This is a genomic window from Dorea longicatena (genome assembly GCF_025150085.1).
GTDB classification, from domain to species: domain Bacteria; phylum Bacillota; class Clostridia; order Lachnospirales; family Lachnospiraceae; genus Dorea_A; species Dorea_A longicatena.
Map to the genome: position 1 here is coordinate 1,065,001 of NZ_CP102280.1, position 57,671 is coordinate 1,122,671.

Annotated in this window: 51 protein-coding genes, 2 tRNA genes, 1 rRNA gene and 1 other annotated feature (2 of these 55 only partly in view); of the genes, 47 read left to right on the forward strand and 7 right to left on the reverse strand. The window is 42.0% G+C overall.

All coding sequences use genetic code 11. The features are described from left to right. Positions 1-1,005, forward strand: a 23S ribosomal RNA gene (locus tag NQ508_RS05015); it begins 1,888 nt to the left of the window's first position. A 262-nt stretch (positions 1,006-1,267) separates the two neighbouring features. On the opposite strand, the gene NQ508_RS05020 is transcribed toward NQ508_RS05015, so the two are convergent. The 3 genes from NQ508_RS05020 to NQ508_RS14120 are packed head-to-tail and all read right to left on the reverse strand — an operon-like array spanning position 1,268 to position 2,439. Beyond that, positions 1,268-1,879 (reverse strand): manganese catalase family protein, encoded by a 612-nt coding sequence (locus tag NQ508_RS05020; RefSeq protein ID WP_006427114.1) that lies wholly within the window; start codon positions 1,877-1,879, stop codon positions 1,268-1,270. A gap of 3 nt (positions 1,880-1,882) precedes the next feature. Then, positions 1,883-2,152 carry a spore coat protein CotJB gene (locus NQ508_RS05025; protein WP_022414988.1) on the reverse strand — a complete coding sequence of 90 codons (270 nt, stop codon included), beginning with the start codon at positions 2,150-2,152 and terminating at the stop codon, positions 1,883-1,885. Beyond that, a complete protein-coding gene (locus NQ508_RS14120; RefSeq protein WP_022414989.1) occupies positions 2,149-2,439 on the reverse strand; it encodes a spore coat associated protein CotJA in 291 nt (96 codons plus the stop codon). The genes NQ508_RS05025 and NQ508_RS14120 overlap by 4 nt, the downstream gene beginning before the upstream one ends. 124 nt (positions 2,440-2,563) lie before the next feature. Between NQ508_RS14120 and NQ508_RS05035 the strand changes: the two genes are divergently transcribed. The 19 genes from NQ508_RS05035 (at position 2,564) to NQ508_RS05125 (ending at position 22,071) form a co-directional block, all read left to right on the forward strand. Further along, positions 2,564-3,748 (forward strand): FtsW/RodA/SpoVE family cell cycle protein, encoded by a 1,185-nt coding sequence (locus NQ508_RS05035; RefSeq protein ID WP_006427112.1) that lies wholly within the window; start codon positions 2,564-2,566, stop codon positions 3,746-3,748. 142 nt (positions 3,749-3,890) lie between these two features. Then, positions 3,891-4,730 carry a DegV family protein gene (locus NQ508_RS05040; RefSeq protein WP_006427111.1) on the forward strand — a complete coding sequence of 280 codons (840 nt, stop codon included), beginning with the start codon at positions 3,891-3,893 and terminating at the stop codon, positions 4,728-4,730. Between the two features lie 53 nt (positions 4,731-4,783). Then, positions 4,784-5,041, forward strand: coding sequence for a hypothetical protein (locus NQ508_RS05045; protein ID WP_006427110.1), 258 nt, complete (start codon positions 4,784-4,786; stop codon positions 5,039-5,041). A gap of 250 nt (positions 5,042-5,291) precedes the next feature. Next, entirely contained in the window at positions 5,292-5,732 is a 441-nt protein-coding gene (gene mraZ, locus NQ508_RS05050; protein ID WP_006427108.1) for a division/cell wall cluster transcriptional repressor MraZ, read from the forward strand. 11 nt (positions 5,733-5,743) lie between these two features. Further along, a complete protein-coding gene (gene rsmH, locus NQ508_RS05055; protein ID WP_006427107.1) occupies positions 5,744-6,679 on the forward strand; it encodes a 16S rRNA (cytosine(1402)-N(4))-methyltransferase RsmH in 936 nt (311 codons plus the stop codon). Between the two features lie 43 nt (positions 6,680-6,722). Continuing rightward, positions 6,723-7,274, forward strand: coding sequence for a hypothetical protein (locus NQ508_RS05060; protein ID WP_006427106.1), 552 nt, complete (start codon positions 6,723-6,725; stop codon positions 7,272-7,274). A gap of 8 nt (positions 7,275-7,282) precedes the next feature. Beyond that, positions 7,283-9,163 carry a peptidoglycan D,D-transpeptidase FtsI family protein gene (locus tag NQ508_RS05065; protein ID WP_006427105.1) on the forward strand — a complete coding sequence of 627 codons (1,881 nt, stop codon included), beginning with the start codon at positions 7,283-7,285 and terminating at the stop codon, positions 9,161-9,163. Positions 9,164-9,231: 68 nt separating this feature from the next. After that, positions 9,232-10,956, forward strand: a complete 1,725-nt coding sequence (locus NQ508_RS05070) for a peptidoglycan D,D-transpeptidase FtsI family protein (RefSeq protein WP_044919803.1) — start codon at positions 9,232-9,234, stop codon at positions 10,954-10,956. Positions 10,957-11,021: 65 nt separating this feature from the next. Further along, positions 11,022-11,978 carry a phospho-N-acetylmuramoyl-pentapeptide-transferase gene (mraY, locus tag NQ508_RS05075; protein WP_006427103.1) on the forward strand — a complete coding sequence of 319 codons (957 nt, stop codon included), beginning with the start codon at positions 11,022-11,024 and terminating at the stop codon, positions 11,976-11,978. A gap of 9 nt (positions 11,979-11,987) precedes the next feature. Then, positions 11,988-13,343, forward strand: a complete 1,356-nt coding sequence (gene murD / locus NQ508_RS05080) for a UDP-N-acetylmuramoyl-L-alanine--D-glutamate ligase (RefSeq protein WP_006427102.1) — start codon at positions 11,988-11,990, stop codon at positions 13,341-13,343. A gap of 12 nt (positions 13,344-13,355) precedes the next feature. Continuing rightward, the gene (locus NQ508_RS05085) at positions 13,356-14,438 is read left to right on the forward strand and encodes an FtsW/RodA/SpoVE family cell cycle protein (RefSeq protein ID WP_022414996.1); all 1,083 of its coding nucleotides are present in this window, start codon (positions 13,356-13,358) and stop codon (positions 14,436-14,438) included. 47 nt (positions 14,439-14,485) lie between these two features. Beyond that, entirely contained in the window at positions 14,486-15,262 is a 777-nt protein-coding gene (locus tag NQ508_RS05090) for a cell division protein FtsQ/DivIB (protein WP_259829025.1), read from the forward strand. 137 nt (positions 15,263-15,399) lie between these two features. After that, positions 15,400-16,683 carry a cell division protein FtsZ gene (gene ftsZ, locus NQ508_RS05095; protein ID WP_044919801.1) on the forward strand — a complete coding sequence of 428 codons (1,284 nt, stop codon included), beginning with the start codon at positions 15,400-15,402 and terminating at the stop codon, positions 16,681-16,683. 249 nt (positions 16,684-16,932) lie between these two features. Next, entirely contained in the window at positions 16,933-17,763 is an 831-nt protein-coding gene (locus NQ508_RS05100; RefSeq protein ID WP_044919799.1) for a sigma-E processing peptidase SpoIIGA, read from the forward strand. Next, a complete protein-coding gene (gene sigE / locus NQ508_RS05105) occupies positions 17,729-18,469 on the forward strand; it encodes an RNA polymerase sporulation sigma factor SigE (RefSeq protein ID WP_006427096.1) in 741 nt (246 codons plus the stop codon). The genes NQ508_RS05100 and sigE overlap by 35 nt, the downstream gene beginning before the upstream one ends. A gap of 38 nt (positions 18,470-18,507) precedes the next feature. Continuing rightward, the gene (locus NQ508_RS05110; protein WP_006427095.1) at positions 18,508-20,115 is read left to right on the forward strand and encodes an MBL fold metallo-hydrolase RNA specificity domain-containing protein; all 1,608 of its coding nucleotides are present in this window, start codon (positions 18,508-18,510) and stop codon (positions 20,113-20,115) included. Positions 20,116-20,242: 127 nt separating this feature from the next. Further along, positions 20,243-21,019, forward strand: coding sequence for an RNA polymerase sporulation sigma factor SigG (gene sigG, locus NQ508_RS05115; RefSeq protein WP_006427094.1), 777 nt, complete (start codon positions 20,243-20,245; stop codon positions 21,017-21,019). Positions 21,020-21,133: 114 nt separating this feature from the next. Next, a complete protein-coding gene (locus NQ508_RS05120) occupies positions 21,134-21,781 on the forward strand; it encodes an HAD family hydrolase (RefSeq protein ID WP_155115962.1) in 648 nt (215 codons plus the stop codon). 26 nt (positions 21,782-21,807) lie between these two features. Next, positions 21,808-22,071, forward strand: a complete 264-nt coding sequence (locus NQ508_RS05125) for a hypothetical protein (protein WP_006427092.1) — start codon at positions 21,808-21,810, stop codon at positions 22,069-22,071. A gap of 42 nt (positions 22,072-22,113) precedes the next feature. Here the strand turns inward: NQ508_RS05125 and NQ508_RS05130 are convergent, their stop codons facing one another. After that, positions 22,114-22,548, reverse strand: coding sequence for an FMN-binding protein (locus tag NQ508_RS05130; RefSeq protein ID WP_006427091.1), 435 nt, complete (start codon positions 22,546-22,548; stop codon positions 22,114-22,116). Between the two features lie 145 nt (positions 22,549-22,693). Here NQ508_RS05130 and pth point away from each other — a divergent pair, with 145 nt between their 5' ends. Genes pth through NQ508_RS05145 form a run of 3 tightly spaced genes read left to right on the forward strand, consistent with a single transcriptional unit; the run spans position 22,694 to position 27,722 of the window. After that, the gene (gene pth, locus NQ508_RS05135) at positions 22,694-23,278 is read left to right on the forward strand and encodes an aminoacyl-tRNA hydrolase (RefSeq protein WP_006427089.1); all 585 of its coding nucleotides are present in this window, start codon (positions 22,694-22,696) and stop codon (positions 23,276-23,278) included. Positions 23,279-23,281: 3 nt separating this feature from the next. Further along, entirely contained in the window at positions 23,282-26,662 is a 3,381-nt protein-coding gene (gene mfd, locus NQ508_RS05140; RefSeq protein WP_006427088.1) for a transcription-repair coupling factor, read from the forward strand. A gap of 16 nt (positions 26,663-26,678) precedes the next feature. Then, entirely contained in the window at positions 26,679-27,722 is a 1,044-nt protein-coding gene (locus NQ508_RS05145; RefSeq protein ID WP_006427087.1) for a peptidylprolyl isomerase, read from the forward strand. 141 nt (positions 27,723-27,863) lie between these two features. Here NQ508_RS05145 and NQ508_RS05150 read toward each other — a convergent pair whose 3' ends face one another. Then, entirely contained in the window at positions 27,864-28,310 is a 447-nt protein-coding gene (locus NQ508_RS05150; protein ID WP_006427086.1) for a GatB/YqeY domain-containing protein, read from the reverse strand. A gap of 160 nt (positions 28,311-28,470) precedes the next feature. Between NQ508_RS05150 and NQ508_RS05155 the strand changes: the two genes are divergently transcribed. From NQ508_RS05155 to NQ508_RS05250, 20 genes are all read left to right on the forward strand, one after another. Then, entirely contained in the window at positions 28,471-29,016 is a 546-nt protein-coding gene (locus NQ508_RS05155) for a stage V sporulation T C-terminal domain-containing protein (RefSeq protein WP_006427085.1), read from the forward strand. Between the two features lie 74 nt (positions 29,017-29,090). Beyond that, positions 29,091-29,465 carry a TIGR04086 family membrane protein gene (locus NQ508_RS05160; protein ID WP_044919797.1) on the forward strand — a complete coding sequence of 125 codons (375 nt, stop codon included), beginning with the start codon at positions 29,091-29,093 and terminating at the stop codon, positions 29,463-29,465. Positions 29,466-29,538: 73 nt separating this feature from the next. Further along, a complete protein-coding gene (gene scfA / locus NQ508_RS05165; RefSeq protein ID WP_022415003.1) occupies positions 29,539-29,679 on the forward strand; it encodes a six-cysteine ranthipeptide SCIFF in 141 nt (46 codons plus the stop codon). 212 nt (positions 29,680-29,891) lie between these two features. Then, on the forward strand, positions 29,892-31,289 hold the full coding sequence (scfB, locus tag NQ508_RS05170; RefSeq protein WP_006427083.1) for a thioether cross-link-forming SCIFF peptide maturase: 1,398 nt from the start codon (positions 29,892-29,894) through the stop codon (positions 31,287-31,289). 27 nt (positions 31,290-31,316) lie between these two features. After that, positions 31,317-33,482, forward strand: a complete 2,166-nt coding sequence (locus NQ508_RS05175) for a protein translocase subunit SecDF (protein WP_006427082.1) — start codon at positions 31,317-31,319, stop codon at positions 33,480-33,482. Positions 33,483-33,591: 109 nt separating this feature from the next. Then, a complete protein-coding gene (gene recJ / locus NQ508_RS05180; RefSeq protein WP_006427081.1) occupies positions 33,592-35,352 on the forward strand; it encodes a single-stranded-DNA-specific exonuclease RecJ in 1,761 nt (586 codons plus the stop codon). 100 nt (positions 35,353-35,452) lie between these two features. After that, positions 35,453-35,977: an adenine phosphoribosyltransferase gene (locus NQ508_RS05185; protein WP_006427080.1), complete on the forward strand. Its 525-nt coding sequence runs from the start codon at positions 35,453-35,455 to the stop codon at positions 35,975-35,977. Positions 35,978-36,009: 32 nt separating this feature from the next. Continuing rightward, a complete protein-coding gene (locus NQ508_RS05190; RefSeq protein ID WP_006427079.1) occupies positions 36,010-38,355 on the forward strand; it encodes a RelA/SpoT family protein in 2,346 nt (781 codons plus the stop codon). A 4-nt stretch (positions 38,356-38,359) separates the two neighbouring features. Then, entirely contained in the window at positions 38,360-38,983 is a 624-nt protein-coding gene (locus NQ508_RS05195) for an MBL fold metallo-hydrolase (protein ID WP_006427078.1), read from the forward strand. Between the two features lie 47 nt (positions 38,984-39,030). Beyond that, positions 39,031-40,536, forward strand: coding sequence for a coproporphyrinogen dehydrogenase HemZ (gene hemZ / locus NQ508_RS05200; protein ID WP_006427077.1), 1,506 nt, complete (start codon positions 39,031-39,033; stop codon positions 40,534-40,536). Further along, positions 40,521-41,792 carry a histidine--tRNA ligase gene (gene hisS / locus NQ508_RS05205; RefSeq protein WP_006427076.1) on the forward strand — a complete coding sequence of 424 codons (1,272 nt, stop codon included), beginning with the start codon at positions 40,521-40,523 and terminating at the stop codon, positions 41,790-41,792. The genes hemZ and hisS overlap by 16 nt, the downstream gene beginning before the upstream one ends. Before the next feature lie 58 nt (positions 41,793-41,850). Continuing rightward, entirely contained in the window at positions 41,851-43,662 is a 1,812-nt protein-coding gene (gene aspS / locus NQ508_RS05210; RefSeq protein ID WP_006427075.1) for an aspartate--tRNA ligase, read from the forward strand. A gap of 242 nt (positions 43,663-43,904) precedes the next feature. Beyond that, a tRNA-Gly gene (locus NQ508_RS05215) sits at positions 43,905-43,977 on the forward strand. A gap of 28 nt (positions 43,978-44,005) precedes the next feature. Then, positions 44,006-44,078, forward strand: a tRNA-Gly gene (locus NQ508_RS05220). 238 nt (positions 44,079-44,316) lie between these two features. Continuing rightward, positions 44,317-45,603, forward strand: coding sequence for a homoserine dehydrogenase (locus NQ508_RS05225; RefSeq protein WP_006427073.1), 1,287 nt, complete (start codon positions 44,317-44,319; stop codon positions 45,601-45,603). Positions 45,604-45,731: 128 nt separating this feature from the next. Then, entirely contained in the window at positions 45,732-47,099 is a 1,368-nt protein-coding gene (locus NQ508_RS05230) for an MATE family efflux transporter (RefSeq protein ID WP_044919794.1), read from the forward strand. A 96-nt stretch (positions 47,100-47,195) separates the two neighbouring features. Beyond that, positions 47,196-47,627 carry a MarR family winged helix-turn-helix transcriptional regulator gene (locus NQ508_RS05235; RefSeq protein WP_022415014.1) on the forward strand — a complete coding sequence of 144 codons (432 nt, stop codon included), beginning with the start codon at positions 47,196-47,198 and terminating at the stop codon, positions 47,625-47,627. 31 nt (positions 47,628-47,658) lie between these two features. Continuing rightward, a complete protein-coding gene (gene thyA / locus NQ508_RS05240; RefSeq protein ID WP_006427069.1) occupies positions 47,659-48,507 on the forward strand; it encodes a thymidylate synthase in 849 nt (282 codons plus the stop codon). Positions 48,508-48,575: 68 nt separating this feature from the next. After that, positions 48,576-49,064 carry a dihydrofolate reductase gene (locus NQ508_RS05245; protein ID WP_006427068.1) on the forward strand — a complete coding sequence of 163 codons (489 nt, stop codon included), beginning with the start codon at positions 48,576-48,578 and terminating at the stop codon, positions 49,062-49,064. Positions 49,065-49,074: 10 nt separating this feature from the next. Then, positions 49,075-50,265 (forward strand): glycosyltransferase family 4 protein, encoded by a 1,191-nt coding sequence (locus tag NQ508_RS05250; RefSeq protein ID WP_006427067.1) that lies wholly within the window; start codon positions 49,075-49,077, stop codon positions 50,263-50,265. Positions 50,266-50,370: 105 nt separating this feature from the next. Here the strand turns inward: NQ508_RS05250 and glgD are convergent, their stop codons facing one another. Together glgD and NQ508_RS05260 are read right to left on the reverse strand one after the other, a co-directional pair. Continuing rightward, positions 50,371-51,486 carry a glucose-1-phosphate adenylyltransferase subunit GlgD gene (gene glgD / locus NQ508_RS05255; RefSeq protein WP_006427066.1) on the reverse strand — a complete coding sequence of 372 codons (1,116 nt, stop codon included), beginning with the start codon at positions 51,484-51,486 and terminating at the stop codon, positions 50,371-50,373. Position 51,487: 1 nt separating this feature from the next. Then, positions 51,488-52,627, reverse strand: coding sequence for a glucose-1-phosphate adenylyltransferase (locus tag NQ508_RS05260; protein ID WP_006427065.1), 1,140 nt, complete (start codon positions 52,625-52,627; stop codon positions 51,488-51,490). Positions 52,628-52,862: 235 nt separating this feature from the next. Beyond that, positions 52,863-53,150: a binding site (T-box leader), on the forward strand. Positions 53,151-53,216: 66 nt separating this feature from the next. Here NQ508_RS05260 and ilvB point away from each other — a divergent pair. The 4 genes from ilvB to NQ508_RS05280 all read left to right on the forward strand — a co-directional run. Further along, on the forward strand, positions 53,217-54,938 hold the full coding sequence (gene ilvB, locus NQ508_RS05265; protein ID WP_006427064.1) for a biosynthetic-type acetolactate synthase large subunit: 1,722 nt from the start codon (positions 53,217-53,219) through the stop codon (positions 54,936-54,938). A gap of 27 nt (positions 54,939-54,965) precedes the next feature. Then, complete coding sequence (gene ilvN, locus NQ508_RS05270) at positions 54,966-55,478, forward strand: acetolactate synthase small subunit (protein ID WP_006427063.1); 513 nt, start codon at positions 54,966-54,968, stop codon at positions 55,476-55,478. Between the two features lie 138 nt (positions 55,479-55,616). Next, complete coding sequence (locus tag NQ508_RS05275) at positions 55,617-56,642, forward strand: branched-chain amino acid aminotransferase (protein WP_006427062.1); 1,026 nt, start codon at positions 55,617-55,619, stop codon at positions 56,640-56,642. Between the two features lie 164 nt (positions 56,643-56,806). After that, on the forward strand, positions 56,807-57,671 hold the start of the coding sequence (locus tag NQ508_RS05280) for a SulP family inorganic anion transporter (protein ID WP_006427061.1). It continues 1,343 nt past the right edge of the window; only the first 865 of its 2,208 coding nucleotides appear in the window; it begins with the start codon at positions 56,807-56,809; the stop codon falls past the right edge of the window.

The following is a 57,671-nucleotide window of genomic DNA, read 5'->3' on the forward strand; positions in this document are numbered from 1 at the left end:
GCCCCAGTAAACGGCGGCCGTAACTATAACGGTCCTAAGGTAGCGAAATTCCTTGTCGGGTAAGTTCCGACCCGCACGAAAGGCGTAATGATTTGGGCACTGTCTCAACAATGCACCCGGTGAAATTGAAATACCAGTGAAGATGCTGGTTACCTGCGCCAGGACGGAAAGACCCCATGGAGCTTTACTCCAGCTTGATACTGGGATTCGGTATTGCATGTACAGGATAGGTGGGAGGCTAGGAAGTGATAACGCCAGTTGTCACGGAGCCGCTGTTGGGATACCACCCTTGCAGTATTGGATTTCTAACCAGCGACCATGAACTGGTCGGGGGACAATGTCAGGTGGGGAGTTTGACTGGGGCGGTCGCCTCCGAAAGGGTATCGGAGGCGCTCAAAGGTTCCCTCAGAATGGACGGAAACCATTCGAAGAGTGCAAAGGCAGAAGGGAGCTTGACTGCGACACCGACGGGTGGAGCAGGTACGAAAGTAGGACTTAGTGATCCGGTGGTATAAAGTGGGATTGCCATCGCTCAACGGATAAAAGCTACCCTGGGGATAACAGGCTTATCACTCCCAAGAGTTCACATCGACGGAGTGGTTTGGCACCTCGATGTCGGCTCATCGCATCCTGGGGCTGAAGTAGGTCCCAAGGGTTGGGCTGTTCGCCCATTAAAGCGGTACGCGAGCTGGGTTCAGAACGTCGTGAGACAGTTCGGTCCCTATCCGGCGTGGGCGTAGGATATTTGAGAGGAGCTGTCCTTAGTACGAGAGGACCGGGATGGACTGGCCGCTGGTGTATCTGTTGCATACCAAATGCATGGCAGAGTAGCCAAGCCGGGACGGGATAAACGCTGAAGGCATCTAAGCGTGAAGCCCCCCTCAAGATGAGATATCCCTACGTAAGTAGTAAGACCCCTTGAAGACGACGAGGTAGATAGGTCAGAGGTGGAAGTGTGGTAACACATGGAGCTGACTGATACTAATCGGTCGAGGGCATGACCAAGCAAGGTGATAGGTAGGATGAAAGAAATATTTCTTGTATGTAGTTTTGAAAGTATATGAAAGATAAGAAACAATCAACGATATGTTGGTTGTTTTTTGTTATATAAATATAATTTATGAATTAAAATAATATTAAGATTTATAATTTTCTTTTTTTAGTCAAGTAGTAAGAAGCAATCAACAATAGCCACATGTTGATTGCTTCTTTAGATACCAAAGTATACAAGAAAAGTTGCCGATGGCAAGTTTTGGATATAGCAGACTTAGTTACAGCAAGGCTTACGATCGAATTCAGGATTGAATGCGTAGAAGTTCTTACTGTCAAGTTTATCTTGAACAATTCTCAGACTTTCACCGAAACGCTGATAATGAACAATTTCACGTTCACGGAGGAAGCGGATTGGATCGCAGACTTCAGGATCTTTTACCAGACGCAGAATATTATCATACGTAGTGCGGGCTTTTTGTTCTGCAGCCATATCTTCATGCAGATCTGTAATCGGATCACCTTTGGACTGGAATGTTGTAGCACTCCAAGGAGTTCCGCTGGCAGCCTGAGGCCAGAGTGCGAGTGTGTGGTCTACATAATATTTGTCGAAGCCGGATTTTTCAATTTGTTCTGGTGTAAGATTACGGGTAAGCTGATGCACAATGGCACAGATGATTTCAAGGTGAGCCAGTTCTTCGGTGCCTATATCCGTAAGAATTCCGGTAACTTCCTTATAAGGCATAGTATATCTCTGGGCCAGATATCTCATAGATGCAGCGAGTTCTCCATCTGGTCCACCGAATTGAGTAAGGATAATCTGGGCAATTTTCGGGTTAGTCTGAGTAATCTTAACAGGATATTGTAATCGTTTCTCATAATTCCACATAAATTAGCATCCCCCTTCCTGCCATGGCCATGGATCATTAATCCATTTCCAATAATCCATCTGTGTAGTTGCCGTATCAAGCGTGAGAGGACCGTAATATTTGGCATATTCTTTTAAGGCCTGCACGCGTTGCTTTTTAAATTCATCAAAAAATTCCAGTGCTTCGGTACAATTTGGGTGAGTGTCGAGAAATAATTTTACATCGTCTACAGCAAAACTGACAATATTTATCCATTCCAGGAGCTCTTTTTTACAAGGTCGGTTTTCGTTCATCTGGCCGCACCACCTTTCCAACAGAATGGGAGATTTAATTCCGCAAAAATAGTTCCACATCGGAATCCTTTTTCGACTTCATAAAGAGAACGCCATTCCTGCCACGGAACATAGGCCATAGCAATTGGGAGCCCGCTTAATTTGTCGTGTTCATGAATATTGCAGCACGATCTGGAAGGAGTGGATGGCGATACAGAAGCCGGCATTGTTCGGCTCCCGCCTACATGACATCCGTTAGAATTGTTCTGGCGCATATAATCAGGTGTATTATAACGATAATTTGGCATTTAAAATACTCCTTTCGTTAATGTTATGCAATAATATTGTATGAAAATTAATGAAAGTTGTGAATCAGACAGTTGTTTTTAAGAACGTATCTGAGTATAATAGATACGATTGGAGAGTAGAAATATGGTAAAAGAAGTTAATAAAGAGCACAAAAATGTGAAAATGACAAGGAAAAAGAAAAGGAGTGGAATTGTTTACTTTGATTATAGTCTGCTGGCAATACTGATTTGTCTTGTATGTTTTGGATTGGTTATGCTATATAGTACAAGTTCTTATAGCGCAATGATGAAACAGAATGGGGACAGTCTGTTTTATTTTAAAAGACAATTATTATTTTGCATTGTTGGTTTTATAGGAATGTGGCTGGTAAGTAAGATTGACTACCATTGGTACATAAATAAATCGAAGTTATTTTATTTCTTTTCTATTTTTATGATGTTTTTAGTAAAGACACCACTGGGAAAGGAAGTAAATGGCGCAAAAAGGTGGATCAAACTTCCATTTGGACAGCAGCTTCAACCTGCAGAAATAGCCAAAATTGCTGTTATATTATTTATTCCGGCACTGATCTGTACGATGGGTAAGGAGATTAAACCCTGGAGGGGAGTAATAAGAGTACTGGCATGGGGAGGATTTTCGGCGGCAGTTGTTTATCTGATCACAGACAATTTGAGTACAGCGATTATCGTGATGGGAATAACCTGTATCACGATATTTGTAGTACATCCGAAGACGAAGATATTTGTCGGCATAGCAGGTGTGGGAATTGTTCTTGCGATTGCCGGTGCAAGAATTCTGGGAACAATGATGGAAACGAGCGGAAGCTTCCGTCTGCGCCGTATTCTTGTATGGCTGAATCCGGAAAAATATGCGTCGGAAGGTGGATATCAGATCATGCAGGCATTGTATGCGATAGGATCTGGTGGCTTTTTTGGTAAAGGTCTAGGAAACAGTGCACAGAAAATGATCATTCCGGAAGTACAGAATGATATGATCCTTTCTATTATATGTGAGGAACTTGGAGTGTTTGGTGCAATTATGGTTCTGATATTGTTCGGTATGTTATTGTACAGACTTTTGTTTATTGCACAGAATGCGCCGGATCTTTACGGATCATTGATCGTAACCGGAATATTTGCACATATTGCATTGCAGGTAATATTAAATGTAATGGTAGTAATTAACTGTATCCCGACAACGGGAATTACACTTCCGTTTATCAGTTACGGAGGAACTTCGGTGTTGTTTTTGATGGCTGAGATGGGACTGGCACTGGGGGTTTCAGCAAGGATAAAAATTGCGGAATAAAAGACTTTCTTTTCTTGTGTAAATATGCTATGATGAATAATGTAGTATTTAAAACTACTTCTAATAGAAATAAGCGACCGAAAAAGAGTTTTTGTATCAATTATATAAAACACTCATGTAAGGTCACATTAGGAGGAAGAACATGAGTTACAAAGTTATCATAGATAGTTGTGGAGAATTAACAGAAGAAATGAAGAAGTCGGGCCATTTTGAGACGGCGTCTCTGCAGATCGATGTAGATGGACATCATATTGTTGATGATGAGAGTTTTGACCAGGCGGACTTTTTAAGAAGAGTAAAAGCATCGGGTGAATGTCCGAAATCATCATGTCCGTCACCGGAAAGATATATGGAAGAATATCATTGTGATGCGGAACATGTATATGCAGTGACATTGTCGGCAGAACTTAGTGGATCATATAATAGTGCTGTTTTAGGAAAGAATCTGTATGAAGAAGAGTATGGAGAGAAAGACATTTACGTGTTTAATTCAAGATCGGCATCCGTAGGTGAGACATTGATCGGTCTGAAGATAGCAGAATGTGAAGAAAAGGGCATGAGTTTTCAGGAAGTGATCGAAACAGTTGAATCTTATATTGAAGAGCAACACACATATTTTGTACTGGAAACACTTGATACGCTTAAGAAAAATGGAAGATTGAAAGGACTAAAGGCTGTTGTCGCAACGGCACTTAATATTAAACCGGTTATGGGTTCAACTCCGGAAGGCAGTATACAGCAGCTTTCGCAGGCAAGAGGAATAAAAAAGGGACTGGCTAAGATGGTGGATGAAGTAGCAGCCAATATGAAGAATACACAGGAAAAGATTTTAGCAATTTCACATTGCAATTGTGAGGAAAGAGCAAAGGCTGTAAGAGATATGCTTCTTGAACGTGCATCGTTTAAAGATGTTATTATTCTGGATACGGCAGGAATCAGTAGTATGTATGCGGCTGATGGCGGAGTGATTGTAGTTGTATAATTTTATCAGATATGATAGAATGAATACATTGATTGGAAAAGGAGCAAAAAACTATGAGCCAGGCTAAAGTAGACAGATATAAAGATGAAAAGAAAAACCGTAAAAAGAACATGAAGAAAGAAAAGGTTCAGAACATTATCAGAAGATGTGCAGTATGTGTAATAGCAGTTGCTTTGATCGGATGTGCAGGCTATTCTGTACATAATATATATGAGTCGAAAAAGCCGACGGAAAAGGTAACGGTTGATTATTCGGCAATGACAACTTTGAGCCAGTCATTAGCTGGAAATAGTGACACAACAGCTGAATAGTATAAAATAAATCTAGAAAGAATAAGTGAACAGAAGCATTTTCTGTTCACTATTTTTTTGCCTTAAAATTATCTTAATTTCTTAAAAAGGGTTGAAAACAGCAAAAAAGTAGTTTACAATGGGTTCAAGTGGTAGAAAGTGGTGAAAAGTGGAACAAAGTGGTAGAAAAGTGGATGCTGCAGGATGAAAGCTAAAAACGTAGCTCTGAAAGCAAAGTCCGGTGTTATACCATTGGAAAAAGGAGAGTCCTATGTTGAAAGGAGAGTACAGTCATAATATTGATGCCAAAGGGCGTCTGATCATTCCGGCTAAGTTTCGTGACGATTTAGGGGAGCATTTCGTCATTACGAAGGGAATGGAGAATTGTCTGTATGTATACCCGGAAGCAGAATGGACCGCTTTTGAAGAAAAACTTAACGCATTACCAACCACCACTGATAAAAAAGCACGTGCGTTTGCGTATTTCTTTCAGGGAAGCGCAGCGGACGGTGACCTTGATAAGCAAGGCAGAACTCTAATCCCTTCTGTACTTCGTACATTTGCACATCTGGATAAGGAAGTTGTATTCATAGGCATGGGGAAGCGTGCTGAGATCTGGGATAAGGCAAGATGGGATGAAAAGAATGCTGAAGTGGAACTTAACATTGAAGATATTGCATCTGATATGGAAGAAAGCGGATTCAGTATCTAGAGGGAGAAGATATGGGATTCGAACACAAATCAGTATTACTGAATGAGACAATTGAAGGATTAAACATCAAGCCGGATGGCATCTATGTAGATGGAACGCTTGGTGGAGGCGGACATGCATATGAAGTATGCAGACGCCTTGGTGAAAAAGGGAGTATTATAGGAATAGACCAGGATGAGGCGGCAATAGAAGCTGCCAGTGTCCGATTAAAAGACTTCGGGGAGAAAGTCACAATAATCCGAAGCAATTATTGTGATATGAAGTCAAAGCTTCATGAACTGGGAATTGACAAGGTCGATGGAATTGTTCTTGATCTGGGCGTATCATCTTATCAGTTAGATACGGCAGAACGAGGATTTTCTTATCGTGAAGATGCACCTCTGGATATGAGAATGGACAGACGTCAGAAGATGACAGCCAGAGACATCGTCAATGACTACTCTGAGATGGATTTATACCGTGTGATCAGGGACTACGGGGAGGATAAGTTTGCAAAGAACATTGCCAAACATATCGTAGCAGCACGTGGTACAAATCCTATCGAGACTACGGGGCAGTTGACAGAGATTATCAGAGCCTCGATACCAATGAAATATCAGAAAAAGTCTGGGCATCCTGCAAAAAGGACGTTCCAGGCTATTCGAATTGAATTAAACAGGGAATTGGACGTATTAAAAAATTCTCTGGATGACATGATTGAAATATTGAACCCTGGTGGAAGGTTGTGTATTATCACATTCCATTCGCTGGAAGACCGGATTGTAAAGAGTGCATTTAAGAAAAATGAAAATCCATGTACGTGCCCTCCGGATTTTCCTGTGTGCGTATGTGGAAAAGTTTCCAAAGGGTGTGTTGTTACCAGAAAGCCGATTCTTCCAAGTGAGGAAGAATTAGAATATAACAGCCGTTCTAAAAGTGCAAAGCTCAGAATATTTGAGCGCCGTTAGAGATAGGACAGGATATATGAACAATTAGAAAGGAGTGGCGTAAATGGCAGCAAGAGAAAGTTATGCAAGCGATAGACGCCAGTCCGGCGGATATAGTTCTGCGCGTTCGAAAGCGGGACAGGCTTATATGTATGGCAATGTAGTTGCAAAACCGGAATATGAACCAAAAAAGAACCGATCATCCGTAAAAAGAAGAAAAAAAGTAAGCAGACAGGTACAGAAAAATAGAAATCGTGCACTTCATATGAATGCAGCGTACGTAGTGTTCCTTACAATTGCAGCAACAATTGTGTTGCTATTGTGCGTTAATTATGTACGATTACAGTCTGAATTAACAAAGCATTCAAAGAATGTAACTGCATTGCAGGAAGAGCTTGCAGATCTGAAAGAGGAGAATACGACAAAGTATAATGCGGTCGTAGATTCCGTAAATCTGGATGAGATCCGAGAAAAAGCAATTAATCAGTTGGGAATGACATATGCCACACCAGATCAGATCGTGGAATATGATAATCCGGCGTCTGATTATGTGAAACAGTATGAGAATATCCCGGAAAATGGTGTGCTTGCTCAGTCAGACAAGAATAAGAAATAGGTGGGATTATGGCAAGAAAGAAGACAAATTTCTTTAAGAAAAAAATTTCAGGCCTTATGCAGAAAAAGCTAGTAATGCTCTTTGGAGCGATTATACTAGCTTTTGTTTTCTTGATAGGGTGGATTACGTATATTAATGCTTCGAAGGGCGAAAAATATACGAAGGTTGTATTAGATCAGCAGCAGTATAATAATCGTACGATTCCATTTAAGCGTGGAGATATCGTAGACAGAAATGGCACAAAACTTGCAACGAGCGAAAGAGTATATAATGTAGTAGTAGATGCCAAGACAATTACCAGTAATAAAAAGTATATCAATCCGACGATAAAAGCCTTATCAAAATGTTTTGATTTAAAGAAAAAAGATGTAAGAAAGCAGATCAAAAAGAATCCGAACAGCAGATATCTTGTACTGAAAAAGGGAGTAAATTACGAAGCATATCAGAAGTTTGAGAAGATTACATCTGACACTGATAAAAATCCTAACGTACAGGGAGTCTGGATGGAAGAAGATTATACGAGAAAATATCCATATAAGACACTGGCAAGTGACGTGATCGGATTTACAACAAATGGAAATGTAGGAAGCAACGGAATAGAGGCTTCTTATAATTCGATTTTAAATGGTACGGATGGAAGAGAGTATGGATATCTGGATGAAGATTCGGGATATGAAAGAACGGTAAAAGAACCAGATAATGGAAGTACGGTTGTCTCAACGATCGACCTTCAGCTTCAGAGTATTGTAGAACAACATATACTTGAATTTAATGAAGAGCATAAAAATGAAGCAACACAGGGTGAAGGAAGTAAGAATACCGGTGTGATCGTTATGAATCCCCAGAATGGTGAGATACTGGCGGAAGCATCATATCCGAATTACGATCTGAACAATCCGAGAGATCTGACAAAATATTATACAGAAGAACAGCTGAAGAAAATGACGGATCAGGAAAAACTGGATACACTGAATGATCTCTGGAATAACTATTGTGTCAGCAATACGTATGAGCCGGGTTCGACATTCAAACCATTTACAATTTCCGCGGGACTTGAGACGGGGGTTCTTACAGGAAATGAAAATTATGTCTGTGGCGGTGTCATGCACGTCGGAGATCATGATATTCATTGCAGCAACCGTTCCGGACATGGACCGGAGACTTTGAAGCAGGCTCTGGAAAATTCATGTAATGTGGCGTTAATGCAGATTGGTGCAAGTATAGGAACCGAGGAATTCTGCAGATATCAGAGGCTGTTCGGATTTGGCGAATATACAGGAATCGATCTGCCAGGAGAAGGAGAAACCAGCGGGCTGTTATATACACCGGCGACGATGGATCCGGCCAGTCTTGCGACGAACGCATTTGGTCAGAACTTTAATGTCACGATGACTCAGATGGCGGCGTCATTCTCTTCTCTGATCAATGGTGGTAACTATTATGAACCACATGTAGTAAAACAGATTCAGGATGATAATGGAAACGTTACAGAAAATAAGGATCCAGTACTGGTAAAGAAGACGATTTCAAAAGAAACAAGTGATATTATCAAAGATTATATGCTGGGTGTAGTAGAAGAAGGAACCGGAGCAAGTGCCGCAGTAGAAGGATATGCAGTTGGCGGTAAGACCGGTACGGCCGAAAAACTTCCTCGTGGTAATGGAAAATACCTGGTTTCATTTATCGGATATGCACCACAGGAGAATCCGCAGGTTATGGTGTATGTAGTTATTGACGAGCCGAATTCGGCTGTTCAGGCTAACAGTGGGTATGCAACACAGCTTGCGTCACAGATCATGACTGATATTTTCCCGTATCTTGGTATAGAGAAGAAAACGGATAGTGCTTCCAATACAGATACACAGACGACTCAGACAGCACAACAGTAAGTTATATGTTCATAACCCCATAAAAGTTTTCATATATTATTATGAAAATTTTTATGGGGATTTTTGTTATGAAAAATAAAACGTTTCATAAAAAGAAAATTCTGGTTGTTTTTCTGGCGGCGTTTATCCTGATTCTGTATCTGATCGGAAGACTGGTATATCTGATGGTATTTGATGCAGAGTACTATCAGCAGAAAGCAGAAGATCTGCATGAAAGGGAACGGGATATTAAGGCAGCAAGAGGTGAGATCATTGACAGAAATGGAACCGTACTTGCAACCAATCGGACGGTATGTACGATTTCTGTGATCCACAGCCAGATTGAAAATCCTGAAAAAGTAATCGAAAAATTGTCAGAGTTTCTGGAAATGGATGCAGACCAGGTTAGAAAAAAAGTAGAAAAGATTTCATCGATAGAAAGGATCCGGTCCAATGTAGATAAAAGAACAGGAGACAAAATCAGAAATCTTGGCCTGGCCGGTGTGAAGGTAGACGAGGACTTTAAACGTTATTATCCGTATAATGAGCTGGCATCTAAGGTGCTGGGATTTACAGGAGGGGATAATCAGGGAATTGTAGGACTGGAAGTAAAATATGAAAAGTACCTGAAGGGGATAAACGGAAAGATTCTGACAACAACGGATGCCAGGGGGATTGAACTGGATGGTGTGGCAGAGGACAGACTGGAACCGGAAGCAGGAAATACGTTGAGGATCAGCCTGGATTATACGATGCAGAAGTATGCACTACAGATGGCTGAAAAAGTGAGAACGGAGAAGCAGGCTGACAAAGTGGGAATTATACTTATGAATCCACAGAACGGAGAAATCTATGCAATGGTGAACGTTCCGGAATTTGATCTGAATCAGCCGTTTATGCTGAATAATGAAGAGACAGGTGAAAACCTGACGGATGAACAGAGACAGGATGCATTAAATCAGATGTGGAGAAATGGCTGTATTAATGATACCTATGAACCGGGAAGTACATTTAAAATTATTACGGCATCGGCAGGACTGGAAGAAGGAGCAGTGCATCTTACAGATCAGTTTAGCTGTCCGGGGTATAAAGTTGTGGAAGACAGGCGGATCCGCTGCCATAAAGTTGGGGGACATGGGGCGGAAAATTTTGTACAGGGGATACAAAATTCATGTAATCCGGTATTTATTGAAGTAGGATTAAAGATAGGAGTGGATCGTTTTTTTGATTATTTCAGACAGTTTGGGCTGATGGATCTGACCGGGGTAGATATACCTGGAGAAGCAGGAACGATTATGCATAAAAAAGAAAATGTAGGGCAGGTTGAACTTGCGACGATCAGTTTCGGACAGTCATTTCAGATTACACCGATCCAGCTTGCAACGACGGTGAGTGCACTGGTTAATGGAGGAAGAAGGGTGACTCCGCATTTTGGAATGGAAGTATTGAGTGCGGAAGGAAAAAAAGTGAAAACATTTCGATATAATGCAAAAAAGCATATTGTGTCTGAAAAAACATCACAGACAATGCGGGAACTTCTGGAGAGTGTAGTGGCAGAAGGGTCCGGAAAGAATGCATATGTAGAAGGATACAGGATCGGGGGAAAGACGGCAACTTCCCAGACACTTCCGAGAAGTGCCAACAAATATATATCATCTTTTGTAGGATTTGCACCGGCAGATGATCCGCAGATCCTTGGAATGTGTGTAATATATAATCCACAGGGAGTCTATTACGGAGGAACCATTGCGGCACCGGTGATCGGAAAAATTTTTGAAAATATATTGCCGTATCTTGGCATTGAAAAACAGTAGGAAATGCAGTATACTAGGTAAAGTTAGAGATTAACTGAATAACAAAAGAATTAAAGAGGTGGATTATGGATTATAAAGTGTTTATTCCAGTATTGATTTCATTTGTATTAAGTGTGATTCTTGGTCCTCTTGTAATACCAGTACTTAGAAGACTGAAGATGGACCAGACGGAGAGAGAGGACGGTGTACAGTCTCATCTTAAGAAGACGGGAACTCCGACAATGGGAGGAGTAATGATCCTGCTGGCTGTTGTGATTACTTCAGTTATTTATATTGGTCGTTATCCAAAGATTATTCCGATTCTGTTTCTGACACTTGGTTTTGGACTGATCGGATTCCTGGATGATTATCTGAAAGTTGTGATGAAACGTTCTGACGGCTTATATCCAAAGCAGAAGATGGCTCTTCAAATCGTAGTGACTGCGATCTTTGCATTTTATATGGTTAAATTTGCAGGAGTTTCGCTTACGATGCTGATTCCATTTACAGGTGGAAAATATCTGGATATCGGATGGGTTGCGATTCCATTGATGTTCTTTGTTGTAATTGGAACTGTTAACGGTGTAAACTTTACAGATGGTCTGGATGGTCTGGCATCAAGTGTTACCGTACTTGTAGCAACATTTTTCACGGTGGTTGCGATCGGTACCAAAAGTGGAATTGAGCCAATTACCTGTGCGGTTGTAGGAGCACTTCTTGGGTTCCTGCTGTTTAATGTATATCCGGCCAGTGTATTTATGGGAGATACAGGTTCGCTGGCACTTGGAGGATTTGTTGCTTCAGCGGCATACATGCTTCAGATGCCAATCTTTATTATCATTGTTGGATTTATCTATCTGATAGAAGTATTATCGGTTATGATCCAGGTAACATATTTTAAAAAGACCGGCGGTAAGAGAATATTCAAAATGGCGCCGATACATCATCATTTTGAGCTGTGCGGATGGTCAGAGACGAGAGTTGTTGCAGTATTTTCTATTATTACAGCAATCTTATGTCTGATCGCTCTGATGGCTATGTAGGAGGATATCATGGAAGTAAAAGGTAAGAAAGTACTTGTGTTTGGTCTTGGAATCAGTGGAATCGGAGCAGGACAGATTCTTGAAAGACATGGTGCAGAAGTAATAATGTACGATGGAAACCAGAAACTGACAGAGGAAAAGATAAAAAAACAACTTGGAGAAGACAGCAGTGCCAAGATCGTGATCGGAGATTTCCCGGAAGAAGTTCTGGAAAATCTTGATATGACAGTATTAAGTCCGGGTGTGCCGACGGATCTTCCTGTGATTGAAAAAATGCGTGAGCAGGGAATTACGGTAATTGGAGAAGTCGAGCTTGCATATCAGTTCGGTAAAGGTGATGTCCTTGCAATTACCGGTACAAATGGTAAAACAACCACAACGACACTTCTGGGAGAGATTATGAAGAACTATCAGGAAGATGTCTTTGTTGTGGGAAATATTGGAACACCATATACAACAGCAGTTGAGAAGATGACAGACAATACAATCACAGTTGCCGAGATGAGCAGTTTCCAGCTGGAGAGCATTGTGGATTTCAGACCGAGAGTAAGTGCAATCCTGAATTTCACACCGGATCATCTGAATCGCCATCATACGATGGAAGCATATGTCAATGCAAAGAAAAATATTGCAAAGAATCAGACAGAAGATGATTATTGCATTTTAAATTATGAGGACAGGCTTACAAGAGAATTTGGAGAAGAAATCAAAGCAAATGTTCTATATTTCAGCAGTCAGCGTAAACTAGAAGAGGGAATCTATCTCGAGGAAGGCAATATTATTTACAATTATGGCGGAGTAAAAGAAACAATCTGTCATGTGGATGAATTGCAGATCCTGGGAACGCATAATCATGAGAATGTTATGGCAGCATGTGCAATGGCAGCAGTTTATGGAGTGCCGGTAGATGTGATACGTGAAAGCGTCAAGGCATTTAAAGGAGTAGAGCATCGTATTGAATATGTAACAGAGAAAAAAGGTGTTACATATTACAATGATTCAAAGGGAACAAATCCGGATGCGGCGATCAAGGGAATTCAGGCAATGAAGCGCCCGACAGTATTGATCGGTGGAGGATATGATAAAGGATCTGAGTATACAGAATGGATTAACAGTTTTGACGGTAAAGTAAAAAAACTGATCCTTCTTGGGGATACAAAAGAGAAGATAGCAGCAGATGCAGAAAAATGTGGATTTAAAGACTATATGTTTGTAGATTCATTTGAGGAAGCAGTTCTTACTGCAGCAAAAATTGCAGAGTCAGGAGAGGCAGTTCTGCTTTCACCTGCATGTGCAAGCTGGGATATGTTCCCGAGTTATGAAGTACGTGGAGAGAAGTTCAAAGAAATTGTAAATTCCTTATAAGGAGTGGATGGCTTGGAACGATCGAAACAAAGAGCGTATGATTATGCTCTGGTCATCGTACTGGGGATTATTATTGTAACAGGGCTTGTGATTCTTTACAGCACAAGTGCATATAATGGGAAACTCAAATTTCAGGATTCGTTTTACTATCTGAAAAAACAGATATTTGCAACGCTTCTTGGAATAGCAGGTATGTGGATCATCGCCAGAGTGGATTATCATGTCTGGAAAAAATGGTCAGTACCGGGGTATCTGGTATCTGTTCTGCTGGGTATTGCGGTTCTTCTGATTGGTGATGAATATAACGGATCCAAAAGATGGTTATCTTTGGGTCCGTTTTCTTTTCAACCGTCGGAATTTGCAAAAGTTGCGGTTATATTGTTTTTGACGTACGTGATTATGCGAAATGTAAAAAGCATGGGGAAATTTACAACGGTCTGTAAAATAGTTGTAAGTGTTCTGCCGGTTGTAGGACTGGTAGGGGCAAGTAATCTAAGTACAGCAATCATTATTCTTGGAATAGCCGTAGTATTGGTATTTGTTGCAAGCCCAAAATATGGTCAGTTTGCATGGATGATATTTCTTGGCTGTGCATTTATGGGAATATTTCTTGCAATGGAAAGTTATCGTCTGGAACGTCTGCAGATATGGCGGCATCCGGAAAATTATGAAAAGGGTTATCAGACATTGCAAGGTCTGTATGCAATTGGTTCGGGAGGATTGTTTGGAAAAGGATTTGGAAGCAGTATTCAGAAATTGGGATTTGTGCCGGAAGCCCAGAATGATATGATTTTTTCTATCATATGTGAGGAATTAGGTCTGGTAGGTGCATCTTTTGTATTATTATTATTTTTAATCTTAATCTGGCGTTTTTTTGTGATAGCTTCACATGCACCGGATCTGGAGGGTGCATTGATTGCATCCGGGGCAATGGCACATATGATGATACAGGTAATCCTGAACATTGCGGTGGTGACGAATACGATCCCGAATACAGGAATAACACTTCCGTTTATCAGTTATGGAGGAACTTCGGTTATGTTCCTGCTTTTTGAAATGGGGCTTGTGCTGAATGTGTCATCTTTGGTAAAATAATATACATGTGGATGAGACACAAGAATGAAAGGAAGTATGAATGATATATGGGAAACCAGAATCAGAAAAGAGAAGGTACAAAAAAGAAAAGAAAAGATAAAAAGAAAAAACATCATGCATATGCCTTGATTGTTTTGATATTGGCGGCTGCCATTATAATCCTTGGAACTGTTTTGCTATTCTATATTCAGGAAGTGGAAGTAAGCGGTAATGAATACTGTGACAGTCAGGAAATAGTTGAATGTGTACAGAATGATAAACTGTCGAAGAATTCCCTGTATGTACTGGCAAAGTATTCGTTGGGCCAAGGAAAGAAGCCGGAGTGCCTGGATACATTGAAAGTCAGTATGAAAAATCCATGGACACTAAAAATTACCGTAAAAGAAAAGACAAGGGTAGGCTGTGTGAAATCGGGAAAAAAATACAGTTATTTTGATCAAACTGAGCTTGTAGTAAATGAAACTGAAGTGAAAGACAGAAAGATACCGGTTGTCAGTGGATTAAAAATAAAGAAAAATAAACTGTACAGCCAGATTAAAACGACAAATCAGACGAAATTTTCCGAAATAGTAGAAGCATGTGGGGAAAGCCAGAGGTATGGAATATACCCGGAAAAGATATATGTAAAGGATCAGCAGATCTATATGGATTTTGGAAACGTAAGAGCATGCCTTGGAAATCAAGTATCCGCAGAACAGATCGCTCAGATCAGACCAATCTTAAAAAAGCTGGGAGATAAAACGGGAATTTTGCATTTGGAGTCGTATTCTGAGAATAACACTACGATTACATTTGAAATGGAAGATATTTCACAAGAAAATTAAGAAAATTAGAGAAATTCTATTGATATTTTATACGAAAGTCTATATTATATACTATATATAGCAAACTGAGTTCATCTCACTTGCTCTATCAATGGGATGTATAATATATAATAAGGATAACAAAGGAGGAGAAACCCTTGCTAGAAATTAAAACAAACGAATCAGAAGCAGCGGCAAAGATTATTGTTGTTGGAGTAGGTGGAGGCGGTAATAACGCGGTAAACCGAATGATTGATGAGCAGATTGCCGGTGTTGAATTTATAGCGGTCAATACAGATAAACAGGCACTTCAGCTGTGTAAAGCTCCGACACTGATGCAGATCGGTGATAAGATTACCAAAGGTCTGGGAGCCGGTGCAAGACCGGAGATCGGTGAGAAAGCAGCAGAAGAAAGTGCAGAAGAAATATCAGCAGCACTGAAAGGTGCCGACATGGTATTCGTAACATGCGGTATGGGCGGTGGTACCGGAACAGGTGCTACACCAGTGATTGCACGTATTGCAAAAGAACAGGGAGCATTAACCGTAGGTGTTGTAACAAAACCGTTCCGTTTTGAGTCTAAGACACGTATGAACAATGCCCTTGCGGGAATTGAAAAATTAAAAGAAAGTGTGGATACACTGATCGTAATTCCAAATGATAAACTGCTGGAGATTGTTGACAGACGCACAACAATGCCGGAAGCTTTAAAGAAAGCTGACGAAGTATTACAGCAGGGTATTCAGGGAATCACAGACCTGATTAATGTACCTTCACTGATCAACCTTGACTTCGCAGATGTACAGACTGTTATGACAGATAAAGGTATTGCCCATATCGGTATCGGTCAGGGACGCGGTGATGATAAGGCTCTGGAGGCTGTGAAACAGGCGGTTGCCAGTCCTCTTCTGGAGACAACGATTGCAGGAGCCTCACATGTTATCATCAATGTATCCGGAGATATCACACTTATGGATGCAGCTGATGCGGCAGAATATGTACAGGAACTTGCAGGAGAAGATGCAAATATCATCTTTGGTGCTATGTACGATGATTCCAGAGCAGATGAAGCAACAATCACTGTAATTGCTACAGGACTTCACAATGTTGGAGGAAGTGCTTCAAAGTTAAAATCAAGACTGGAGAATCAGGGCAGATCTTCGGCTATGCCACATGGTCAGCAGGGACATGCATCCGCATATGAAAGACCGACACGTCAGAATAATACGATGTATACGCAGCAGCAGACTGTACGTACACAGCAGGCTGAACGTCCGGTTTCACCAAGACTTGATTTTGGAACAACAACACAGAGAGAAAATGCTGGAACAACTGCAAGAAGACCGATTGGTGGAACAACTCCTACATTGGATACACCAAGAACACCGGCAAGTAAAGTGAAAGAGCAGTCAATCAAAATTCCAGATTTCTTTAAAAAATAACAATCACATAAAGAGTTATATTACTTAAAAAAGACAGAAGAACTGATGCACATGAATTTGAAGTGTGCACAGTTCTTTCTTTTTTTCTTCTTTTCTTTCTTAAATGTTCTTTTGTTTACGAAAGCAGTCGAACGAAAACCGGCATATCATACATCATATGACAAAATCCTTTCTATAAAATCTATATAATGATACTTGTTTGAAACAACAAATCTATTTCTGTGCACGGAAAGAGAAAGAAGGCCTGATGTGTACTATGAATTATATGTAGATGTGTTCTTTTTGATGAACTTTACGATGGATACAATTCTTTTGGCTTTACTAAAGAAGGCATTGGCACGTCCGGTGAGATATGGCCGCATAATAGCGGGAGGCGTACTGGGAGCAGTATTGACCTGTGTTGTTGTGATATGGCCGTGTAAGACAACTTGGGCGAAATTTATAGTATTTCATGGCGTCATTAATGTATTGATGCTAAGAACCGGTCTGGGATTAAAATGGGGCCGGGAATTGTTCAGAGGATGGGTAATTTTATATATAGAGTCTTTTCTTTTAGGGGGAGTATTACAGTTTGCGGGACAGTATCTGCGGCAGGGAAGTGTATTCTTTGCATTGGCAGTCATCAGTTATTATGTGGTGTTGGGAATCTGGAAGATCATTTTATTGTTTTCGGAGAAAGGAAATCGTTACTGTGAAGTGGTGGTGTTTTTCGGAGAACGAAATTGCAGACTGAGAGCCCTTATAGATACAGGAAATACATTGAAGGATACAGTGAGTAAAGATCCGGTCAGTGTTATGGATCAGGCATCTGTAAAGAGATTGACAGAAGGAAAGCAACCGGAACGATTCAGATATATTCCATATCATTCCATCGGGAAAAAAGAGGGAGTTATGCCTGCATTTCGCATGGATAAGATACAGATCATACGGGATGGATACAGGATAAATGTAGAACATCCATTAGTGGCGGTATGTGAAGAAGAATTAGGGTCAGAAAATTATCAGATGATCATAAATCCAGATATATTGGCAGGAGGAAAGAAAAATGGTGATAAAAGTAGCAGTTCCACATCAGTTTAAATTGAAAGTAATTCCGGATTTGAAGACACTCTTTTTTGTGGACAGAAAAGACATTCATTACATAGGCGGATCGGATATTCTGCCTGCACCTTTAGAGGCGGCGGCAGAAAAGAAAGCAATCAAAGACCTTGGGACAGAAAAAGATGAAAATGCAAGGAAAATACTGATTGAACATAATTTGCGCCTGGTGGTATATATAGCAAAGAAATTTGACAATACAGGAGTGGGGGTAGAGGATCTGATATCCATAGGAACGATTGGTCTTATAAAAGCAATTAATACATTTAATCCTGATAAAAATATCAAACTTGCAACCTATGCATCCAGATGTATTGAAAATGAGATATTAATGTATTTGCGGAGAAATAATAAAACGAGAATGGAAGTATCGATAGATGAACCGCTGAATGTAGACTGGGATGGTAATGAGCTGTTGTTATCAGATATCCTGGGGACGGAAGAAGATGCGATTTATAAGGATTTAGAGAATGAAGCAGAAAAGAAGGTGCTCATCAGAGCTATTGGACGTCTGTCTGGAAGAGAGCAGATGATCATAAGAATGAGATTTGGACTTGGAACGGAGGATGGAGAAGAAAAGACTCAGAAAGAAGTAGCGGATATGCTGGGGATTTCCCAGTCCTATATATCCAGACTGGAGAAAAAGATTATGCAAAGATTGCGTCGGGAGATGGTGAAGTATTCATGAAAATATGATACAATAAAAAGAAAAAAGGGGTTGGTCATATGAGACTTAGCTTTTTTGGAGCAGCCCATGAAGTGACTGGAAGCTGCCATCTTCTTGAAGCGTGTGGAAAGAATATTCTGATTGACTGTGGAATGGAACAAGGACCGGATCTTTATGAGAATCAGGAACTTCCTGTTACACCGGGAGAGGTAGATTACATTCTTCTGACACATGCACATATCGATCATTCGGGAAATATTCCGTTATTGGTTAAAAAGGGATTTTCCGGAGAGATCATTACAACATTTGCAACGGCAGATTTGTGCGATATCATGTTGCGTGACAGTGCCCATATTCAGGAATTTGAGGCGGAATGGAGAAACCGGAAGGCAAGACGAAGCGGGGAACCGGAATACGAACCGATTTATACGGTTGCAGATGCAGATGCGGCGACCAAGCTTCTGGCACCTGTGGATTACGGTCAGAAAATTACATTGTGTGACGGAATAGAAGTCAGATTTAATGATGTAGGGCATCTTCTGGGATCCGCAAGTATTGAAGTGTGGGTAACAGAAGGAGAAGTTTCTAAAAAGATCGTATTTTCCGGAGATGTGGGTAACAAGAATCAACCGATCATCAAAGATCCGCAGCTGGTAAAAGAAGCAGATTATGTAGTGATCGAATCTACATATGGAGACCGGACACATGGAGAGGATATTCCGGATTATGTCGGCGAATTTACAAGAATTTTACGGGAAACATTCCAAAAAGGAGGCAATGTAGTAATCCCATCGTTTGCGGTAGGACGTACGCAGGAAATCCTGTATTTTATCAGAGAGATAAAAGAAAAGAATCTGCTTCCGGAATTCCCGGGATTTGAAGTGTATGTAGACAGTCCGCTGGCAATTGAAGCGACCAATGTGTTTAATAAAAATGTCAAAGGATGCTTTGATGAAGACGCAATGGCGCTTGTCAATCAGGGAATTAACCCACTGTTGTTCCAAGGACTCAAGACAACGATTACCAGTGATGAATCCAGACAGATTAATTTTGATACGAAACCTAAAGTAATCCTGTCTGCATCCGGTATGTGTGAGGCCGGACGTATCAGGCATCACTTGAAACATAATCTGTGGCGGCCGGAATGTACCATCTGTTTTGTTGGATATCAGGCAGTGGGAACGCTTGGAAGAAAGCTGATCGAAGGTGCACAGAGTGTGAAATTATTTGGTGAGAACATCACGGTCAACGCAAAGATAGAAGTGTTAAGGGGAATCAGCGGACATGCAGATATGAATGGACTGTTAGACTGGCTCGCAGGATTTGAAAAGGTACCGGACCGTGTGATGGTTGTACATGGTGAGGATACAGTGACGGATCATTTTGCTGCGCTTGTAGAAGAGCAATTTGGCTGCCCGGCATTTGCACCGTATTCCGGAGGTTCCGTAGATCTTGCGACAAATGAGATCATTACCATTGGTCAGAAGATTCCGAAGAAGGCAGAAGAAAAGCCGAATAAGATTAAAAGTGCATCTGCATTTAACCGTCTGGTGGCAGCAGCCAAACGTCTGTTAAATGTAGTATATAAGAACGAAGGAATTGCCAATAAAGATATGGCAAAATTTGAAACACAGATCCAAAATCTGGCAGACAAATGGGACAGATAACCAACGTCAGACCGGATGTCAAGGAGTAAAAGTTTTTTTAATTTCATAAGAATCCGCATAAGCCTGTGCGATATGGAGAATCATTTTACTAGAAACTGATAGAGAAGATTCTGACAGGAGGTTCGCAATGGCACAGGGAAAAGTAGAAATATGTGGTGTGAATACAGCAAAGCTTCCGATCCTGAATGAAAAGGAGAAGGAAGCTTTGTTTGTGCGTATTAAAGCGGGAGATCAGGAAGCGAAAGAAGAATATATCAAAGGTAATCTAAGACTTGTCTTAAGTGTAATAAGGAGGTTCGGTGCAAGTGGAGAGAATCCGGATGATCTGTTCCAGATTGGCTGTATTGGCCTTATTAAAGCAATCAATAATTTTAATACAGAATTAGAGGTAAAATTTTCCACTTATGCAGTACCTATGATTATCGGAGAAATCAGAAGGTACATGAGAGATAATAATTCCATAAGAGTCAGCCGGTCACTCAGAGACACTGCATACAAGGCAATTTATGCTAAGGAAAACTATATGAAGAAGAATCAGAAAGAGCCTACAGTACAGGAAATCGCTGAGGAGATCGGAATATCCAAAGAAGATATTGTATTTGCACTGGATGCAATCCAGGTACCTATGAGCCTTCAGGAACCGGTGTACAATGATGGAGGAGATGCACTCTATGTAATGGATCAGTTAAGTGATCAGACGAATAAAGAAGAAAAGTGGATAGAAGATTTATCATTGGAAGAAGCAATGAAACATCTGGGAGAGAGGGAACGGTATATTATAAAGCTTCGGTTTTTTCAGGGAAAAACACAGATGGAGGTTGCAGATGAAATACAGATATCACAGGCTCAGGTGAGCAGACTTGAAAAGAATGCGTTGAAAACAATGCGCCAGTACCTTATCTAAGGGCTGGCGTATCGCTTTGTGTGTCATGTATATGACAAAAAAGTCTGATAGATTTTTTTAGTATTGCATTTTTGACAGTCTCATACTATGATATTTGCAGGAGGGATTTGTATAATGAAAGCTTGTATATTTGACCTAGATGGAACATTAACAAATACATTGGAATCTATGACATATTCTGTGAATCTGACACTGAAGGAGATGGGGCTCTCCCAGATCACAAAGGATCAGTGCAGAATGTTTGTCGGAAACGGAGCAAGAGTTCTGATCGAAGAATCTCTGAAAGTGTCGGGGGATCCTAAGGCTTCAAGAATTGAAGAAGGAATGAAAATTTACGGACGTATATTTGATCAGAATTGTATATATCATGTAACACTTTACGAGGGGATTCCGGAGATGTTAAAAGCATTGAAAGACAGAGGAATCCATCTGGCAGTCCTTTCGAATAAGCCGGACCGTCAGACGGTAAAGGTTGTAAAAGAAATCTTTGGAGATAACATTTTTGACTATGCACAGGGACAAAAAGACGGCATCCGCAGAAAACCAGAACCGGACGGAGTCTGGTATCTGATGGAGCAGATGCAGGTATCGAAAGAAGAATGTCTGTATATCGGAGATTCGGAAGTCGATGCGGCAACCGGAAAGAATGCAGGCCTTAAGACAATAGGTGTGCTGTGGGGATTCCGGGACAGGAAAACGTTAGAAACTGCGGGAGCAGATCATCTGATCGAAAGACCGGAAGAACTGTTGCAGTTTGTGTAATATTACGATAAGGGAGGTTGAGATGTATGTACGAATATGATGAAGAATGTCTGAAGACCTTTATCCTGAACCAGGGACAGCTGTTTGACGAACCAGTTGCTGAGACTTTAGAAGAGGCTGAGGCTTTTCTGGAGGATTGTATGGCTTCTATCGTAGACAGCATTGAAGAAGTTAAAGAATTCCTGGATCAGGAGGGAATGGATATCAGCGGAATGTCTGATGAAGAGATCGAAGAGGCATCGGAAGTATTTGCACTTCCAGATGGACGTTATCTTATCGTTGAGGGTTAAGATCAGAACAAGAACAAAAGAGAGCAAAAGAAAAAGCCGCGACTACTTTGTAGTTTCGGCTTTTTTTAGTGCGTTTTCAATGGCCTGAACAATCAACTGGGAAGTATAAGGAGTATCGGAAGAATACTGTATATTCTCAAGAGACTGTTTTTTATAGACCTGTTCGGCAATATCTTCAATCGCCGGTTCGATAAAAGGGTACATGGTTGTGATGGAATCATTCAGATTCGTAAAACGGATTGAATTGATATGCGTTTCATCCACTGTGACCTCAACTTCTAAAGCAGTATTATTCAACGTAATATCGGAAGTGTAGATTCCGGGAGTGTAGATCTTCTTATCATTGGATCCGGAATGGTGTCCGGGACGGAACATGAATATCAAAAGCAGGATCAGAACAATGGCTAATACTGCAAAAATAACGGTATAGATGATTTCCTTCATGTGAAGTACAACAATTTTGGTTTTGGAACTCATAGCGAGACCTCCTGGTATTTTATTTCAAAGATTGTTTTATTTTCTATAATGTATGAAAAAAGTGGAAGAATTATTCATTTAATTTTTCCGTGACAAATGGGAAAGGTTCTTGTAGAATGGTAAAAGAAATGGAAGGTGAAGAATTATGTTTATTATTGCAGGACTTGGGAATCCTACACTTCAGTATGAAGGAACCAGACACAATGTAGGATTTGATGTCATAGATATGCTGGCGGACAGATATAATATTTCTGTAGATGGAAGAAAAGGAAGAGCGCTGGTCGGAAAGGGAATCATTGAGGGTCAGAAAGTGCTTCTGGTAAAACCGCAGACTTACATGAATCTCAGCGGGGAAAGCTTAAGAGAACTGGTCAATTATTATAAGATCGATGAAGAACATGAACTTCTGGTGATCTATGATGATATCAGTTTGGATGTGGGACAGCTAAGGATCCGTAAAAAAGGAAGTGCCGGAGGGCATAACGGAATCAAGAATATCATTGCCAATCTGGGAACGGATGTATTTCCGAGAATCAAGATCGGGGTAGGTGAGAAGCCGAAGAAATATGACCTGGCGGATTATGTGCTGGGACATTTTTCAAAAGAAGACCGTGAATTGATGGAAGAAGGTTATGACCGCGCAGACCATGCGGTGGGAATGATCTTAAATGGAGAGATCGAGGCTGCCATGAATCAGTATAACAGGAAAGTAAAGCCTAAGGAGGCATAAAAGATGCAGGGCTTAATCGGGCCGTTAAAAGAACTGGCAGAGTTTGAAGAACTCTGCAAGAATAAGAAAAAAGATGTGGGAATGATCCGTGTGTGCGGATGTGTGAATTCCCAGAAATCTCATATGATGTATGCACTTGGCGATGGCTGTAAATATAAAGTCATCGCCTGTTCCAGTGAGACAAAAGCAAAACAAATCTATGAAGAATACCGTTTCCTGGACAGTAATACGTATCTGTATCCGGCGAAAGATTTTCTCTTCTATCAGGCAGATATCCGAAGTAAAGAACTGGTAAAGCAGAGAATGGAAGGAATCCAGGCAGTGCTTTCGGGTGAACCGGTAACGGTTGTGACAAGCCTGGACGGCTTCATGGATCATCTGGCACCGAAGGAAAGTATTGCGGAAAAAGTACTTAAGGTACAAAATGACAGCGTTCTCAAATTGGATGAGATGGCAGAGAAGCTTTCGGTTATAGGTTATGACCGGGAAGTGCAGGTGGAAGGACCTGGACAGTTTGCGGTACGTGGAGGAATCCTGGATATCTATCCGCTGACGGAAGAACTTCCGGTGCGTATCGAACTCTGGGGAGATGAGGTGGATTCCATCCGTACGTTTGATGTGGAGAGCCAGCGGTCGATCGAAAATCTGATGGATATTGTAATCTATCCGGCGGTAGAATTCCCACAGAATGGTGAGAAGGGTGTCTCGTTTCTGGATTATTTTCCACCGGAGGATACGATCCTTTTTCTGGATGAACCGGTACGTCTTGTGGAGCGTGGACAGAATATTGAAGATGAATTCATGGAAGCACAGAAGAAACGTCTGGAAAGCGGATATGATTTGGAAGAGGAAGAAGCAAAAATCTTTCCGGTCACTGAGATCCTGAAAAAGATCAATTGTTACAGTAGTATCGGATTCTATGCACTGGGGATGAAATGCAAAGGACTGGAAGTGAGAGAGTCTTATGAGATCCAGGCGAAAAGTGTGAATCCGTATAATAACAGTTTTGAAATGCTGACACAGGATCTGAAACGGTTAAAAAGAAATGGATACAGGGTAATTCTGTTGTCAGGTTCCAGGACCCGTGCGAAGCGTCTGGCGGAAGATTTAAGAGATTATAATCTGAGCAGTTATTACAGTGAAGATCTGGACCGGGAAGTGAAGCCGGGAGAGATCATGACGGCATACGGATATATCGCAGAAGGTTATGAATATCCGATGCTCAAATTCACTGTGATCGCAGAGTCGGACATTTTCGGCAAACGGAAAAAGAAGAAAAAGAGAAAGACATATGAAGGCCGTAAGATCCAGAGCTTTTCGGAACTGAAACCGGGAGACTATGTGGTCCATGAGAATCATGGTGTCGGGGTCTATCAGGGGATCGAGAAGATCGTCGTAGACAAGATTTCGAAGGATTATATGAAGATTTCGTATGCACAGGGCGGAAATCTTTATATCCCGGCAACGCAGCTGGATCTGATCCAGAAATATGCAAGTGCCGATGCCAAGAAACCGAAACTGAACAAGTTGGGAACGCAGGAATGGAACCGGACCAAGACAAAGGTGCGCGGTGCGGTAAAAGAGATTGCAAGGGATCTGGTGAAGCTGTATGCGGCGAGACAGGAACAGGATGGTTATGTCTATGGAGAAGATACTGTCTGGCAGCGGGAATTTGAAGAGATGTTCCCGTTTGAAGAGACAGAAGACCAGATGATGGCGATCGAGGCTGTGAAAAAAGATATGGAAAGCCACAAGATCATGGACCGTCTGGTCTGTGGCGATGTCGGATTCGGAAAAACAGAAGTTGCGATCCGTGCGGCATTCAAAGCAGTACAAGAGAGTAAACAGGTGGTCTATCTGGTTCCGACAACAATCCTTGCACAGCAGCATTACCGGACGTTCGTGCAGCGTATGAAAGACTTTCCGGTGCGGATCGATCTGATGTGCAGATTCCGCACGCCGGCGCAGCAGAAGAAGACAGTCGAGGATGCGAAAAAGGGGCTGGTAGATATTATCATCGGAACACACCGAGTGTTAAGTGAAGATATGAAATTCAAGGATCTCGGGCTTCTGATCATTGATGAAGAGCAGAGATTTGGAGTACAGCACAAAGAGAAGATCAAGAAATTAAAGGAAAATGTAGATGTACTGACGCTTACGGCAACTCCGATCCCGAGAACCCTTCATATGAGCCTGATCGGAATCCGTGACATGAGTGTGCTGGAAGAAGCGCCGAACGACCGTATGCCGATCCAGACGTATGTCATGGAATATAACGATGAGATGGTACGTGAGGCAATTGAACGGGAATGCGCAAGACAGGGACAGGTATATTATGTCTACAACCGCGTGGAAGATATTGATGAAGTGGCAGGACATGTGCAGAAACTGGTGCCGGATCTGACGGTTGCCTATGCACACGGACAGATGCGGGAACACGAACTGGAACGGATTATGTATGATTTCATTAATGGTGAGATTGATGTACTGGTATCTACAACGATCATAGAGACCGGACTGGATATTTCCAATGCGAATACGATGATCATCCACGATGCGGATCGTCTCGGCCTTTCACAGCTTTATCAGCTGCGTGGGCGTGTCGGACGCTCTAACCGTATGGCATATGCATTCCTTCTATACCGGAGAGACAAGATGTTAAAAGAAGTGGCTGAAAAGAGACTGGCGGCCATCCGCGAGTTTACGGATCTTGGTTCGGGATTCAAGATCGCAATGCGGGATCTTGAGATCCGCGGAGCAGGCAATCTTCTAGGAGCAGAACAGCATGGACATATGGAAGCAGTCGGATATGACCTTTACTGTAAGATGCTGAACGAGGCGGTGAAGCAGCTGAAAGGCGAGATGGAAGAAGAGGAGACATTTACAACGACGATGGATCTGAATGTGGATGCATTTATTCCGGCTTCGTATATTCCGAATGAATATCAGAAACTGGATGTTTATAAACGGATCGCTGCAATCGAGAACAGAGAAGAGATGGAAGATATGACAGAAGAACTGATCGACCGTTTCGGAGATATTCCGAAGAAAGTAGAAAAGCTTCTGGAAGTAGCGGCTCTGAAGGCACAGGCACATCAGTTGTATGTAACGGCGGTCGAGCAGAAAGGCGAGGTTTACACATTTACCATGTATGAAAAAGCAAAAGTACATCCGGAGCGGATTCCGAAGCTGATTGAAGATTTTCGTGGCGAGCTGACGTTCAAAGCGGATGGGGTGCAGCCATGCTTTATCTATGAGAAGAAGAGAAGGAATCTGAAAGAGAAGCAGACAGACGCATTGGAAAGTACAAAAAATGTGTTAAATGGGTTGAAAAGATTGATAGGCGAAGAAAAAAGCGGTATAATTGACCCATTAAGCAAATAAAGGCAGGTTAGGATAAATGAAAAAAAGAGCATTAATATTAGCACTGGCAGGAATTATGGCAGCATCACTTATCGGATGTGGATCACGGAAGGACGATGCAGTAGTCGTAAAAGCAGGGGATGAAGAGATTACGGCAGGTGTTGCAAATTTCTATGCAAGATATACACAGGCTCAGTACGAAACGTACTTTGCAAGCTATCTCGGCGGTGATGATATGTGGAGCAGAAATGCATCAGACGGCAAGACATATGAAGAGTCTATCAAGGAGACACTTCTGGATGATCTGAAGAATATGGCTCTTCTGGAAGAACATATGAAAGATTATGATGTGAAGCTTACAAAGGCCGATAAAAAAGCAATCAATGATGCGGCAAAAGAATTTGACAAAGCCAATTCACAGAAGAAAAAAGACAAGGTGTCCGGTTCTAAGGAAAATGTAAAACGTGTCATGACACTGATGGCGATCGAACAGAAAATGCGTGCGGCAATTGTAGCAGATGCGAATGTGAAAGTAACGGATGAAGAAGCGACACAGAAGCATATGCAGTATGTAGAATTTGATTATAGTATAACATCTGATTCTTCAAGCTCATCAGATACTACAGTATCCGAAGCGGAAAAGAAAAAAAACAAAGAGACGGCAGAGGCATTTGCCAAAGGTGCAAAGACAGCAGAAGATTTTGCTGCGTATGCAACGGAACAGGGAACAGAAGCCAAAGATGCCACGTTTGATTCGGATTCAGTAAGTCCGTCTAAGGAAGTCGTAAAAGCAGCAGACAAATTAGGAGAAGGCGAGACGACGGATGTGATCGAAGGTGACACTGCATGCTATGTGGCAAAAGTTACAAGCCTCAATGATAAAACGGCTACAGAGACTAAGAAACAGTCCATGATCACAGACAAACAGGATAAATACTATAAAAAAGTATTAAAGAAATGGAAAAAAGAAGAAAAGATTACAGTCCATAAAGGTAGCTGGAATGAGATTAGCTTTACAAAACTGAGTGTGAAAGCCAAAGACACAAGTACAACCGGAACAGGCAGTACTTCTGGTAACTAAGAGGATTAAAATAATGGGCAGCATCCATCGGGTGCTGCCCATTATTTTGTGATCACTATGCGTTCGGAAGAAGCAGCAGGTGGCGGTTCTGTAGATACCATAGTATACAAGAAGAGCTGCCAGCGGCAGCTCTTGAAGATTTTATTTCATGAAAGTAGATACGATCTCGTTGACGAGCTTGCCGTCAGCTTTTCCCTTTACTTTAGGCATCAGGTTCTTCATGATCTTGCCTTTATCCTTTGCGGTAGGAGCATCCAGTCCCATCTCTGCAAGAACAGAAGCAACGACTTCTTTGATCTCTGCTTCATCCATCATCTTAGGAGCATACTGTTCCAGAACAGCCAGACGCTTGTTGCATTCTTCGATGATCTCTGTACGATCTGCAGGAGTCATATCCAGGGTCTCTTTTGTCTGCTTGATCTCTTTTAAGATTACCTGAGTCTCTTCTTCCGGTGTCAGGTCTTCGCGTTTGTCGATTGCTTTATTCTTAAGAGCTGCAAGCAGCATGGATAAAGTTTCCTTTGTGTCTTTGTCTTTGGCTTTCATGGCTTTGACCATATCAGCACGTACTTCATCAATTTTACTCATGATTCATTCCTCCTAATATTTTCTTCCAACTATTATACAAAACTATTGAAAAAATATCCAGTCTAATATCTGCATGAATAATTCCTTGCTGTTTTCAGCATACTAGCCATATGTTAGAAAATATGGAAAAAACAGAAAAATCAGGAGGAAGATAAATGCTATGAAGGCAACAGGAATCGTAAGAAGAATCGATGATCTGGGGCGTGTGGTCGTGCCAAAAGAGATCAGAAGGACACTGAGGATCAGGGAAGGCGATCCGCTGGAGATATTTACAGACAGAGAAGGTGAGATTATTCTGAAGAAATATTCACCGATAGGGGAACTGTCTGCATTTGCAAAGCAGTATGCGGAAAGTCTGTCGCAGGTTTTGGAATGCCTGGTGGGGATCTGTGATATGGATCAGGTAGTGGCAGCAGCGGGAAATGGAAAGAAAGAGATTCAGGATGAAGATATTACGGGAGAGCTTGGAGAATTTCTGAAAGAACGAAAAACACGGAATGCCAAAGCCGGGGAAAAAAGATATGTACCGATCGTGAGTGTATCAGAACCTTATAAACAGGAGGTGATCAGTCCGATTCTGTGTGCAGGTGATGTGATCGGTGCGGTTTTTCTGCTGAATCAGGAACGTACGGACAGGTTCAAAGATACAGAGCTTTGTCTTGCGGAATATACGGCAAAGGTTCTGGGCAAACAGATGGAACAATAGGACGATTGTAAACAAAAATAAGCGCATAAATCAGATGCTTCCTTCATAATCTGTGATAGATGAGGAGGGAAAGCATGGGAAAAAAGGGACAAAATGAAGTGTGGATCATGTGGATACTGAAATCTCTTCTGGCAGCATATGTAGTGACCGGAATCCTTTTGATGATACTGGCAATGGCGCTGTATAAATTCGAACTTACGGAAGAAGCTGTGACAGCAGGGATCACAGCGGTCTATCTGCTCTCTACATTTGCCGGTGGACTTGTGGCGGGTAAACTTGCAAAGATCAGACGTTTCTTGTGGGGAATTGTACTTGGAATTCTGTACTTCGCATTTCTGTTACTGATTACATGGGGAATCTATCGTACATTTCACGGAAGTGGAACAGAGATTCTGATAACATTTGCGCTGTGTGCGGGAGGTGGTATGGCAGGCGGAATGATATCCTAAGAAAAAGATTGCGAAACCTATGTCAAAATGTTATAATAACGTAAGTTAAGCAATAGTAAGGAGGGATACGAACATGAAACATGTAAAATCATTGAATAAACCTATGAACAGCAATCTGAAAAAAAGCGGATGTGGCGAATGCCAGACATCATGCCAGTCAGCATGTAAGACATCCTGCACAGTAGGAAACCAGACTTGCGAACAGAGCAAATAATTTAAAAAGATATGGGATACTTGGGACAGCGGTCTTTAGGGTCCGCTGTTTCTTGTTGCCATGCATGTGACGAAAAGGTCCGGTGGACCTTTTTTAGTTGTCTGCGGAATTGTTTTTTGATTATTTGACAACATATGGTTTTTGACGGGTAGAAAGATAACGGGAAATTCCCGATATGAAATAAGAAAAATGAGAAAGGGGTACCAAAGGATATGATTCATCAGTACCGTAATAATGGATATAATATCGTTATGGACGTGTACAGCGGATCTGTACATGTAGTAGATGATGTCTGTTATGACGTGATCGCGGAAGTGAACAAGTCAGAAACAGAACCAACTGCCGGATCGTTAAAAGAAGCGGATGTAAAAGAAAAGCTTTTACAGACACTTGGAAACAAATATGAAACATCCGACATTGAAGATGCATTATCAGACGTGATCGAACTGACAGAAGGCGGTCAGTTATTTGTAAAAGATACATATGAATGCATGATCGAAGAAGTAAAGAAGAGAAAGACAGTTGTAAAGGCACTGTGCCTGCATATTGCACACGACTGTAACCTTGCTTGCAAATACTGTTTTGCAGAAGAAGGGGAATATCATGGAAGACGAGCACTTATGAGCTATGAAGTCGGTAAGAAAGCGCTGGACTTCCTGATCAAGAATTCTGGTAACCGCCGTAATCTGGAAGTAGATTTCTTCGGCGGGGAGCCTCTGATGAACTGGCAGGTGGTAAAAGATCTGGTAGCTTACGGAAGAGAGCAGGAGAAGATACATAATAAGCATTTCCGTTTTACAATCACAACGAACGGAGTGCTGTTAAATGATGAAATTCAGGAATTTGTAAATAAAGAAATGGACAATGTAGTGTTGAGCCTGGATGGACGTAAAGAGATCAATGATCAGATGCGTCCGTTTAGAAATGGAAAAGGAAGTTATGATCTGATCGTTCCGAAGTTCCAGAAACTTGCAGAAAGCAGAAATCAGGAAAAATATTACATTCGTGGTACATTTACAAGAAATAATCTGGATTTCTCCAATGATATCATGCATTTTGCAGACCTCGGATTCAAACAGATGTCGATTGAACCGGTTGTTGGAGATGAAAGTGATCCGTATGCGATCAGGGAGGAAGATATTCCTAAGATCATGGAGGAATATGATAAACTCGCCAAGATGATGATCGAACGCGAGAAAGAAGGAAAAGGCTTTAATTTCTTCCATTTTATGATAGATTTAAATGGTGGACCATGTGTGGCAAAACGTTTATCCGGTTGTGGATCCGGAACAGAGTATCTGGCTGTTACACCATGGGGAGACCTCTATCCATGTCATCAGTTTGTCGGACAGGATGATTTCCTGATGGGTAATGTGGATGATGGAATCGTGAAGCCGGAGATTGCTGACGATTTCAGAAGCTGCAATGTGTATTCCAAAGATAAATGCAGAAACTGCTTTGCAAAATTCTACTGCAGCGGCGGATGCATGGCAAACTCTTATAATTTCCATGGTACGATCCATGATACTTATGAGATCGGCTGTGAGATGCAAAGGAAACGTGTAGAGTGTGCGATCATGATGAAGGCAGCACTTGCAGATGAAGAATAATATTTCGAGAGGATGTGTAGGAGAACGATGAAGAAGTCAAAAAGCATACTGAGTTTGCTTCTGGCTGTAATTCTCATCGTCGGACTTGGATTTACTGTGATTACAGGAATTGGCAAATCTAAGTCCGGTGCGATGAAAAACATCAAACTTGGTCTGGATCTTGCCGGTGGTGTAAGTATTACCTATCAGGTAAAAGATAAGAATCCGACCAAAGAAGAGATGAGCGATACGATCTACAAACTGCAAAAGCGTGTAGAACAGTACAGTACAGAAGCAAGTGTATACCAGGAAGGAAATGACCGTATTAACATTGAGATCCCTGGTGTTACAGATGCCAATAAGATTCTGGATGAACTTGGAAAACCAGGTTCCCTTTCATTCCAGACAGCGGATGGAGAAACAGTTCTTACGGGAACAGATGTTAAGAGTGCGTCTGCGAAAACCGGTCAGGATGACATGGGGAATAAAGAATATTCTGTAGAGTTGAATCTGACCAAATCAGGTACCAGCAAATTTGCAACGGCAACGAAAGAAAATATCGGAAAACAGATTGCGATCATCTATGATGGTGAGACAATCTCAAGTCCGGTCGTACGGTCTGAGATCACAGGTGGACAGGCCTATATTACAGGCGACTTCACTTATGAAGAAGCAGATAATCTGGCATCTACGATCCGTATCGGTGGACTGAAACTTCAGCTTGAAGAGCTGCGTTCCAATGTAGTAGGAGCACAGCTTGGAGAACAGGCATTGAATACAAGTTTAAAAGCCGGTATTATTGGTCTGATCCTTGTATTCCTGTTCATGATTTTTGTATACAGACTTCCGGGACTGGCATCAAGCCTTGCGCTGGTCATCTATACAGAGATCGTACTTGTAATATTGAATGCGTTTGATGTAACGCTGACCCTTCCGGGTATTGCCGGTATCATTTTAAGTATTGGTATGGCAGTAGATGCGAATGTTATCATCTTTGCCCGTGTACGTGAAGAGATGGCAAGAGGAAGAAGTGTAAAAGTATCCTTAAAATCAGGATTCCAGAAAGCTATGTCAGCAATTGTTGACGGTAATGTGACAACACTGATCGCGGCTGCGGTTCTGTGGTTTAAAGGTTCCGGAACAGTCAAAGGATTTGCGCAGACTCTGGCAATCGGTATTGTGGTATCAATGTTTACAGCACTGGTGATTACACGTATGATCGTGTTTGCGTTCTATGGAATCGGAATCCGAAAAGAGAGTCTGTATTACCATAAGATGAAAGAAAGAAAGCCAATCAACTTCCTTGGCAAGAAGAAAGTGTTCTTCAGTATTTCTATTGCAATGATCCTTGCAGGATTCGTGGTTATGGGAGTACATTCTGCCCAGGGTAACGGGGCATTGGCTTACAGTCTGGATTTCAAGGGCGGAACATCTATGAATGTGAAGTTTGACAAAGATTATTCCATCGATGAGATTGATAAAGAGATCGTTCCTGTTGTAGAAAAAGTGACAGGAGATTATAATATCCAGACACAGAAAGTATCCGGAACAAAACAGGTAGTCATCAAGACAGTAACTTTAAGTCTGTCTGAACGTGAGAAGGTAAATAAGGCACTGGAAGATAATTTTGGTGTAAAAGAATCTGATATCACAGCGGAAAATATCAGTTCAACGATCAGTAATGAGATGCGTCAGGATGCAGTGATCGCAGTGATCGTGGCAACAATTTTTATGTTGCTTTATATCTGGTTCCGTTTCAAAGATGTACGTTTTGCTACAAGTGCGGTGCTGGCATTATTACATGATGTACTGGTTGTACTGGCATTCTATGCAGTATCCAGAATCTCAGTCGGAGGTACATTTATTGCTTGTATGCTGACGATTGTAGGTTATTCGATCAACGCGACGATCGTAATCTTTGACCGTATCCGTGAGGAACTTCCGCTTATGAAGAGAAATACAGATCTGTCAGAACTTGTAAATAAGTGTATTACACAGACACTGACAAGAAGTATTTATACTTCACTGACAACATTTATCATGGTTGCGGTACTGTTTATTATGGGTGTAAGTTCTATTCGTGAGTTCGCAGCACCTCTGATGGTAGGTATCGTCTGCGGTGGATATTCTTCTGTATGTGTTACAGGAGCACTGTGGTATGTAATGAAGACGAAAGTCGGCAAAAAAGCACAGCCAAAGAAAAAGAAAAAATAGATCATAAAATGAACCGGGAAGCAGTTATGCCTATTGACAGGGCATAACTGCTTTTTTTAAAATAGAGACATAATATTTTGACGGACAGATACAAAGGGGATAAAGATAAATGGAACGATGGGTTCTGCTGCGCAAAGGTGCAGATTTTGAAGCGATAGGAAAGAAATATCAGATTAGTCCGAGACTGGCATGCCTGATCCGCAACAGGGATGTGATCGGAGAAGAGGCAATCGAACGTTATCTGAATGGAACGATCAGTGATCTGTATGATGGGATGCTGATGAAAGATGCGGATAAGGCGATTGACATTTTGAAAGAAAAGATTGCAGAGGAGAAGAAAATCCGGGTGATCGGAGATTATGATATTGATGGTGTGAATGCGACGTATATTTTGCTGGAGGGGCTGGAACGTCTCGGGGCATATGTGGACAGTGATATTCCGGACCGCATAGGTGATGGATATGGTCTGAATCGGCATCTGATCGACCGGGCTTACGATGCCGGAATCGATACGATCATTACCTGTGATAATGGAATCGCAGCAGCAAATGAGATTGCATATGGCAAAGAACTGGGCATGACGATCATCGTAACGGATCATCATGAGATCCCGTTCGATGAAATAGACGGAGAAAAGATATACAGACTTCCACCAGCGGATGCAGTGATCGATCCGAAGCAGAAGGACTGTGTATATCCGTTCAAGGGACTCTGTGGCGCGGCGGTTGCATATAAACTGATGGAGGCGTTGTGGGAAAGCATGGGGAAAGATTCCACTGATCTGGATGATCTGATTGAAAATGTTGCAATCGCAACGGTCGGTGACGTGATGGATCTGGAGGATGAGAACCGGATCTTTGTCAAAGAAGGACTGCAGATGCTTAAGCGAACGAAGAATCCGGGACTGAAAGCACTGATAGAATGTACAGGAATTGATAAAGAAAGTCTGAATTCTTATCATATAGGGTTTGTTCTGGGCCCCTGTATCAACGCAAGCGGGAGGCTGGATACAGCAAAGCGGGCACTGAAACTTCTGCGGGTGCGTACACAGAAAGAAGCGGATATTCTTGCGGGTGATTTAAAAGCATTAAATGACAGCAGAAAGGATATGACCGAAGAAGCAGTAAAGCTTGCGAAAGAACAGGTGGAGACGACAGATTTATCCGACGACAGGGTACTGGTCATCTATCTGCCGGATTGTCATGAAAGCCTTGCGGGGATTGTTGCGGGAAGAATAAGGGAATGCTATTACAAACCGGTATTCGTACTGACGGATGCAGAGGATGGTGCGAAAGGATCCGGACGGTCGATCGACGGATATCATATGTATGAGGAACTGAATAAATGCAAAGATATCCTGACGAAGTTTGGCGGACACCGGCTGGCAGCAGGACTTTCTCTGGAAAAAGAGAATATCGCAGAATTCCGGAGAAGACTGAATGAGAACTGCACCCTGACGGAAGAAGAAATGAAAGAAAAAGTCACGATTGATATGGAGATGCCGTTTCTTTGTGTGACGGAAGAACTGGTGAAAGAGCTGGAACTTCTGGAACCATTCGGAAAAGGGAATACAAAGCCGATATTTGCCGCACGCGGAGTGACGCTTCTGGGAGCGAGAATACTTGGAAAGAACAGAAATGTACTGAAGATAAAGGCACAGGATGCAAACGGAAGTGTCATAGAAGCCATGCTGTTCCAGAATGTGGAAGGATTCTTAAAGAATATGGAAGAGACCTACGGGCGCATGGAGGTGGATGCTCTTTTACAAGGCAGAGGCGGTCATATAAAAATTGCGGTGACTTATTATCCCGATATCAATGAATATATGGGAAAGAGAACACCGCAGATTGTGATCACACATTACCGTTAAGCTGGTTTCTCTCGTTGCAGTGTGAAAACCATAGATTGAAAATCAGAACGAGTAATGGTATACTTAAAGTTGTATTTTAGACAGAAATGGAGAGAGTATCATGAAACCGATAGAAGAGTATGTAAGAAGTATTCCGGATTTTCCGGAATCGGGAATTATATTCAGAGACGTAACAAGCATCCTTCAGGATGCAGATGGATTACATCTGGCGATAGACCTGATGCAGGAAAAATTAAAAGACGTGGATTTTGATGTGGTTGTAGGACCGGAATCAAGAGGATTTATCTTTGGTGTACCGATCGCATATAATCTGCACAAGCCATTTATCCCAATCAGAAAAAAAGGAAAACTCCCATGCGAGACGGTTTCTGTTGAATATGAACTGGAGTATGGCACAGCCACGATCGAGATGCACAAAGATGCAATCAAGCCGGGGCAGAAAGTGGTTATTATTGATGACCTGATTGCTACAGGCGGAACCAACGAGGCTATGGTGAAGATGATCGAAAGCCTCGGCGGAGAAGTGGTAAAAGCAGTATTTCTGATGGAACTTGCCGGGTTAAAAGGAAGAGAAAGATTAGAAGGATATGATGTGGACGCTGTGATCACATATCCTGGAAAATAAAAAGAGAGAAATCAAGGGAAGGAGGCGTTAATATGTCTGATAAGACAACCTATGAATCACTGGACAACCGGATCGCACCGGAAGCACTGACAGAAGATCACACGAAAGGGCTTGCAGTTGTAGACGGGCATGCGGTAAAATCTCAGGAAGATTATGAGGACCCGAACCGGTTATATGACATGTTAATTGCCCGTATCCGAAAGTATCATCCGTCCACAGATGTTTCTATGATTGAAAAGGCTTATAAGCTGGCGGTAAAGGCGCATGGAGATCAGCGCAGGAAATCCGGAGAACCATATATCATCCATCCTTTGTGGGTAGCGATCATTCTGGCTGATCTGGAGATGGATAAAGAGACGATTGCGGCAGGTATGCTGCATGATGTGGTAGAAGATACAAAGTTTACGGAAGAAGATATCCGGAGGGAATTTGGAGATGAGGTAGCACTTCTGGTAGATGGAGTTACCAAACTGGGAAGACTCTCTTATTCATCGGATAAACTGGAGGTACAGGCAGAAAACCTGCGTAAGATGTTCCTTGCCATGGCGAAGGATATCCGTGTGATCATTATCAAACTGGCAGACCGTCTGCATAATATGCGTACCTTGCAGTTCATGACGCCGGCAAAGCAGAAAGAAAAAGCGAAAGAGACGATGGACATCTATGCGCCGATCGCACAGCGTCTTGGTATATCTAAGATCAAGACGGAACTGGATGACCTGGCACTTAAGTATTCCCAGCCGGAGGTGTTCTATGACCTGGTGAACCAGATCAATGCAAGAAAGACAGAGAGGGAAGAATTCGTAGAGCAGATCGTAGAAGAAGTATCGACACATATGAAGAATGCGAATATCAAAGCAGAGGTCAACGGACGTGTCAAACATTTCTTCAGTATCTATAAGAAGATGGTGAATCAGGATAAGACGGTTGACCAGATCTATGATCTGTTTGCTGTGCGTATCATAGTAGAATCTGTAAAAGACTGTTATGCGGCGCTGGGTGTGATCCATGAGATGTATACGCCGATTCCGGGACGTTTTAAAGACTATATTGCTATGCCGAAGCCGAATATGTACCAGTCACTGCATACGACACTGATGAGTTCGGTCGGACAGCCGTTCGAGATCCAGATCCGTACAGAAGAGATGCATAAGACAGCTGAATATGGTATCGCTGCACACTGGAAGTATAAAGAATCCAATGACGGTAAGAAGAGTGTGGAGGCACAGGAGGAAGAGAAGTTAAGCTGGCTGCGTCAGATCCTGGAGTGGCAGAGAGACATGTCGGATAACAGAGAATTCCTGAACCTGATCAAAGGAGATCTGGATCTGTTTGCAGAGGATGTCTATTGCTTTACTCCGCAGGGAGATGTAAAGAACCTGCCGAATGGTTCAACTCCGATCGATTTTGCTTATGCGATCCACAGTGCGGTCGGTAACAAGATGGTAGGAGCCAGAGTCAACGGAAAACTTGTTAACATTGATTATAAGATTCAGAATGGCGACAGAATCGAGATCCTGACATCCCAGAATTCCAAGGGACCAAGCCGTGACTGGCTGAATATTGTAAAGAGTACCCAGGCAAAGAATAAGATCAACCAGTGGTTCAAGAAAGAGTTCAAGGAAAGCAATATCATCCGCGGTAAGGATATGATTGCGACGTACTGCAGAGCGAAAAGTATCAATGTTGCAAATATCATCCAGCCGAAATATCAGGAGATTGTTCAGAAAAAATACGGATTCAAAGACTGGGATTCTGTATTGGCGGCAATCGGACATGGCGGCTTAAAAGAAGGCCAGGTCGTGAATCGTCTTGCTGAAGAATATGGAAAAGATCACAGACAGGCAATTACCGATGAAGTTGTTCTGGAGAGAGTGGCAGAAGCAGCGAAGAATAAAGTACACATTGCCAAGTCAAAGAGTGGCATTGTTGTCAAGGGAATTGATGATATGGCAGTCCGTTTCTCCAGATGCTGTAACCCGGTACCGGGAGATGAGATCGTCGGATTTGTTACACGTGGAAGAGGACTTTCCATTCACCGAACGGACTGTATCAATATGATCCACCTGTCCGAATCGGAACGTGCAAGACTGATTCCTGCAGAGTGGGAGACCGAAGTGACGGAAAAATCCGGCGGTCAGTATCTTGCAGAGATCAAGATGTATGCGAATGACCAGCAGGGACTTCTGATGGAGATATCCCGAATCTTCACTGAGGGAAACGTAGATGTCAAATCTATGAATGTCCGTACCAGTAAGAAGGGAACGGCAACGATCGAGATGGGATTCATCGTTCACGGCCGTGAAGAATTGGAGCGCATCGTGAAGAAGCTGCAGCAGCTTTCCGGAATCATAGATATAGAAAGGGCAACAGGCTAAAAGTATGAAGATAGAAAAATACGTAGTGGGAATGATCGGTACCAATTGTTATCTGGTGATCAATGAAGAGACAAAGGATACGGTCATGGTTGACCCGGGAGCATATCCGGCAAAATTAAAGAATGCCGTGAAAGAGCAGGGACTGAAGCTGAAGGCTGTACTTCTGACACATGCACATTTTGACCATATTATGGGACTTTCCGATGTGATGGAAGATATAAAAGTTCCAGTATATGTGGAAGAAGCAGATCTACCGATGATGATGGACGGTGAAAGCAATCTGTCTTCTGGTTATATGCGCGGAGGATATCAGTTCGCGGATGCGGTTCCGGTCAGAGACGGACAGCAGCTTCAAATTGCAGGCTTTCAGTTCCGTGTGATCCATACACCGGGACATACACCGGGCGGATGCTGCTATTATATGGAACAGGAAGATGTTCTTTTTAGCGGTGATACATTGTTCCGTACATCCGTCGGACGTTCGGACTTCCCAGGTGGAAGTGCATCAGCACTGGTCCGTTCTGTAAAAGAAAAGCTTTTGATATTACCGGAAGAGACGCATGTATATCCGGGGCATATGGAAGAGACGACGATTGGTTATGAAAAGCGTCATAATCCATTTGTATAATGAACGATAAGAAAAGACAGTGAAAGAAAACGGAATGGAGAAATAGAATGATTCAGATTATATGTAAAAGCGAGTCTTATACTTATAATGCGTATCATATATTAAAGGCTTTTTATCCGTCACAGGAAGTATCCTGTAAGACGGATGAAAAAGCCTCTAATTATGTAATGGTACATTTGCCGGATGATCGTGAAATTTCCGTGGGATTTGAGAACACCGTGGAAATTACTGACACAGCAGGTCGGGATGAAAGCACAGGGAAGATACAGGAAGATTCAGAGAAGGAGAGCCAGAAAAAAGAAAGAAAACGGCAGATTGATCTGAGCCTGTATGATCAGCTGGAAAGGATTACAGGAGAGCCGCTTGCGTGGGGAGTGCTTACGGGAGTGCGCCCGACCAAGCTTGCTATGCAGAAACTGGAAGCCGGATGGAAAAAAGAAGATTATATTAACTGGGCATGGAAAAGTGCGAGAGTGAGAGGAGAAAAAGCAGCTCTTGCATGGGAGATTGCCGAAAGAGAACAGAAAATTTTAAAAGAACTGGATTACGAGAACGGATATAGCCTGTATGTTGGAATCCCGTTCTGTCCATCGGTCTGTTCTTACTGTTCTTTCAGTTCCGGACCACTGGATCGCTGGAAAGAAAAAGTGGATGCATATGTGGATGCACTTTGCAAAGAGCTGGAATTTATCGCAGAACGCTCGAAAAACAAAAAATTAAATACGATCTACATCGGCGGAGGTACGCCGACAACGCTGACGGCAGAGCAGCTGGAACGGCTGATGAGCTGGATCGATGAGAAGTTTTCGAGAGAATACCTGCTGGAATATACAGTGGAAGCCGGAAGACCGGACAGCATTACAGAAGAGAAGTTGAAAGTCATAAAGAATCATGACATTACAAGAATTTCCATTAATCCACAGAGTATGCAGCAGAAGACGCTGGATGTGATTGGAAGAAAACATACCGTAGAAGAGATAAAAGAAGCCTATGCACTGGCCAGAAAGACTGGATTCGATAATATCAATATGGATATCATCGCAGGACTTCCGGGAGAAGATATTTCTGACATGGAAGATACATTGGCACAGATCGCACAGATGCATCCGGACAGTCTGACAGTGCATTCACTGGCGATCAAAAGAGCAGCCAGAATGGAGATGGAGGATTTGAACCGGGATGCGAAAGAGACGCATGAGATCCTTTCCGGCATGATCGAGAGGGCTGCAAAGGCAGCAAAAGAGATGGATCTTTTCCCGTATTATCTGTACAGACAGAAGAATATTGCGGGGAATTTTGAAAATGTTGGGTATGCAAAGGTTGACAAAGCCGGAATATACAATATACTTATTATGGAAGAAAAACAATCTATTATTGCCGCAGGAGCCGGAGCATCGACAAAGATTGTATTGAAGGATCCGATTCCTATGCCGGGCAGTAAAAAGAAGAAAATGACGCGTCTGATCCGTCAGGAGAATGTCAAGGCGGTAGATGCCTACATCGACAGGATCGACGAAATGATAGAACGCAAAGGAGAATGGTTATGGCATTAAAGAAGAAACCGGTTACCGGTATGAAAGACATGCTCCCACGTGAGATGGAGATCCGTGATTACCTGATCGGACTGATCAAAGAGACGTATAAAACATACGGATTCTGTTCCATCGAGACACCATGTGTGGAACATATCGAGAACCTGTGCAGCAAACAGGGCGGAGACAACGAGAAACTGATCTTCAAGATCTTAAAAAGAGGAGAAAAACTGAAGATCGATACAGCAAAAGAAGAAAACGATCTGGTAGACGGAGGACTGCGTTATGATCTTACCGTACCGCTTGCCAGATATTATGCAAACCATTCGAATGAATTGCCGGCACCTTTTAAGGCATTGCAGATTGGTAATGTATGGAGAGCAGACCGTCCGCAGAAAGGACGTTTCAGACAGTTCATGCAGTGTGATATTGATATCTTAGGAGAGCCGGGAAATCTCGCAGAGATCGAACTGATCCTTGCAACGACAGCTATGCTTGGCAAATTAAGCTTCCAGAACTTTACGGTATGTATCAATGACCGTAATATCCTGAAAGCAATGGCTGCTTACAGTGGTTTCCGTGAGGATGATTATGATGAAGTCTTCATCATTCTGGATAAGATGGACAAGATCGGTGCAGAAGGTGTTGCGAAAGAATTAGAAGAGATGGGATATCTAAAGGAAAATGTAGAGACTTATCTTCAGTTATTTAAGGATGTAGCACCAGATGTAACAGGTATCCGTTTTCTGAAAGAAAAACTGGGCGACTGCTTAAGTGAAGAGACAGCAGACAGTATGGAAATGATCATTTCCAGTGTTGAGACCGCAAAAGAATGCGAATTCAATATCAAATTCGATCCGACACTTGTAAGAGGACAGTCTTACTATACAGGAACGATCTTTGAAGTGACGATGGATGATTTCGGCGGATCTGTAGCCGGAGGCGGCCGTTATGATAAGATGATCGGTAAATTCACCGGTCAGGATACACCTGCATGTGGATTCTCAATCGGATTCGAACGAATCGTCATGCTGCTTCTGGAAAATGGATATGAAGTTCCGACTATAAAAGAGAAGAAAGCATATCTGTTAGAGAAGAAGATGACAAAAGAAGGGCTTTTAAAGGTTATGTCACTTGCAAAGGCAGACCGTCAGGCAGGAAAACAGGTCTTGATCGTCAACATGAAGAAGAATAAAAAGTTCCAGAAAGAACAGCTTACTGAAGACGGTTATACAGAAATCGTGGACTGTTATGCAGATTCCGTGGAAAATTTATAAGATATATAGGAAACAATAAATTACGGCGTAAGGACGTCGGAAAAGGAGATAAAGAAACATGGCAGAATCAATGAAAGGGTTAAAAAGAACCCACAGATGTGCAGAATTATCTGCAGCCAATGTAGGAGAGAAAGTTACCATTATGGGATGGGTACAGAAAAACCGTAATAAGGGCGGTCTGGTATTCGTAGATGTCAGAGACCGTTCAGGTATTATCCAGGTGGTATTCGAAGAAGGAAAATGCGAAGCGGCACTGATCGAAAAGGCAGCTAAGCTTCGTGCAGAATATGTAGTAGCAATCGTAGGAACAGTAGCAAAACGTTCCGGTGCAGTGAATGATCATCTTGCAACAGGAGAGATAGAGGTGATTCCGGAAGAACTTCGTATTCTTTCTGAATCAGAGACACCACCGTTCCACATCGAAGAGAATTCTAAAACAAAAGAAGAAGTACGTCTGAAATACAGATACCTGGATCTTAGAAGACCGGATCTGCAGCGCAATCTGATGATGAGAAGCAAGGTTGCAACTCTGACACGTCAGTTCCTTGCGGAAGAAGGATTTCTTGAGATTGAGACACCGGTTCTGATCAAAAGTACACCGGAAGGAGCAAGAGATTACCTCGTACCTAGCCGTATCCAGCAGGGACAGTTCTATGCGCTGCCACAGTCACCACAGTTATTCAAACAGTTACTGATGTGTTCAGGATATGACAGATATTTCCAGATCGCAAAATGCTTCCGTGACGAAGATTTACGTGCAGACCGTCAACCGGAATTCACACAGATCGATATGGAGTTATCTTTCGTGGATGTCGATGATGTAATCGAAGTAAATGAAAGACTGCTTGCCAAATTATTCAAAGAAGTACTGGGCGTGGAAGTATCTCTTCCAATCCAGAGAATGACATGGCAGGAAGCAATGGACCGCTTTGGTTCAGATAAGCCGGATATCCGTTTTGGTATGGAACTGACAAACGTAACAGATGTTGTAAAAGACTGTGAATTTGTAGTGTTCAAAAATGCGATCGAAAATGGTGGAACAGTTCGTGGTATCAACGCCAAAGGACAGGGCGGAATGGCTCGTAAGAAGATTGATAAACTGGTTGATTTTGCAAAAGATTATGGTGCAAAGGGACTTGCGTATATTGCAATTCATGAAGACGGAACAGTGAAATCCTCATTTGCCAAATTCATGACAGATGATGAAATGAAAGCTCTGATCGAAGCGATGGGCGGAGAGAACGGAGACTTGTTATTATTTGCTGCAGATAAGAATAAAGTTGTATGGGATACACTGGGAGCACTTCGTCTGGAACTCGCACGTCAGATGGAACTTCTTGACAAGAATGAATACAAATTCTTGTGGGTAACAGAATTCCCACTTCTTGAGTGGAGCGAAGAGCAGAACCGTTATACAGCTATGCACCATCCATTTACAATGCCAATGGAAGAAGATCTTCAGTATATTGACAGTGATCCGGGAAGAGTCCGTGCAAAAGCATACGATATCGTATTGAATGGTAACGAGATTGGTGGAGGAAGTGTCAGAATCTTTGATCAGGATATCCAGAGCAAGATGTTTGAAGTGCTTGGATTTACAGAAGAGCAGGCACAGGAGCAGTTTGGATTCCTTCTGACAGCATTCAAGTATGGAGTGCCGCCGCACGCAGGACTTGCATATGGTCTGGATCGTCTGGTTATGCTGATGGCAAAACAGGACAGCATCCGTGATGTAATTGCATTCCCTAAAGTAAAAGATGCATCTGATCTTATGACAGAAGCACCGGGACATGTAGATGCAAAACAGCTGGAGGAACTCGGAATTGCGGTTATAGCAAAAGAAGAGAAAAAGGCAGAAGACAAAGAATAAAGTAAAAGCTATATAAAGTAAAAGATGCGGGAAAACCAAAGAGAAGGTTGCTCCCGCACCTTTTTTATTACTATGCGTTCGTAAGGAGCTGCCACTTGCCAAAGCATGCAGAAAAAGTTGTCGGAGTTTTCAAATTAAAAGAAAAATTCAAGAAATTAAAAAAAGCAGTTGACAATACCATATATATACGTTATACTGAATATCGTTCTGATGAACACAAAATAATAAAACATACTTGATGTGCGATAGTAGTACAGTTGGTAGTACGCCACCTTGCCAAGGTGGAGGTCGCGGGTTCGAGTCCCGTCTGTCGCTCTGAAAAGACGTTGCAAGTAGTTGCTATGCGATAGTAGTACAGTTGGTAGTACGCCACCTTGCCAAGGTGGAGGTCGCGGGTTCGAGTCCCGTCTGTCGCTCTGAATTGACTATTTGTAACGTCTTTTTTGTGCTGATCAATTATGGGGGTGCGGATTTGTTACTGTGCAGAAAGGAGATTAAACTGTACTAATTTCCGAGCATGGGAAGAATCGGATTGAAATTATATGTAGCACTATGCTATACTAAAGTCTGTATAAACAAAGCTGCAGAATCTGCCGCTGGCAGAATATCTGTAGATACGAAAAGAGAGTGAACAAAAAACGGGGATGTGAGAAGATGAATCAGGAAAGAGTAGTAAAAGCAGGTCTTCTGGGACTTGGAACGGTCGGCAGCGGGGTGTATAAACTTGTGGAACGCCAGAAGGATGAAATGGCATTGAAAGCCGGTGCAGGTCTTGAAATTCAGAAGATACTGGTACATAACATGAATAAGAAGAGAGAGGGTGTAGACCAGTCTCTTTTAACCGATAAGTGGGAAGATATCATGAATGATGATGAGATAGAAATCGTAATCGAAGTGATGGGTGGTATCGAACCTGCAAGAACTATGATTCTGGAAGCACTGCATGCAGGAAAGAATGTCGTGACAGCGAACAAAGATCTGGTAGCGACACATGGACACGAACTTTTGGAGGCGGCAGAAGAAAGTGGAGTGGATTTCTTATTTGAGGCAGCTGTGGCAGGAGCAATCCCGATTATCCGTCCGCTGAAGCAGTGTCTGGCGGCGAATGAGATTCAGGAAGTTATCGGTATTGTCAATGGTACGACGAACTTTATTCTGACCAAGATGATCGAAGAAGGGATGGATTTTGACGATGCACTGGCACTGGCAACAGAGCTTGGTTATGCAGAGGCAGATCCGACGGCCGATATTGAAGGACTGGATGCAGGACGTAAGGTAGCGATCATGGCATCGATTGCATTTCATTCCAGAGTTACATTCGATGATGTATATACAGAAGGAATTACAAAAATTACTGCGAAAGATGTGGAATACGCAGAAGAATTCGGTGATGTGATTAAATTACTCGGTGTTGCGCATAATACGGAAGAAGGAATTGAGGTTGCTGTTCATCCGATGATGATTCCGAAGGAACATCCGCTTGCATCCGTGAGAGATTCGTTTAATGCAGTATTTGTCCGCTCTGATGCTGCCGGTGATACGATGTTCTACGGAAGAGGAGCAGGGGAACTCCCGACGGCCAGTGCGATCATGGGTGATGTGATCGATGTGATCCGTGATATACAATACCATTGTACAGGAAGAATCAGTTGTACCTGTTATCGTGAGACACCGGTAAAGAACTTTAAAGAAGTAAAGAACAAGTTCTATATCCGTATGCTGGTGGATAATAAACCAGGTGTACTTGCTGCAATTGCAAGTGTATTCGGAGTGCATAAAGTAAGTATTGCAAGAGTGATTCAGAATACAAAAGAAGATGATGCAGCAGAGCTTGTTATTGTTACAGAAGCAGTAAAAGAAAAGCATCTGGAAGATGCACTGGCTCATCTGGTGGATATGGATACGACACGGGAGATTGGAACCGTGATCCGTGAATATTAAATAATAAATAGCAGAATATTTTCAGAGGACGGAGGCCGTAACAAGCTCCGTCTTTTATAATCGCCGTATGGTGAAAATCAAATAAGAATCCATGAATAATTGGTGAGAAAATAAGGAGTGAAAGAAAGTTGAAAGAACAGAAAAAAGTGAATCCTCTGGCAACAGAAAGCGAGGGAAAACTGATCGCGAAATTCGCAATTCCGGCAATTATCAGTATGCTGGTGAGCTCATTATATAATATTGTAGATCAGATCTTTATCGGACAGGGAGTCGGACTTCTGGGAAATGCAGCGACTAATATTGCATTTCCTGTGTCGATCATCTGTACGGCAACAGCACTTCTTCTTGGAATCGGAAGTGCGTCGAATTTTAATCTGTGTTCCGGAGCGGGAGATCATGAGAAAGCAAGCAGGATTGCGGGGACCGGGCTTTCCATGCTGGTAATCTGTGGTGTGATCATTGCAGCAGTGGTACTGGTGTTCCTGGATCCTCTGCTGCATCTTTTCGGTGTGACGACAAAGATCCTGCCATATGCACAGGATTATACAGGAATTACGGCATTTGGAATTCCGTTCCTGATTTTGACAACCGGAGGGAATCATCTGATCCGCGCGGACAGAAGTCCTACGTACTCTATGACTTGTATGCTGACAGGGGCAATTATTAATACGGTGTTAGATCCGCTGTTTATCTTTGGATTCCACTGGGGGATCAAAGGCGCTGCGTGGGCGACCGTGATCGGACAGATCGTATCCGGAATTATGGTAATTGTATATTTTGGAAGATTTCGTAAAATGGAGCTGAAAAAAGAGATGTTCCGTCCGAGAGGCCATCTCCTGAAAATGATCCTGTCATTGGGAATGGCTTCCTGTATCAATCAGATTGCCATGGCTGTGGTACAGATTACAATGAATAATACACTGCGCTATTATGGTGCGGCTTCTGTATATGGAACAGATATTCCACTGGCGTGTGTGGGCGTTATCTCAAAGGTAAATATGGTGTTCATGGCTATTGCGATCGGGATTTCCCAGGGATGTCAGCCAATCTGGGGATATAATTATGGAGCGGGATCGTATGACAGAGTAAAACGCACTTATTGGAAAGCATTCCGCGTTGCTATGACGGTTGGAATTGTGTTCTTCTTGTGTTTCCAGTTTTTCCCAACGCAGCTTGTGAGTATCTTTGGTACGGGAAGCAAAGAATATTATGAATTTGCGGCAAGATATTTCAGGATTTTTATGTTTATGACATTTGTTAATGGAATCCAGCCAATGTCATCCGGATTCTTTACATCAATTGGTAAAGCGAAGCTGGGTATTGTAGTGTCGCTTACAAGACAGGTAATCTTTTTACTTCCGCTGATACTTATATTCCCGATTTTTATGGGAATTGACGGGGTGATGTATGCGGGACCGATTGCAGATGCGGCAGCGGGAATTGTCGCAATTGGATTTGCTGTAAAAGAGATTCGCGCGATGGATAAGATTGCATAGCCTGTTGGAATATGGTAAAATAAATTGAAATAGTCCGGGTATTTATGAATACCCGGACTGATGACGGTATTACAGGGAAATGGGAGAATACAAGGGATGAAAGAACGATTACCCGTTGGATTTATGTTCAAACAGATCAATAATATTTATGAAAAGGAATTCAATAACCTGCTTCGGGGGATAGGGATCACATCATCGCAGTGCGCAGTGCTGGATTATCTTCTTGGCAGCAGTAAGGAGTTTGTGAATCAGAAAGACATTGAAAAGGCGTTAAGTCTTAAGAATCCGACGGTAACGGGAATCTTAAAAAGGTTAGATGAAAAAGGATTCATTCTGGCAGTTCCAAGTAATCAGGACAAAAGATGCAAGAACATTTACCCGACGGAAAAAGCATATGATATTCAGAAAAAGATGGACAATTACCGGAAGAAGATAGATCGGAGGCTGACGATCGGGATGAGTAAAAAGGAAATCGCGGCATTGGAAAAGATGCTGGACCGGGTTCTTTATAATATCAGTGATCCGTAAAGAGAACAGGAAAGGACAGGAGAAACAAAAAATGAGTTATGCAGACAAAGTATTTATCAATATGTGCCGTGACATTATCGATAACGGTACCGATACCAGAGGCGAAAAAGTAAGACCGGTATGGGAAGATGGAACACCGGCATATACGATCAAGAAATTCGGAGTTGTGAACAGGTATGATCTGTCGAAAGAATTTCCGGCACTGACACTTCGAAGAACAGCAATCAAAAGCTGTACGGATGAGCTTTTGTGGATCTGGCAGCAGAAATCGAATAATATCAATGATCTTCACAGTCATATCTGGGACAGTTGGGCGGATGAAAACGGTTCGATCGGAAAGGCTTATGGATATCAGATGGGCGTAAAGCACCAGTATAAAGAAGGCATGTTTGATCAGGTGGACCGTGTAATCTATGACCTTAAGAATAATCCATACAGCAGAAGAATCATGACGAATATTTATGTGCATGAAGATCTGCATGAGATGAATCTCTATCCGTGTGCATACAGTATGACATTTAATGTAACCAAGAAACCGGGACATGATAAACTGACATTGAATGCAATCCTGAATCAGAGATCGAATGATGTCCTTGCGGCAAATAACTGGAATGTATGTCAGTATGCCGTATTGATCCATATGCTGGCGCAGGTATGTGATATGGAAGTCGGAGAGTTCGTACATGTGATCGCAGATGCACATATTTACGACAGACATGTGCCGATGATAGAGGAACTGATCAGCCGCAAGCCGCTTCCGGCACCGAAGTTCTGGCTGAATCCGGAGGTCAAAGACTTTTATCAGTTTACAAGAGATGATGTAAAATTGATCGATTATCAGACACATGATCAGATTAAGAATATTCCGGTGGCAGTGTAGAAGAAATATTATTAGCCGGTGGCAGTCAGAGATAAGAATATATCATACGTAAAGAGGAGATGTAGATTATGAATTTGATCGTTGCAGTAGATTCAAACTGGGCAATAGGAAAAGAAAATAAGTTACTGGTGAGTATTCCGCAGGATATGAAGTTTTTCAGAGAGACAACGAAAGGGAAAGTTGTAGCGATGGGAAGAAAGACACTGGAAAGCTTTCCGGGCGGACAGCCGCTTAAGAATCGTGTGAATGTAGTACTTACAACAGACAAGAACTATAAAGTAAAAGATACAGTTATTGTACATACCATAGAAGAGATGGTGGATGAACTGAAAAAATATGATTCGGAAGATATATTTGTGATCGGTGGAGAGAGTATTTACCGCCAGCTGCTTCCGTATTGTACAAAAGCATATATTACAAAAATAGACCATGCATATGATGCAGATACATATTTCCCGAATCTGGATGAGGATCCGGAGTGGGAGATGACGAAGATCAGTGACGAACAGACTTATTTTGATCTGGAATATGTGTTTACAATCTACGAGAGGAGATAACAGATCGAAAATGAGAGTGCTTAGTGTCACGGCGCAGAAGCCATGCAGTACGGGAAGCGGCGTCTATCTGACCGAGGTGGTGAGATCTCTGGCCAAGATGGGTGTTTCGCAGGCCGTGGTGGCGGGCGTCACAAGAGAGGATCGGGTGGATATGCCGGAAGGGGTAACGGTATATCCGGTATATTTTTCGTCAGAAAAGCTTCCGTATCCGGTAGTAGGAATGTCGGATGAGATGCCTTATACCAGTACAAGATATCGGGATATGACAGAAGAGATGGCCGGACAATTTAAAGCTGCATTTCTTGAAGTTCTGGATGAAGCAATAGAAAAAGAAAATCCGGATATTATCTTATGCCATCATTTGTATTACCTGACGGCGTTGATAAGAGCACATTATCCTGCTAAAAAAGTATATGGATTTTGCCATAATACGGATCTGAGACAGATGGAGAGTATTTTATTTGAAAGAAATTTTATCAGGCAGGAGATTCCGAAACTTGACAGGATATTTGCACTTCAGGAAGCGCAGAAAGAAAAAATAAAAAAAATATATCCGGTATCAGAAAAACAGATGACTGTGATAGGAACCGGATATAACAGTGAGGTCTTTAAAAAGACAGGCATAAAATTAAGCAGGAAAGACGGAAAAATCCGTATGATTTTTGCGGGGAAGATTACACAGAAGAAAGGTGTAAAAAGTCTTCTGAGAGCATTGAATCTTCTGGATTATGAAAAAGAAAAAATACAACTTATTCTTGCCGGAGGTGCCGGAAACCTCGTTGAATATGAAGAGATTAAAGAACTGGCAGATGGATGCAGATATCCGGTAGTGTTTGCTGGATGTGTAACGCAATCAAGGCTTGCAGAGCTATACAATGACTGTGATATTTTTGTGCTTCCGTCTATGTATGAGGGCCTTCCGTTGACTGTGATTGAGAGTCTGGCCTGTGGTGACAGGGTAGTAATGACGAAATTGGAAGGAATTGCCGAGTGGCTTGCTGATATGGTCCCGGACGCAGATATCCGGTACGTGTTACCTCCGGGGATGAAAGGAACGGATGAACCGCTGGAGGAAGAATTACCGGCATTTGAAAGCAGACTTGCAGAAGCTTTACGGGAAGCAATTGAGGAAAAAGATACAAAAGAATGTGATGTCAGCAGGATTTCCTGGCAAAAAATCGCACGGGAAGTAATCCGGTAAAATGCCAAAGAGCCTGCCGATGCCAACGTTGTTTCCATACTATGGTATTATAAAAAGTGGGAAGATGATTGATTTCATCTTCCCGCATTTTTTATGCTGTACGTTCTACAGTGTATCATTTCTTCTTACATATCCAGGACGATCCTCGGAAGATGTAAGCTCTTTTACATGTGTGATCTTGGCGTGTTTGTCAACAACCTGATTTTCAATATGTACATTCTCACCGATGTATGCGCCAGAAAGAACTACGCAGTTCTTAATAACAGCACCTTTTTTGATGATACATCCACGTCCTACAACAGAATGTTCCAGAGAACCTTCAATCAGACATCCGTTTGATACAACAGAATTTTTAACATTTCCTGTTTCAAAATACTGTGTCGGGCAGGAATCATTTGTTCTTGTGTAGATTGGCCAGTTTGGATCAAACAGATTCTGAGCAGTTTTAATATCTGTCAGAGAAAGGTTTGAATCATAATAACTCTTGAAATCAGAGATTGCAGCGAAATAACCTTTGTGAGAAACACCGCGGATATCGAGTTCATCACAGGATGCATTCACGATATCTAATAAAGTGTATACAGAAGAAGTCTTTTTTGCTTTGTGGATCAGTTCGATGAACAGATCTTTCTTCATAACATAAGTATCCATGAAGATATTTTTATTCTTTGCATTTCCGTGATTCTGTTCCAGAGAAAGAACTCCTTTCTGCTTGTTCAGGTTCAATGCGTAACAGTTCAGGAAATATTCTTTTGCAGTATCTACAGAATGATACAGTAATGTAATATCAGCACCGGATTCGATATGATCATTTAACAGTTTCTTGTAATCCTGTGTGTAGACCATGTAACTTGGTGCAATAACAACATATTCGGCCAGTTCTTGTTCGATATATTCCAGGTTTTCAATATAAGAAGCAATGTCATTGTTATACAGACTCATGTTCATTCCGAGACCGGAATAGAGAATCTGAAGATTACCGCTCTTTGAGTTGATATTGTAGTGGCGTCCTGTTCCAAGATGCGCAGTCAAAGACTGTGGATTTCTGCGGATATAGACCTGAATGTGGTCGATACCACTGTTACTCATATTTGAGATAGGGAAGTCAATAACACGATAACGTCCAAGGAAAGAGAATGCACCTACCGGACGATATTCCTGCATGCCTTCCACTCTGATGTGATTTCCGGCAAAGTTTACGATTCCAAATGCTTTAGCCATATTATTCTACCCCCTTTACACGTTTGGAAATGAGCTCGATATGTTCGCTCTTTGCGTCGCCGACAACAGCGCCTGCACCAATTTTAACATTATCAGCAACCAGTGCACGTGTAACGACAGCATTTTCATCTACTACTACACCAGGCATCAGTACACTGTTGATAATCTTAGCGCCTTTTCCTACTTTTGCACCTGTGAAAAGTACGGAATTTGTAATTTCACCTTCGATTACGCAGCCCTGATTGACGAATGCATGGTTAATTTCAGCATCCGGTCCGATATACTGAGGAAGAGCAGTAGCATCCTCTGTGTAAATTTTCCAGGTAGGATCGTTCAGATCCAGCTCGTTGTTCTTACTGAGCAGATCCATGTTGGCTTCCCAGAGAGAATCAATCGTTCCTACATCTTTCCAGTATCCTTTGAATTTGTATGCATATAATTTTTTTCCGTCATTCAGAAGAGTTGGTATGATATCTTTTCCAAAATCATGGTTGGAATCAGGATCTTTCATATCGGCAACCAGTTTTTTGCGTAACAGTTTCCAGTTGAAGATATAGATTCCCATAGATGCAAGATTACTCTTTGGATGTTCTGGTTTTTCTTCAAATTCTATGATACGGTTCTCATCATCTGTATTCATGATACCGAAACGGCTTGCTTCTTTCATCGGAACTTCGATAACTGCAATTGTTGCATCTGCTCCGTTATCTTTATGTTCCTGCAACATCTTATCATAATTCATCTTGTAGATATGATCTCCGGAAAGTACCAGAAGATATTCCGGTGAGTATGTATCGATAAAGTCGATATTCTGTGAGATTGCGTCAGCAGTACCTCTGTATACATCCAGATTGGCATCTGCTTTCTCACGTGGTGGAAGAACAAAAACACCACTTTCTTTTGCGTCTAATCCCCAGCGTCTGCCTGCAGCAACATAACTGTTTAACAGAATGGATTCATACTGGGTTAATACTCCTACAACATTGATGCCGCTGTTGGCACAGTTACTGAGTGGAAAATCAATGATTCTGTATTTTCCACCATAAGAAACAGCTGGTTTTGCAACTTTATTTGTCAGTTCGTGAAGACGTGAGCCTCTACCGCCGGCCAATATCATCGCTAACATATTATTTTGTTTCATAATATATCCTCCTTATTGCTTATGAATATATTGTATAATTTTTTGCAAATATTTGCCATATGATTTTTGAAAAAAATGGAAAAAATCACAAATTTTTTTGAAAAATACACTTAAATTTGTGGAAAGGATGAAAAATTTGACAGATTATGGTAAAAAAAGCATGACAAGAAATTAACGAAATGAAAAGAGTTGACAATATTGTAGAATATCACATATAATATTTTATAAATATTCAGTGAATGCTATGACAAGGAGGAGTACATAGATTCCCGAAGCAAAGAGAGAAGATGGAAGGTGCAAGTCTTCGTGAAGGATTTATGGAAGTAGCCTTTGAGCTGTGAACCGAAAGGATATAGATAAAGTGTAAGAATATCTGAGTAGACTTCAACGCAGTCCCAGCGTTATCAGGGAGGCAGTATCGGAAAGTGAAACCAGGATAAGGGAAACGTTCCTGTACTGAACAGAGAGCAGAAAGTAATTTCTGAATTTAGGTGGTAACACGGATGTAATATTCGCCCTGAGCTGACAGCTTGGGGTGTTTTTTTATTATATCCGGTATGAAAATGATCAGATTTCAAGGAGGTAGTATATGAAGAAGATCAGTGGCAATAAATTACTGGTAAAAGCACTGAGTGAAGAGCAGGTGGATACAATATTCGGTTATCCGGGAGCCTGTACAATTGACATCAGTGACGAACTTTATAAACAGGATTATACAAAGGTGATCCTTCCAAGGCAGGAAGTGGCATTGGTGCATGAAGCAGATGCTTATGCAAGATCAACGGGAAAAGTAGGTGTATGTCTTGTTACGAGCGGACCTGGAGCAACGAATCTTGTAACAGGACTTGCAACAGCATATTACGACAGTGTACCGCTTGTATGCTTTACAGGTCAGGTATCCAGACACCTGATCGGTAATGATGCATTTCAGGAAGTTGATATCGTAGGAATTACCAGAAGTATCACAAAGTATGGTGTAACAGTAAGAAACAGAGAAGATCTGGGACGTATTATTAAAGAAGCTTTTTATATTGCAAGAACAGGAAGGCCGGGCCCGGTACTGATCGATCTTCCAAAAGATGTGATGGGTGAACTTGGAAATGCCGAATATCCGAAGGAGGTAAATATCCGGGGATATAAACCGAATACACATGTTCATGTAGGACAGTTAAAACGTGCGATCAAGATGCTTTCAAAAGCAAAGAAACCATTATTCCTTGCCGGAGGAGGCGTTAATATCGCACATGCCAATGAAGAATTTACAAAACTGGTTGACATGACGAACGTTCCGGTAGTCACAACTGTTATGGGACGTGGAGCGATTCCGACGACACATCCTTTATATATTGGTAATCTTGGAATGCATGGCGCATATGCGTGTAATATGGCGGTAAATGAGTGTGATCTGTTATTCTCGATAGGAACCAGATTCAATGACAGAATTACCGGAAAGCTTCATTCATTTGCACCAAATGCACAGATTGTACATATTGATATTGATACAGCTGCAATTTCAAAAAACGTACAGGTAGATGTACCTATCGTGGCAGATGCAAAAGAGGCAGTATCAAAAATGCTGGAATATGTATCTGAGTGTGAGACGAAGAAGTGGCTTGCGACGATCAAAGAGTGGAAAGAGGAACATCCACTGATGATGAAGAAGAAACCAATCATGACACCACAGGATGTGATAGAAACGATCAACCGTATCTTTGATGAGGCAATTATTGTAACAGATGTTGGACAGCATCAGATGTTTACGGCACAGTTTATCGAGATCACGGAAAAGAAAAAACTTCTGATGTCCGGCGGTCTTGGAACTATGGGATATGGTATGCCGGGAGCTATCGGTGCGAAGATTGGTAATCCGGATGTGCCTGTTATTTCAATTTCGGGAGACGGAGGATTTCAGATGAACAGTCAGGAGCTCGCTACAGCGGTGCTTGAAGAACTCCCGATCATCAGTTGTATCTTCAATAATAATAATCTGGGTATGGTACGCCAGTGGCAGAAATTGTTCTATGGAAAGCGTTATTCGATGACCTGTCTTCGTTCCGGAGCAGCCTGCAGGGGAAAATGCGGAGAGGTAGAGTGTCCGACGTATACACCGGATTTCATGAAGCTGGCTGACAGCTATGGCGCAAAAGGAATTCATATTACAAAGAAAGAAGATATCGAACCTGCATTCAGAGAGGCAATGAAGAGTACAAAGACCCCATATATCCTTGAGTTCGACATTGATCCGGAGGATCTGGTGTATCCGATGGTAAAACCAGGTGGAACACTGGAAGACCTGATCATGGATTGTTAAGAATAAGAGACGAAAGGAGATAAAATAATGAATAATAATGGTATGAAAAAGCGCTGGATTTCATTATATGTAGAGAACCAGGTGGGAGTTCTGTCAAAGATTTCCGGTCTGTTTTCCGGAAAATCTTACAATCTGGACAGTCTGACTGTTGGTACGACAGAAGATCCGACTGTATCCAGAATGACGATCGCGACAGTCAGCGATGATGAGACATTTGAACAGATCAAAAAGCAGCTGAACCGTCTGGTTGAAGTGATCAAAGTAATTGATTTTACGGATGTCTTTGTACGTATGAAAGAAATCTTATATGTAAAAGTACGTAAATGCACGAAAGATGATAAAGTGGAATGCTTCCAGATCGCAGAGACGTTCAAGGCGAAGGTGATTGACTATGGGAAAGACAGTGTTCTCATGGAATTTGTTCAGACGGCGACCAAGAATGATGCAGTTATCAAACTGATGAAAGAAGAGTTTGAAAGTATCGAAGTTGTGCGCGGAGGAAGTGTTGGTATCGAATCGATCAGCATGATGGAAAGATAGAGATTCATGGTCGAAATAAATCGAAAATTAAAATGTATAATAAAAAAACAGAGTGCACTCTTGAATTTTGAAAACAGTAGTATTATAATAGGACAAGATGATAAATCAAACAGTTGTTAAAAGGACGGAGGAGTCAAAATGGAGAAGAAAAATATTGACTGGTCAAACATTGGATTTGGCTATATGAAGACAGACAAGAGATATGTTTCCAATTTTAAAAATGGAGCATGGGATGAAGGTACACTTACCTCCGATGATCAGATTACAATTAGCGAATGTGCAGGCGTACTTCAGTATGCACAGACATGTTTTGAAGGAATGAAAGCGTATACCACAGAAGATGGTCATATCGTAACATTCCGCCCGGATCTGAATGCAGCAAGAATGGCAAATTCAGCAGCAAGACTTGAAATGCCTGTATTCCCGGAAGATAGATTTGTAGATGCAATCAAACAGGTTGTAAAAGCAAATGCAGCTTATGTACCGCCATACGGATCAGGAGCAACATTATATGTAAGACCATATATGTTCGGTTCCAGTGCCGTTATCGGTGTAAAACCTGCAGAAGAATATCAGTTCCGTGTATTTGCTACACCAGTTGGACCATACTTCAAAGGTGGAGCAAAACCAATTACTATTAAAGTTTCTGATTTTGACCGTGCAGCACCGCATGGAACAGGTCATGTAAAAGCCGGACTGAACTATGCAATGAGCCTTCATGCAATCGTAACAGCACATGAAGAAGGATACGATGAGAACATGTATCTGGATGCAGCAACAAGAACGAAAGTAGAAGAGACTGGTGGAGCTAACTTCATCTTTGTAACAAAAGATAACAAAGTTGTAACACCAAAATCATCTACCATTCTTCCATCTATTACAAGACGTTCTCTGATGTATGTTGCAGAGCATTATCTTGGACTGGAAGTAGAAGAAAGAGAAGTTTACTTAGATGAACTTGGTGATTTTGCAGAGTGTGGACTTTGCGGTACAGCAGCAGTTATCTCTCCTGTAGGAAAGATCGTTGACCACGGCAAAGAGATCTGCTTCCCAAGCGGAATGGAAGAGATGGGACCTGTTACAAAGAAACTGTATGAGACATTAACAGGAATCCAGATGGGACATATTGAAGCTCCGGAAGGATGGATTTGCAAGATCTGCTAATACCAGATACCAGAAAAAGTATCAGGGCGGACATCCGGTGAAACGGATATAAAACGAAGATATTATAGAAGAGGCAGGGAACTGAGAATTTTCTCAGAACCTTGCCTCTTTTTGAAAATGCGTGTAAAGTATAGAAAGAATAATCAGGTGAAAGGGTTTGATGTATGAAGGATTTATTATTTTCAACACTGAAAGATTATAAAAAAGAATATCTTCCCAAGGATATCTTTTCGGGGATTATTATGGCTGCGGTGTCCATTCCTATTTCAATGGGATATGCACAGATTGCGGGACTTCCGGCAGTATATGGACTATATGGTTCGGTGTTCCCGATTCTGTTCTTTGCATTATTTTCAACGTCCAGGCAGTTTATCTTTGGGGTGGATGCGGCACCGGCAGCGATTGTTGGGGCAGCACTTGTGTCGCTTGGAATAGAAAACGGAAGTAAAGAGGCAATACAGTATGTGCCTGTGATCGCACTTCTTACGGGAATATGGCTATTGTTGTTTTACTTTTTGAAAGCAGGAAGAATCGTGGACTTTATATCAACACCGGTTATGGGCGGATTTATCAGTGGGATTGCGCTTACGATCATTTTAATGCAGATCCCGAAGATATTAGGCGGGAAAGCCGGATCCGGGGAACTTCCGGAACTTATCAGACATATTGCACAGACCGGTAAAGAGATTAACTGGTTGTCAGTGATACTTGGTGCAGGTGCGCTGATATTGCTTCGTGTGGCAGGAAAAATGATACCGAAATTTCCAATGGCAATTGTTATCATGGCAGCCGGAGTGGCGGCAACCAGAATATTCCATGTAGATGAATATGGTGTGGTCCTTCTTGATGCGGTGGGAAAAGGACTTCCGAAACTGGTCCATTTCCGGTTTGTGGGAATTGATCTGAGACAGGCTTTGGGAAGAAGTTTGATGATCGCGGCAGTTGTAATGGCGGAGACACTTTTGTCAGAGAATAATTTCGCAATGAAGAACGGATATAAGATCGATGAGAATCAGGAAATCCTTGCCT

Excerpts from the sequence above, each read along its gene's own strand:
- NQ508_RS05020 (WP_006427114.1), bottom strand. The coding sequence starts at position 1,879 with ATGTGGAATTATGAGAAACGATTACAATATCCTGTTAAGATTACTCAG.
- NQ508_RS05025 (WP_022414988.1), bottom strand. The coding sequence starts at position 2,152 with ATGAACGAAAACCGACCTTGTAAAAAAGAGCTCCTGGAATGGATAAAT.
- NQ508_RS14120 (WP_022414989.1), bottom strand. The coding sequence starts at position 2,439 with ATGCCAAATTATCGTTATAATACACCTGATTATATGCGCCAGAACAAT.
- NQ508_RS05035 (WP_006427112.1), top strand. The coding sequence starts at position 2,564 with ATGGTAAAAGAAGTTAATAAAGAGCACAAAAATGTGAAAATGACAAGG.
- NQ508_RS05040 (WP_006427111.1), top strand. The coding sequence starts at position 3,891 with ATGAGTTACAAAGTTATCATAGATAGTTGTGGAGAATTAACAGAAGAA.
- NQ508_RS05045 (WP_006427110.1), top strand. The coding sequence starts at position 4,784 with ATGAGCCAGGCTAAAGTAGACAGATATAAAGATGAAAAGAAAAACCGT.
- mraZ (WP_006427108.1), top strand. The coding sequence starts at position 5,292 with ATGTTGAAAGGAGAGTACAGTCATAATATTGATGCCAAAGGGCGTCTG.
- rsmH (WP_006427107.1), top strand. The coding sequence starts at position 5,744 with ATGGGATTCGAACACAAATCAGTATTACTGAATGAGACAATTGAAGGA.
- NQ508_RS05060 (WP_006427106.1), top strand. The coding sequence starts at position 6,723 with ATGGCAGCAAGAGAAAGTTATGCAAGCGATAGACGCCAGTCCGGCGGA.
- NQ508_RS05065 (WP_006427105.1), top strand. The coding sequence starts at position 7,283 with ATGGCAAGAAAGAAGACAAATTTCTTTAAGAAAAAAATTTCAGGCCTT.
- NQ508_RS05070 (WP_044919803.1), top strand. The coding sequence starts at position 9,232 with ATGAAAAATAAAACGTTTCATAAAAAGAAAATTCTGGTTGTTTTTCTG.
- mraY (WP_006427103.1), top strand. The coding sequence starts at position 11,022 with ATGGATTATAAAGTGTTTATTCCAGTATTGATTTCATTTGTATTAAGT.
- murD (WP_006427102.1), top strand. The coding sequence starts at position 11,988 with ATGGAAGTAAAAGGTAAGAAAGTACTTGTGTTTGGTCTTGGAATCAGT.
- NQ508_RS05090 (WP_259829025.1), top strand. The coding sequence starts at position 14,486 with ATGGGAAACCAGAATCAGAAAAGAGAAGGTACAAAAAAGAAAAGAAAA.
- sigE (WP_006427096.1), top strand. The coding sequence starts at position 17,729 with ATGGTGATAAAAGTAGCAGTTCCACATCAGTTTAAATTGAAAGTAATT.
- NQ508_RS05110 (WP_006427095.1), top strand. The coding sequence starts at position 18,508 with ATGAGACTTAGCTTTTTTGGAGCAGCCCATGAAGTGACTGGAAGCTGC.
- sigG (WP_006427094.1), top strand. The coding sequence starts at position 20,243 with ATGGCACAGGGAAAAGTAGAAATATGTGGTGTGAATACAGCAAAGCTT.
- NQ508_RS05120 (WP_155115962.1), top strand. The coding sequence starts at position 21,134 with ATGAAAGCTTGTATATTTGACCTAGATGGAACATTAACAAATACATTG.
- NQ508_RS05125 (WP_006427092.1), top strand. The coding sequence starts at position 21,808 with ATGTACGAATATGATGAAGAATGTCTGAAGACCTTTATCCTGAACCAG.
- NQ508_RS05130 (WP_006427091.1), bottom strand. The coding sequence starts at position 22,548 with ATGAGTTCCAAAACCAAAATTGTTGTACTTCACATGAAGGAAATCATC.
- pth (WP_006427089.1), top strand. The coding sequence starts at position 22,694 with ATGTTTATTATTGCAGGACTTGGGAATCCTACACTTCAGTATGAAGGA.
- mfd (WP_006427088.1), top strand. The coding sequence starts at position 23,282 with ATGCAGGGCTTAATCGGGCCGTTAAAAGAACTGGCAGAGTTTGAAGAA.
- NQ508_RS05145 (WP_006427087.1), top strand. The coding sequence starts at position 26,679 with ATGAAAAAAAGAGCATTAATATTAGCACTGGCAGGAATTATGGCAGCA.
- NQ508_RS05150 (WP_006427086.1), bottom strand. The coding sequence starts at position 28,310 with ATGAGTAAAATTGATGAAGTACGTGCTGATATGGTCAAAGCCATGAAA.
- NQ508_RS05155 (WP_006427085.1), top strand. The coding sequence starts at position 28,471 with ATGAAGGCAACAGGAATCGTAAGAAGAATCGATGATCTGGGGCGTGTG.
- NQ508_RS05160 (WP_044919797.1), top strand. The coding sequence starts at position 29,091 with ATGGGAAAAAAGGGACAAAATGAAGTGTGGATCATGTGGATACTGAAA.
- scfA (WP_022415003.1), top strand. The coding sequence starts at position 29,539 with ATGAAACATGTAAAATCATTGAATAAACCTATGAACAGCAATCTGAAA.
- scfB (WP_006427083.1), top strand. The coding sequence starts at position 29,892 with ATGATTCATCAGTACCGTAATAATGGATATAATATCGTTATGGACGTG.
- NQ508_RS05175 (WP_006427082.1), top strand. The coding sequence starts at position 31,317 with ATGAAGAAGTCAAAAAGCATACTGAGTTTGCTTCTGGCTGTAATTCTC.
- recJ (WP_006427081.1), top strand. The coding sequence starts at position 33,592 with ATGGAACGATGGGTTCTGCTGCGCAAAGGTGCAGATTTTGAAGCGATA.
- NQ508_RS05185 (WP_006427080.1), top strand. The coding sequence starts at position 35,453 with ATGAAACCGATAGAAGAGTATGTAAGAAGTATTCCGGATTTTCCGGAA.
- NQ508_RS05190 (WP_006427079.1), top strand. The coding sequence starts at position 36,010 with ATGTCTGATAAGACAACCTATGAATCACTGGACAACCGGATCGCACCG.
- NQ508_RS05195 (WP_006427078.1), top strand. The coding sequence starts at position 38,360 with ATGAAGATAGAAAAATACGTAGTGGGAATGATCGGTACCAATTGTTAT.
- hemZ (WP_006427077.1), top strand. The coding sequence starts at position 39,031 with ATGATTCAGATTATATGTAAAAGCGAGTCTTATACTTATAATGCGTAT.
- hisS (WP_006427076.1), top strand. The coding sequence starts at position 40,521 with ATGGTTATGGCATTAAAGAAGAAACCGGTTACCGGTATGAAAGACATG.
- aspS (WP_006427075.1), top strand. The coding sequence starts at position 41,851 with ATGGCAGAATCAATGAAAGGGTTAAAAAGAACCCACAGATGTGCAGAA.
- NQ508_RS05225 (WP_006427073.1), top strand. The coding sequence starts at position 44,317 with ATGAATCAGGAAAGAGTAGTAAAAGCAGGTCTTCTGGGACTTGGAACG.
- NQ508_RS05235 (WP_022415014.1), top strand. The coding sequence starts at position 47,196 with ATGAAAGAACGATTACCCGTTGGATTTATGTTCAAACAGATCAATAAT.
- thyA (WP_006427069.1), top strand. The coding sequence starts at position 47,659 with ATGAGTTATGCAGACAAAGTATTTATCAATATGTGCCGTGACATTATC.
- NQ508_RS05245 (WP_006427068.1), top strand. The coding sequence starts at position 48,576 with ATGAATTTGATCGTTGCAGTAGATTCAAACTGGGCAATAGGAAAAGAA.
- NQ508_RS05250 (WP_006427067.1), top strand. The coding sequence starts at position 49,075 with ATGAGAGTGCTTAGTGTCACGGCGCAGAAGCCATGCAGTACGGGAAGC.
- glgD (WP_006427066.1), bottom strand. The coding sequence starts at position 51,486 with ATGGCTAAAGCATTTGGAATCGTAAACTTTGCCGGAAATCACATCAGA.
- NQ508_RS05260 (WP_006427065.1), bottom strand. The coding sequence starts at position 52,627 with ATGAAACAAAATAATATGTTAGCGATGATATTGGCCGGCGGTAGAGGC.
- ilvB (WP_006427064.1), top strand. The coding sequence starts at position 53,217 with ATGAAGAAGATCAGTGGCAATAAATTACTGGTAAAAGCACTGAGTGAA.
- ilvN (WP_006427063.1), top strand. The coding sequence starts at position 54,966 with ATGAATAATAATGGTATGAAAAAGCGCTGGATTTCATTATATGTAGAG.
- NQ508_RS05275 (WP_006427062.1), top strand. The coding sequence starts at position 55,617 with ATGGAGAAGAAAAATATTGACTGGTCAAACATTGGATTTGGCTATATG.